The organism is Corallococcus sp. EGB, from assembly GCF_019968905.1.
GTDB lineage: Bacteria > Myxococcota > Myxococcia > Myxococcales > Myxococcaceae > Corallococcus.
This window is the reverse complement of record NZ_CP079946.1, coordinates 8914478-8970205: the sequence shown is the minus strand read 5'-3', so window position 1 is coordinate 8970205 and position 55728 is coordinate 8914478. Positions and strand designations below refer to the sequence as shown.

General features: G+C 70.5%; 56 protein-coding genes (2 of these 56 only partly in view). 38 read left to right on the top strand and 18 right to left on the bottom strand.

The features are described 5' to 3' along the window. Together KYK13_RS36675 and KYK13_RS36670 are read right to left on the bottom strand one after the other, a co-directional pair. Positions 1-588, bottom strand: partial view of a carboxypeptidase-like regulatory domain-containing protein gene (locus KYK13_RS36675; RefSeq protein WP_223639587.1) — the 5' portion only. It extends 261 nt beyond the left edge of the window; the window shows 588 of its 849 coding nt (coding positions 1-588); its start codon is at positions 586-588; its stop codon lies beyond the left edge, outside the window. Positions 589-806: 218 nt separating this feature from the next. After that, positions 807-1733, bottom strand: a complete 927-nt coding sequence (locus KYK13_RS36670) for a hypothetical protein (protein ID WP_223639584.1) — start codon at positions 1731-1733, stop codon at positions 807-809. A gap of 280 nt (positions 1734-2013) precedes the next feature. Here KYK13_RS36670 and KYK13_RS36665 point away from each other — a divergent pair, with 280 nt between their 5' ends. Next, complete coding sequence (locus KYK13_RS36665) at positions 2014-2910, top strand: hypothetical protein (protein WP_223639581.1); 897 nt, start codon at positions 2014-2016, stop codon at positions 2908-2910. A 62-nt stretch (positions 2911-2972) separates the two neighbouring features. Here the strand turns inward: KYK13_RS36665 and KYK13_RS36660 are convergent, their stop codons facing one another. Together KYK13_RS36660 and KYK13_RS36655 are read right to left on the bottom strand one after the other, a co-directional pair. After that, entirely contained in the window at positions 2973-3644 is a 672-nt protein-coding gene (locus tag KYK13_RS36660; protein WP_223639577.1) for a DsbA family protein, read from the bottom strand. 196 nt (positions 3645-3840) lie between these two features. Next, positions 3841-4860: a RimK family alpha-L-glutamate ligase gene (locus tag KYK13_RS36655; protein WP_223639574.1), complete on the bottom strand. Its 1020-nt coding sequence runs from the start codon at positions 4858-4860 to the stop codon at positions 3841-3843. A 77-nt stretch (positions 4861-4937) separates the two neighbouring features. On the opposite strand from KYK13_RS36655, the gene KYK13_RS36650 reads away from it, so the two are divergent. The 8 genes from KYK13_RS36650 (at position 4938) to ileS (ending at position 14319) form a co-directional block, all read left to right on the top strand. Further along, positions 4938-6371, top strand: a complete 1434-nt coding sequence (locus tag KYK13_RS36650; RefSeq protein WP_223639571.1) for a sigma 54-interacting transcriptional regulator — start codon at positions 4938-4940, stop codon at positions 6369-6371. A gap of 167 nt (positions 6372-6538) precedes the next feature. Beyond that, positions 6539-7345 (top strand): TadE/TadG family type IV pilus assembly protein, encoded by an 807-nt coding sequence (locus KYK13_RS36645; protein ID WP_223639568.1) that lies wholly within the window; start codon positions 6539-6541, stop codon positions 7343-7345. A 5-nt stretch (positions 7346-7350) separates the two neighbouring features. Continuing rightward, positions 7351-9021, top strand: a complete 1671-nt coding sequence (locus tag KYK13_RS36640) for a pilus assembly protein TadG-related protein (protein WP_223639565.1) — start codon at positions 7351-7353, stop codon at positions 9019-9021. Further along, the gene (locus KYK13_RS36635) at positions 9021-10016 is read left to right on the top strand and encodes a TadE/TadG family type IV pilus assembly protein (RefSeq protein ID WP_223639562.1); all 996 of its coding nucleotides are present in this window, start codon (positions 9021-9023) and stop codon (positions 10014-10016) included. The genes KYK13_RS36640 and KYK13_RS36635 overlap by 1 nt, the downstream gene beginning before the upstream one ends. Before the next feature lie 2 nt (positions 10017-10018). After that, on the top strand, positions 10019-10348 hold the full coding sequence (locus tag KYK13_RS36630) for a hypothetical protein (protein WP_223639560.1): 330 nt from the start codon (positions 10019-10021) through the stop codon (positions 10346-10348). A 13-nt stretch (positions 10349-10361) separates the two neighbouring features. Further along, positions 10362-11051 carry a hypothetical protein gene (locus KYK13_RS36625; RefSeq protein WP_223639558.1) on the top strand — a complete coding sequence of 230 codons (690 nt, stop codon included), beginning with the start codon at positions 10362-10364 and terminating at the stop codon, positions 11049-11051. 29 nt (positions 11052-11080) lie between these two features. Continuing rightward, positions 11081-11365 carry a hypothetical protein gene (locus KYK13_RS36620; protein WP_223639556.1) on the top strand — a complete coding sequence of 95 codons (285 nt, stop codon included), beginning with the start codon at positions 11081-11083 and terminating at the stop codon, positions 11363-11365. Positions 11366-11418: 53 nt separating this feature from the next. Next, complete coding sequence (gene ileS, locus KYK13_RS36615; protein WP_223639554.1) at positions 11419-14319, top strand: isoleucine--tRNA ligase; 2901 nt, start codon at positions 11419-11421, stop codon at positions 14317-14319. Positions 14320-14380: 61 nt separating this feature from the next. On the opposite strand, the gene KYK13_RS36610 is transcribed toward ileS, so the two are convergent. Together KYK13_RS36610 and KYK13_RS36605 are read right to left on the bottom strand one after the other, a co-directional pair. Further along, positions 14381-16762 (bottom strand): hypothetical protein, encoded by a 2382-nt coding sequence (locus tag KYK13_RS36610; protein ID WP_223639552.1) that lies wholly within the window; start codon positions 16760-16762, stop codon positions 14381-14383. Between the two features lie 107 nt (positions 16763-16869). Next, positions 16870-17625: a Mut7-C ubiquitin/RNAse domain-containing protein gene (locus KYK13_RS36605; RefSeq protein WP_223639550.1), complete on the bottom strand. Its 756-nt coding sequence runs from the start codon at positions 17623-17625 to the stop codon at positions 16870-16872. A 241-nt stretch (positions 17626-17866) separates the two neighbouring features. Here KYK13_RS36605 and KYK13_RS36600 point away from each other — a divergent pair, with 241 nt between their 5' ends. After that, positions 17867-19084 carry an endonuclease/exonuclease/phosphatase family protein gene (locus KYK13_RS36600; protein WP_223639548.1) on the top strand — a complete coding sequence of 406 codons (1218 nt, stop codon included), beginning with the start codon at positions 17867-17869 and terminating at the stop codon, positions 19082-19084. Positions 19085-19151: 67 nt separating this feature from the next. Here KYK13_RS36600 and KYK13_RS36595 read toward each other — a convergent pair whose 3' ends face one another. Beyond that, positions 19152-19514, bottom strand: a complete 363-nt coding sequence (locus tag KYK13_RS36595; RefSeq protein WP_223639545.1) for a hypothetical protein — start codon at positions 19512-19514, stop codon at positions 19152-19154. A 141-nt stretch (positions 19515-19655) separates the two neighbouring features. Here KYK13_RS36595 and lspA (KYK13_RS36590) point away from each other — a divergent pair, with 141 nt between their 5' ends. From lspA (KYK13_RS36590) to KYK13_RS36565, 6 genes are all read left to right on the top strand, one after another. Beyond that, a complete protein-coding gene (lspA, locus tag KYK13_RS36590; RefSeq protein WP_223639543.1) occupies positions 19656-20285 on the top strand; it encodes a signal peptidase II in 630 nt (209 codons plus the stop codon). Positions 20286-20317: 32 nt separating this feature from the next. Then, positions 20318-20932: a signal peptidase II gene (lspA, locus tag KYK13_RS36585; protein ID WP_223639542.1), complete on the top strand. Its 615-nt coding sequence runs from the start codon at positions 20318-20320 to the stop codon at positions 20930-20932. A 12-nt stretch (positions 20933-20944) separates the two neighbouring features. After that, a complete protein-coding gene (locus KYK13_RS36580; RefSeq protein ID WP_223639540.1) occupies positions 20945-22246 on the top strand; it encodes a prolipoprotein diacylglyceryl transferase in 1302 nt (433 codons plus the stop codon). A gap of 39 nt (positions 22247-22285) precedes the next feature. Then, entirely contained in the window at positions 22286-23389 is a 1104-nt protein-coding gene (locus KYK13_RS36575; protein ID WP_223639538.1) for an MXAN_5187 C-terminal domain-containing protein, read from the top strand. Between the two features lie 17 nt (positions 23390-23406). Then, positions 23407-23922 (top strand): HAD family hydrolase, encoded by a 516-nt coding sequence (locus KYK13_RS36570; RefSeq protein ID WP_223639536.1) that lies wholly within the window; start codon positions 23407-23409, stop codon positions 23920-23922. A 213-nt stretch (positions 23923-24135) separates the two neighbouring features. Beyond that, entirely contained in the window at positions 24136-24513 is a 378-nt protein-coding gene (locus KYK13_RS36565) for a hypothetical protein (RefSeq protein ID WP_223639534.1), read from the top strand. Positions 24514-24516: 3 nt separating this feature from the next. Here the strand turns inward: KYK13_RS36565 and KYK13_RS36560 are convergent, their stop codons facing one another. Next, a complete protein-coding gene (locus KYK13_RS36560; RefSeq protein WP_223639532.1) occupies positions 24517-25350 on the bottom strand; it encodes an SDR family NAD(P)-dependent oxidoreductase in 834 nt (277 codons plus the stop codon). Between the two features lie 165 nt (positions 25351-25515). On the opposite strand from KYK13_RS36560, the gene KYK13_RS36555 reads away from it, so the two are divergent. From KYK13_RS36555 to KYK13_RS36545, 3 genes are all read left to right on the top strand, one after another. Continuing rightward, positions 25516-25770 (top strand): hypothetical protein, encoded by a 255-nt coding sequence (locus KYK13_RS36555; protein WP_223639530.1) that lies wholly within the window; start codon positions 25516-25518, stop codon positions 25768-25770. Beyond that, on the top strand, positions 25767-26687 hold the full coding sequence (locus tag KYK13_RS36550) for a tetratricopeptide repeat protein (protein ID WP_223639528.1): 921 nt from the start codon (positions 25767-25769) through the stop codon (positions 26685-26687). Before KYK13_RS36555 ends, KYK13_RS36550 begins: the two co-directional genes overlap by 4 nt. Positions 26688-26805: 118 nt before the next feature. Continuing rightward, positions 26806-27555, top strand: coding sequence for an SDR family NAD(P)-dependent oxidoreductase (locus tag KYK13_RS36545; protein ID WP_223639524.1), 750 nt, complete (start codon positions 26806-26808; stop codon positions 27553-27555). Here the strand turns inward: KYK13_RS36545 and KYK13_RS36540 are convergent, their stop codons facing one another. The 5 genes from KYK13_RS36540 to KYK13_RS36520 all read right to left on the bottom strand — a co-directional run bounded on the left by KYK13_RS36540 (position 27556) and on the right by KYK13_RS36520 (position 31710). Next, positions 27556-28434 (bottom strand): hypothetical protein, encoded by an 879-nt coding sequence (locus tag KYK13_RS36540; protein WP_223639521.1) that lies wholly within the window; start codon positions 28432-28434, stop codon positions 27556-27558. Between the two features lie 20 nt (positions 28435-28454). Beyond that, complete coding sequence (gene mgtE, locus KYK13_RS36535) at positions 28455-29783, bottom strand: magnesium transporter (RefSeq protein WP_223639518.1); 1329 nt, start codon at positions 29781-29783, stop codon at positions 28455-28457. Positions 29784-29978: 195 nt separating this feature from the next. After that, positions 29979-30365, bottom strand: a complete 387-nt coding sequence (gene gloA, locus KYK13_RS36530; RefSeq protein WP_223639515.1) for a lactoylglutathione lyase — start codon at positions 30363-30365, stop codon at positions 29979-29981. Positions 30366-30372: 7 nt separating this feature from the next. Next, positions 30373-30717, bottom strand: coding sequence for a nucleotidyl transferase AbiEii/AbiGii toxin family protein (locus KYK13_RS36525; protein WP_223646935.1), 345 nt, complete (start codon positions 30715-30717; stop codon positions 30373-30375). Positions 30718-30792: 75 nt separating this feature from the next. Next, positions 30793-31710 (bottom strand): hypothetical protein, encoded by a 918-nt coding sequence (locus KYK13_RS36520; RefSeq protein WP_223639512.1) that lies wholly within the window; start codon positions 31708-31710, stop codon positions 30793-30795. A 343-nt stretch (positions 31711-32053) separates the two neighbouring features. Between KYK13_RS36520 and hemL the strand changes: the two genes are divergently transcribed. Both hemL and KYK13_RS36510 read left to right on the top strand, forming a co-directional pair. Next, positions 32054-33349 (top strand): glutamate-1-semialdehyde 2,1-aminomutase, encoded by a 1296-nt coding sequence (gene hemL / locus KYK13_RS36515; protein WP_223639509.1) that lies wholly within the window; start codon positions 32054-32056, stop codon positions 33347-33349. Further along, entirely contained in the window at positions 33333-35894 is a 2562-nt protein-coding gene (locus tag KYK13_RS36510; protein WP_223639505.1) for a serine/threonine-protein kinase, read from the top strand. The genes hemL and KYK13_RS36510 overlap by 17 nt, the downstream gene beginning before the upstream one ends. Before the next feature lie 13 nt (positions 35895-35907). On the opposite strand, the gene KYK13_RS36505 is transcribed toward KYK13_RS36510, so the two are convergent. Continuing rightward, the gene (locus KYK13_RS36505; protein ID WP_223639503.1) at positions 35908-38535 is read right to left on the bottom strand and encodes a GAF domain-containing protein; all 2628 of its coding nucleotides are present in this window, start codon (positions 38533-38535) and stop codon (positions 35908-35910) included. 537 nt (positions 38536-39072) lie between these two features. Here KYK13_RS36505 and KYK13_RS36500 point away from each other — a divergent pair. Both KYK13_RS36500 and KYK13_RS36495 read left to right on the top strand, forming a co-directional pair. Continuing rightward, entirely contained in the window at positions 39073-39255 is a 183-nt protein-coding gene (locus tag KYK13_RS36500; protein ID WP_223639501.1) for a DUF692 domain-containing protein, read from the top strand. Positions 39256-39264: 9 nt separating this feature from the next. Then, positions 39265-39486 carry a hypothetical protein gene (locus tag KYK13_RS36495; RefSeq protein WP_223639499.1) on the top strand — a complete coding sequence of 74 codons (222 nt, stop codon included), beginning with the start codon at positions 39265-39267 and terminating at the stop codon, positions 39484-39486. Between the two features lie 18 nt (positions 39487-39504). On the opposite strand, the gene KYK13_RS36490 is transcribed toward KYK13_RS36495, so the two are convergent. Further along, complete coding sequence (locus KYK13_RS36490) at positions 39505-39999, bottom strand: YbhB/YbcL family Raf kinase inhibitor-like protein (RefSeq protein WP_223639497.1); 495 nt, start codon at positions 39997-39999, stop codon at positions 39505-39507. Positions 40000-40381: 382 nt separating this feature from the next. On the opposite strand from KYK13_RS36490, the gene KYK13_RS36485 reads away from it, so the two are divergent. From KYK13_RS36485 to ychF, 6 genes are all read left to right on the top strand, one after another. Then, positions 40382-40648: an AtpZ/AtpI family protein gene (locus KYK13_RS36485; protein ID WP_223639495.1), complete on the top strand. Its 267-nt coding sequence runs from the start codon at positions 40382-40384 to the stop codon at positions 40646-40648. Beyond that, entirely contained in the window at positions 40645-41058 is a 414-nt protein-coding gene (locus KYK13_RS36480; protein ID WP_223639493.1) for a hypothetical protein, read from the top strand. Before KYK13_RS36485 ends, KYK13_RS36480 begins: the two co-directional genes overlap by 4 nt. Further along, positions 41058-42137: a F0F1 ATP synthase subunit A gene (atpB, locus tag KYK13_RS36475; protein ID WP_223639491.1), complete on the top strand. Its 1080-nt coding sequence runs from the start codon at positions 41058-41060 to the stop codon at positions 42135-42137. Before KYK13_RS36480 ends, atpB begins: the two co-directional genes overlap by 1 nt. Positions 42138-42290: 153 nt before the next feature. Further along, the gene (locus KYK13_RS36470; protein ID WP_206787128.1) at positions 42291-42521 is read left to right on the top strand and encodes an ATP synthase F0 subunit C; all 231 of its coding nucleotides are present in this window, start codon (positions 42291-42293) and stop codon (positions 42519-42521) included. A gap of 142 nt (positions 42522-42663) precedes the next feature. Next, complete coding sequence (gene atpF / locus KYK13_RS36465; RefSeq protein ID WP_223639488.1) at positions 42664-43212, top strand: F0F1 ATP synthase subunit B; 549 nt, start codon at positions 42664-42666, stop codon at positions 43210-43212. Positions 43213-43257: 45 nt separating this feature from the next. Then, positions 43258-44367 (top strand): redox-regulated ATPase YchF, encoded by a 1110-nt coding sequence (ychF, locus tag KYK13_RS36460; protein WP_223639485.1) that lies wholly within the window; start codon positions 43258-43260, stop codon positions 44365-44367. Positions 44368-44442: 75 nt separating this feature from the next. Here ychF and KYK13_RS36455 read toward each other — a convergent pair whose 3' ends face one another. Both KYK13_RS36455 and KYK13_RS36450 read right to left on the bottom strand, forming a co-directional pair. Next, positions 44443-44730, bottom strand: a complete 288-nt coding sequence (locus tag KYK13_RS36455) for a hypothetical protein (protein ID WP_223639482.1) — start codon at positions 44728-44730, stop codon at positions 44443-44445. Positions 44731-44825: 95 nt separating this feature from the next. Beyond that, complete coding sequence (locus KYK13_RS36450) at positions 44826-46121, bottom strand: citrate synthase family protein (protein WP_223639479.1); 1296 nt, start codon at positions 46119-46121, stop codon at positions 44826-44828. 99 nt (positions 46122-46220) lie between these two features. Here KYK13_RS36450 and KYK13_RS36445 point away from each other — a divergent pair, with 99 nt between their 5' ends. The 8 genes from KYK13_RS36445 to KYK13_RS36410 all read left to right on the top strand — a co-directional run bounded on the left by KYK13_RS36445 (position 46221) and on the right by KYK13_RS36410 (position 53919). Next, entirely contained in the window at positions 46221-47000 is a 780-nt protein-coding gene (locus KYK13_RS36445; protein ID WP_223639477.1) for a class I SAM-dependent methyltransferase, read from the top strand. A 14-nt stretch (positions 47001-47014) separates the two neighbouring features. Continuing rightward, entirely contained in the window at positions 47015-47515 is a 501-nt protein-coding gene (locus KYK13_RS36440; protein WP_223639475.1) for a cupin domain-containing protein, read from the top strand. Positions 47516-47530: 15 nt separating this feature from the next. Next, positions 47531-48031: a hypothetical protein gene (locus KYK13_RS36435; RefSeq protein ID WP_223639472.1), complete on the top strand. Its 501-nt coding sequence runs from the start codon at positions 47531-47533 to the stop codon at positions 48029-48031. A gap of 50 nt (positions 48032-48081) precedes the next feature. Next, positions 48082-50484, top strand: a complete 2403-nt coding sequence (locus KYK13_RS36430) for an MYXO-CTERM sorting domain-containing protein (RefSeq protein ID WP_223639469.1) — start codon at positions 48082-48084, stop codon at positions 50482-50484. Positions 50485-50696: 212 nt separating this feature from the next. Then, positions 50697-51857, top strand: coding sequence for a metallophosphoesterase (locus KYK13_RS36425; protein ID WP_370645232.1), 1161 nt, complete (start codon positions 50697-50699; stop codon positions 51855-51857). Between the two features lie 172 nt (positions 51858-52029). After that, the gene (locus tag KYK13_RS36420) at positions 52030-52407 is read left to right on the top strand and encodes a hypothetical protein (RefSeq protein WP_223639466.1); all 378 of its coding nucleotides are present in this window, start codon (positions 52030-52032) and stop codon (positions 52405-52407) included. After that, complete coding sequence (locus tag KYK13_RS36415; protein ID WP_223639464.1) at positions 52367-53191, top strand: DUF4157 domain-containing protein; 825 nt, start codon at positions 52367-52369, stop codon at positions 53189-53191. The genes KYK13_RS36420 and KYK13_RS36415 overlap by 41 nt, the downstream gene beginning before the upstream one ends. A 314-nt stretch (positions 53192-53505) precedes the next feature. Then, complete coding sequence (locus tag KYK13_RS36410) at positions 53506-53919, top strand: helix-turn-helix transcriptional regulator (protein WP_223639461.1); 414 nt, start codon at positions 53506-53508, stop codon at positions 53917-53919. A 17-nt stretch (positions 53920-53936) separates the two neighbouring features. Here KYK13_RS36410 and KYK13_RS36405 read toward each other — a convergent pair whose 3' ends face one another. After that, a complete protein-coding gene (locus KYK13_RS36405) occupies positions 53937-54350 on the bottom strand; it encodes a hypothetical protein (RefSeq protein ID WP_223639459.1) in 414 nt (137 codons plus the stop codon). A 352-nt stretch (positions 54351-54702) separates the two neighbouring features. On the opposite strand from KYK13_RS36405, the gene KYK13_RS36400 reads away from it, so the two are divergent. Beyond that, on the top strand, positions 54703-55728 hold the 5' end (the start) of the coding sequence (locus KYK13_RS36400; RefSeq protein WP_223639456.1) for a TonB family protein. Its footprint extends 1902 nt past the window's final position; the window shows 1026 of its 2928 coding nt (coding positions 1-1026); the start codon lies at positions 54703-54705; the stop codon falls past the right edge of the window.

The window sequence follows — 55728 nt, the reverse complement described above, 5'->3', positions numbered from 1 at the left end:
ACCGCTCAGGTCCACCACGCGCCCCAGCACGAAGCCCGCGGAGGCCAGGGTGGCCTCCGGGTCTCCGGTGTGCCCCTGAAGCCGCGGCGCACCCACGGCGGCGCCCAGATGATCCACGAACGCGGTGGGCAGGGCCCAGACGTGCGCGTCGATGATGTCCGTGCGCGGACGGGTGCCGGTGAAGGCCGTGTCGTAGACGAGCGTGGTGCTGCGCACGAGGCCGTCGTGCGCCAGGCCCACCGCGAGCCCCTGGTGCACGTCGCGCACGGGCACGTCGGTGATGCGGAAGGCGCCATCCTTGGAGACCTCGCCGGTGGCGAAGGTGGCGGCCGAGTCGTTGACGGCCACGCGCAGCGGCTCCTCCACGGTGAGCGCCATGCCTGTGAGCGACGCGGGCACGGCGGTCATTCCCTCCGCTTCAGGGAACACGCGTGCCTCGCCGCTCACGAGGATGCGAAGGTTCTCCAGGTCCACCGCCTCGGCGTCCTCGGTCCGCACGCCAGGATCCGGTGTGTATCCGCCGCCGCCACAGGCCACCGCCAGCAGCCCGAGCACGGCCCCACCCGCCGCCCGAATGTAGTGTTTCATCGCGCGGCAACATCTTCACGGCCGGGGATGGCCGCAATCCGCCCCCCGGCGCCGTCCGTCCCCTTCACGACGCACCGTCGCGCCCGCGGGCCGTACGCCCCGGACGACGGGCCCTCCGGGTGTTGAAAACACGTCGGCACCGGGAGCCTGCCTTCCGCCAGTGTCGGAAGGCCGCGCCCGGTGCCGCGGGTCACGCCAGCGAGGTGGAAGCGGAGCGCCTACCAGCCCGACCCGCTCCTGCCGGAGCCGGACGAGGAACCCGAGCTTCTGCCGGTGTTCCACCCACCGCCGCTGCTTCCGCTGCTTCCGTTGCCGCCGCTGCTGCCCCGGCCGCTGCTGCCACTACTGCCGCTGCTGCTCCCGCTGCTGCCCCGGCCGCCGCTGCTCCCGCTGTCCCAGCCGCCGCTGCTCCGGCCGCTGTTGCCGCGGTCGCTGCCACGGTCGTTGCCGCGGTTGTTGTCACGGTCATCGTCGCGGCTCTTGCTGGCCGGCGTGTTCCAACCGCCGCCGTTGCCACGGTCGTTGTCCCTGTCGTCGTCCCGGTTGTCCCGCCCGTTGCTGGAGGGAGCGACGTTGTTGCGGCCCCAGCCGGAGCCGCTGGGAGGACGGGCGCCGGTGCCCGTGCCGCCCGGAGGCGGATTGCGGCCCTGGTAGACCGGGCCGGGAGCGGGCGCGGGCCGCGAGGGGGCGACGTTGTTGCGGCCGGGGATCGCGGAGGCCTGGTGGCTGTTGCTCCAGCGGTAGCCGCGGCTGCCGCGGTCGTAGGAGTAGCCCGCGCCCCAGGAGCCGTGCGGGTAGAAGTCGTGCTGGTGGCGGCCGTGGAGGTTGCAGTAACCGCCGCTGGGGGTGGGGTGGTAGTCCCAGTACCAGACCACCGTCGGGCCCCGGTAGTAGTACACGTCGTCCGTGTAGACGTAGGACGCCTGGGGCGGCTGGTAGTCGTGGACGTGGGCGTAGTCCTCCGGGCACCAGCCACCGCCGTAGTCGTCGGGGACGGGGTGCGCGCCGGCGAACCGGTACTGCACCACGGGGGCGGGCTCGACGTAGGCCACGCGGCGGACGGGGCGGTGCGAGTGGGCCTCGACGACACAGCCCGTCCCCATCAACAGGGCGAGGGGGACGACCAGGGCGAGCAAGCGGTTCATGATGGGTCTCCTGGCGCGGAAGTGGACCCTCAAAGCGTCCCGCTCCGCAACCTCTTGGCCCCACCGACGGCTGGCCTCCCCGTTAATTCATCCGGAACGCCGCCCGCCCGCCGGGAGGGGAAGGGGCCCGCCTGATATGACACCCGGATCGCGGCCCTGAGACGCCGCGCTGGGAGGCATGCGGATGTCGGATGTGGACTTCGGACGCGCGGTCGGAGCGTCCTGCGCGCAGCACCCGGGGCGAGAGGCCACGGGCACCTGCGCGCGTTGCGGAAACTTCATGTGCGGCGCCTGCGGCGAGTCCGGCGCGTTGGAGCACTGCCCCACGTGCCGGGAGCGCTTCGGGGACACGTTCCCGCTGCGGCGGGAGAAGTGGTCCGTCGGCAAGCTGTGGGACGTGTGCTCGGTGGCGTTCCAGCGCGAGTGGGTCATGCTGTCCGTCGCGACGTTGATCTCCCTGGGCGTGTCCTTCGGCGCACAGATGCTCGTCAACCTGGCCACGACCATTGGAGGCTCGCTGGACAGCGTCGTCCTCACCGCGGTGCTGGCCGTCGTGGGGCTCGTGGCGCAGCAGCTGGTGCAGGGCCTGATGCAACTGGGCTTCCTGCGCGTGTGCTTCGACGTGCTGGAGGGAGGCCGAGCGGACCTGGCGCGCCTCTTCAGCCAGATGAACAAGGCGGTGCCCTACGCGCTGACGATGCTCCTGCTCTTCGCCATCTCCTTCGGGGTGGTGCTCGTCCTGGCCCTCCTGGGCATCCTCGTGGCCGCGGTCCTGGGCCTGTCGGTGAGCGACATCCCGGGCGCGGGCGCCTCGCCGCAGGCAATCCGGGACGCGGTGGCGCCCTTCCTGGGCGTGCTGGGGCTGGCGTTCCTGGTGTTGGTGGGGCCCCTCACGTACCTGCTGCTGCCGCTGTACCTGGTCCAGCCGGAGCTCGCCTTCAACGACACGCCGCCCTCACCCGTCGAGGTGCTGCGCCGCTGCTGGGGAGCGGCGCGGGGGCAGCGGCTGTCCATGCTGGGCGTGGGCTTCATGACGGGAGCCGTCATGCTGCTGGGGCTTGTCCTGTGCTGCGTTGGCTTCATCCCTGGCATGGCGCTGGCCCAGATGCTCATCGCGGGGATGTACCTGACCGTGCGCTCGCCCTGGGCGGATGCCTCGGAGTCCTCCCGGGGCTGACGACTCGGGAGGTCGGGAGTGCGCGCCTTCGCGGATCCAAAGCGAAGGCGCGCGGGGGGACCTCAGTGCACCAGCCGCTCGGAGGACCCCGAGCGGGGCACGGCGACCTTGCCCAGGCACGCGAGGATGTGCTCGCGGTACTCGGACAGCTCGCGCAGGCCGCACAGCATCCACCGGCCGCCCAGCACGAGCGTGGGCACGCCGCGCACGCCGCGGCTGCCGGCCAGCCGGTGCTCGTCGTAGATGAGCCGGCGCGTCTCCTCGGAACGGAAGGCCGCGGAGAACTGGTTCATGGACAGGCCCACGCGCGACGCCAGCTCGAACACCACGTCCGAGCGCGACACGTTGACGCCCTGCTCCAGCGCGGCCCGCTGCATGGCCCGCGCGAGGAAGGCCCGCGCCTGCGGACCCTGCAACCGCGCCGCCTCCAGCGCCGCCAGCGCCGGTACGCTGGAGCGCGGCGGATCACCGCCCAGCCACAGGTCCGTGGAGAGCAGCGACGCGGTGGGGTCGGGCTCGCGCTGCGCGCGCTTCACCTCTTCCACCAGCCCGCGCACTTCGCGCTCCGTGGGCAGCACGTCGTGAAGACGCAGGGGATAGGGACGCACGCTCCAGCGGACGGCTTCGCCAAACTCCTGGCGAAGCACCTCCAACCGTTGGTCGGCGAGGTAGCACCAGGCGCAAAGCACATCCTGGTAGACGGTGATCTGCAGCGGCTTGTGCAGCGTTTTCATCGGGGGTCGCCAGATTAGAGGCGCATCCCCGCCGCTGCCAACACCCCCTGACAATCCGCGCCGGGATGCATTCCCGTATTCCTGAGGAGCATCCAAGGCGCCGTGCGCACCGTGAGGCCCCGCACGCACGCCATGGAGCAGGCGGGCAGGCACGCAGGTCGTGCTCGCGCGCCTGCTCACGACGCGACACTTCGCTTCAGGACGCGCGGCCCGCCCGCGTGCGCAACGCGCTGGCCCGGGTCCCCGCGTACACCAACGCGTGCTCCACGATGTGGCCCGCGATGTCCTTGCCGGTGGCGCCCTCCAGGCCCTCGAAGCCGGGGCTGGAGTTGATCTCCATCAGGCGTGGGCCTTCGCGGCCCTCCAGCATGTCCACGCCCGCGACCTCCAGGCCGATGATGCGCGCCGCCTTCACCGCGGCCTCCATGTAGTCGGGGGGCAGGGTGATGGCGCGGCCCTCGCCGCCGCGGTGGATGTTGGAGCGGAACTCGCCCTTCTTCGCCTTGCGGCGCATGGCGCCCACCACCGTGTCGCCCACCACCAGCGCGCGCACGTCGCGGCCCTCGCTCTCCGCGACGAACTCCTGGAGGACGATCTCCTGGCCCAGGTCCCAGAAGGTGTCGAGGATGGTCTGCACCTCCGGCAAGGTGTGGGCGATCATCACGCCCACACCCTGGGTGCCCTTGATCAGCTTGATGATGACCGGCAGGCCGCCCACCTCCTGCACCAGCTTGCGCACGTTGCCGCGGTCGTGGGCCATCACCGTGCGGGGCATGTCCAGGCCCGCGCGGGCGAGGAACTGGAGCGCGCGCAGCTTGTCGCGGCTGCGCGCGATGGCCGTGGGCGGGTTGAGCACCGGCACGTCCATCATCTCGAAGTGGTTCACCACCGCCAGGCCGTACGCGGTGATGGACGCGCCGATGCGCGGAATCACCACGTCCACGCCCTTCACCTCCGCGCCGCGGTAGGTCATGCGCGGCTGGCCTTGGGCCAGCAGCAGGCAGCAGCGCAGCGTGTCGAAGACGAGCGCCCGGTGGCCCCGCGCCTTGACGGCCTCCACCAGCCGGCGCGTCGAATACAGCGAGCGCTTGCGGGACAGGATGGCCACGGTCTTCTTCGCGCGGGGCCGCTTGGGTCGCGGTGCGTCACCGCGCTCGGGTGCCTGCGCGCCAGGCGGGACGGGCGCCTTCTTCGGCTGGGATTTTCGGGGGGGCATGCGGGGCGCGCGACACTAGCACGCGCGGGCGTGGAGGCACGGCCCGTGGGCACCCTTTGCTATCCTCGCGTTCACTGATGACCGCCCCCAACCCGCATCCCGACGACATCCACACCAACCCCGGAGACGTCGGCCTTGAACTGTCGTCCCAGTCCCCCCTCCTGGGGGAGACACTGGTGGTGGATCCGCGCGCCACCGTGAAGCTGCACAAGTGCCGGCTCGTGGTGACGTCAGGGCCGGACACCGGGCGCTCCATGGTCAGCGACAAGGAGCGGCTGCGCTGCGGGGCCCACCCGGGCAACGACCTGGTGCTGGTGGAGGACCGCACCGCCAGCCGTCACCACTTCGAGGTCCAGTACACCGAGCGCGGCCACCTGCTGGTGGACCTGAACTCCACCAACGGCACCTTCCTGGACGGCCGGCGGATTGAACGGGCCTACCTGTCCCCGGGCTCGCAGATCCGCGCCGGGTCCTCCGTCATCACCTTCGCGCCCCTGGACGAAGAGGTGGCGGTGGAGCCCGACCGCGAGGGCGAGCTGTGCGGCATGGTGGGCCAGAGCGTGAAGATGCGGCAGGTGTTCGGGCTGATCAAACGCATCGCGCCCATGGACGTCTCCGTCATCATCCAGGGGGAGACGGGCACGGGGAAGGAGCTGGTCTCCAGCGCCATCCATGAGCTGTCCGGCCGCAAGAAGGGCCCCATGGTGGTGCTGGACTGCGGCGCCATCCCGCCCAACCTCATCGAGAGCGAGCTGTTTGGCCACGAGAAGGGCGCCTTCACCGGCGCCACGTCCAGCCGCCCCGGCGCCTTCGAGCGCGCGCAAGGGGGCACCATCTTCCTGGACGAGCTGGGCGAATTGCGCCTGGACCTGCAGCCCAAGCTCCTGCGCGTGCTGGAGAACCGCGAGGTGCGCCGCGTGGGCGGCAACGACGTCATCGAGGTGGACTGCCGCGTCATCGCCGCCACCCACCGCGACCTGGTGAAGGAGATCGCCGCGGGCAACTTCCGCGAGGACCTCTACTTCCGCCTGTCCGTCATCCACATCCAGCTGCCGCCCCTGCGCCAGCGCCGGGACGACATCCCGCTCATCCTCAAGCAGGCGCTGGCGGAGCCGGAGGTGGTGGAGAAGCACGGCCGCAAGCGCTTCTCCGCGGAGGCCCTGGGGCTGCTCATGGCCTACGCCTGGCCCGGCAACGTGCGCGAGCTGATGAACGTCCTCTCCCACGTGCTGACCTTCTCCGAGGGCGAGGAGATATTGCCGGCCCACCTGCCCCCGCGCATCCGGGGCCAGGCCCGCGAGGGCCCGCTGCCCTTCAACGAGCACCTGGCCTTCAAGGACGCCAAGGAGCAGCTCCTGGAGAACTTCGAGCGCGAGTACGTCACCAGCGTCCTCACCCGCTGCGAGGGCAACCTGTCCCGCGCCGCCCGGGAGAGCGGCCTGCACCGCAAGTCCATCGAGCGGCTGGTGAAGAAGTATCAGCTGGACGCCAAGGGCCTGAAACCGCGCTGAAACATCGCCGTTGCATGGTTTTTACTGCGGGTGACACATCCCCGGGAAGTTTCCACGGGGCCCGTCCTCTGAGACACTCCGGGTCCCCTTTGGACCGCGACGCGGCGTGTCGGCGGTCACTTGACGGATACTGCGAGGTTCCCCCGTCCCGCAGGATGGCCCCCTGTATGAGCCCACGATCCCCCCGTGAATCAGGCGAATCCGGCCAGGCGCTGGTGGAGGCGGCGTTGTCGCTGCCCCTGGTGACGTTCCTGATTCTGGGGGCGCTGCAGCTCTTCCTGATGATGCAGGCGCGGGTGATGACGCACTACGCGGCCTTCCGGGCGACGCGCGCGGGCAGCGTGGCGCACGGGGACTGCGAGCGGATGACCCACGCGGCCATCCTGGCGCTGATTCCGACCTTCCACTCGTTCATGGGGCAGGGGACGGGCTCGCTCAACGGACCCCTGGGGCGCGGCACGGGTTCGGACGCGCCCCGGTTGTTGGCGGACGCGTTCGCGGCGCGGATGAACAACCGCTACGCGGGCACCGGCGGCCCGGGCCCGGGCCTGGACGGCGTGCACAACCGCAGCATCGTGTGGATTTTGCGCGACCTGGCGGGCGGCGGCGTGGACAGCCCGGAGGACAGCGACTTCGACCGGCCGGGGCACCTGCGGCGGCTGGAGGTGCAGCTGGTGTTCTGGTACCCGCTGCGCATCCCGTTCGCCAACTGGGTGATGTCGCGCATGTTCCTGGCGCACTTCGGCCTGCGGCCCTACACGGACGCGAACCCGCTGCTCGTCGCCGAGCGCAACGCCAACTGGAACGGCACGGACGTGACGCCTTCGCACGTGCTGGACGGCGAGCTGGCGGCGGAGCTGGCGGACCGCGTGAACGCCCGGCAGTACGTCTTCCCCATCATCACCACGTTCACCATGCGAATGATGACGCCCGTGAAGGCGAAGTACTTCGCGAGCATGAACTGCCCCCGGTGAAAGCCATGAAGCGCTCCTCCCCCCAGCGCGGTCAGACCCTGGTGTTGTTCGTCCTCAGCATGCTGTTGCTCCTGCTGATGGTGGCCCTCACGCTGTCCTTCACCATGAAGGTTCGCGAGCGCATCGAGGTGCAGACGGTGGCGGACGCGGCCGCGTACTCCAACGCGGTGGCCACGGCGCGCACGTTCAACACCATCGCCGTGTCCAACCGCGCGGAGATCGCCCACATGGTGGCGAACGCCGGCGCGGCCAGCCTCTTGAACTGGGCGAGCCTCTACCGCGGTGAATTGAACGCGGCGAAGGCGGGCTACGGGGCGTGGGTGCCCGTGTACCAGGCCTTCGCCATCGCCGGCTGTCCCTGCGCCTGGAACAACGGCTTCTGCGCCCGCATGTGCCGGTGTGGCACGCGCGGCGTGTCGGACCTGGGCCGGTTGATGACGAAGCTGCAGCGCGAGGACCTGCGCGTGGAGGCCGTCTTCCAGTCCCTGGACCCCATGGTGGGCCTGCAGATGCGCCTGCACCAGCTGGCGGCGGGCGCGCTGTATGCCTCCTCGTATAAGGACTTCAGCGACCTCAAGGACAAGGTGAACAACCAGGGCTTCGCCGAGGACATCCTGAGAGACCTGCTGCCAGGCCGGAACCCGCACGACGCGGGGTGGCTGGCGCCGCCCGCGGGCAACATCTCCAAGAAGGAGCTGTCGGACAACACGGTGTGCTTGGGTGGCGGCGCGGTCTGTGATCCGCTGCCGATGACGGTGGCCCACAGCGTGGACGCGGCCATGGGCAGCCGCGGCTTCACCTTCGTCACGTCGCGCATGCTCCCGGAGTACGTCGCGCACGAGGCGAACCTGGCCTTCGTCATCATGCCACCGGACATCGTCACGCTCCCGTTCGCCGCAGGCACGGCCCACTTCGGCAAGCCGATCCTCCAGTACGGGCTCTTTCCTCCCTACGCGCCCGCCGTCACGGCCGAGGACGAGGGGGAAGTGGCCTTCATCTACAACCACATCGCGCATGGCGGTGGGCCGCCGTGCCCGGTGATGGTGGGCGGCACGGTCCCGACCCTTGCCCTGTTCGCGGCCTCCGGTGGCGTCATGCCCACGCCCACGCATATGTGGTTTGGCGGCACGGACCCGGCGCCCTTCGCGCGGCACATGCTGGCGCCGTGCCTGGGCGGTCCGTCGAGCTGTCCGGGCATCTGGCCGCCATTCATGGACTACAACCTGACGGAGCTGTGGCCCGGTGGCTCGGACAACAACTACGGGCAGCCGAAGAACTTCGCGGTCATCCAGCGCGACCGCAGCAACATGTCCGCGATGGAGCAGGACCCATGGAACCTGGCGTTCCGCTTCCGCTTCAAGGCGAGCAACCCGGACCCGAACGCGGGCAAGTTCGACAACCGCAGCGCCACCATGGCGGACGGCGTTACGCCGCTGGGCATCCAGACCGCGCTGTCCACGGGCATCGCGTACTACCATCGCGGAAGCAGCCTGGGCGTGTCCCACTGGAGCGAGCCGCCCAACCTGCTCAACCCGTACTGGCGCGCCACGCTGGTGCCGGTGGACACGGACGACACGGGCATCAATGACGCCATCAACGCGCTGGGGGCCAGCTCGCCGTCCTCCGCCCAGACCATCCGCGAGCTGCAGCGCGTGGGCTTCAGGGGGTTCCAGTGATGCACCGCCATCTTTCTCGTCACTCCCGGCAGGCGCGGGGCCAGTCCATCGTGGAGGCGGCCCTCGGCGTCACACTGTTCGTCACCATCCTGGTGTTCGGCATCCACTTCGCGGAGGTGGGCTTCCTGTCGCTGAAGGTGCAGGAGGCCGCCGTGTCCGCGCTGTGGAACGGTACGCACGGCCGGATGCACAGTCTGCTCACGTCTGACTTCGGACCCGCGCGTGACTCCATGGTGCGGGGGGGCGAGGACGCACAAGCGCGTTACGCGGACTTCAACGGCTTGTCGTCCGTCAACCACGGCGACACCATTACCCAGGTCTTCACGCGTGGCTCGGACTTGCGTGTCAGCTGTGGCGGCAACGGGGACCTGGGCTGGAATGGCCCTGTCCTGACTCGGCTGGTCTATCGCGACCAGGGCGGCGCGTCCTGCACGTCCCAGGCGAACCTGAGCTCCTGGAACATCCCCACCCGGTTCCTGGACCAGAGCTCGGAGACCGGGCTCTACAACGAGCAGCACCAGGATGCGGTCCACGCCAACATCCAGGTGTGTGGCATTGGCCGCGCGGTGGGGGGCACCTGCCGGGGCCGCTTCTCCATGCTTGTGGACGACTGGGGCCTGGCGAGCGAGGAGGAGACCACCACCTGTCTGCTGTTCCAGGACATGGCAGTGCCTTGCACCAATGCTGCCTTCTACCTGTCCACGAAGCTCGTCTACGAGCCCACCACGCTGCCCATCCCGACCTACGCCAGCTTCCTGGCGATGGATGCCCTCTTCATGAACCCGCTGCCGCCCCTGGTCTTGATGCAGCGGGAGAACACCTTCTGGATGAGCGCGGCGGGTGAGGAGAGCAACTTCATGCAGTACTTCATGAGGCCCGCGCCCCTGGGCAACCTGTGGAACACGTCGCCTGGCGCGCTGATTGGCATCACCACGCCCCATTACGGCCTGGGCTACCTGGACCGTCATGGCTGTTTCCTTGGAAAGGATTGCTGAAGATGAAGAAGCGAAGCCTGCTGTCGGGTGGAGTGCTGGCGTTGGTGCTGGGCATGTGCCTGGCCGCGTCTCCCGCGCGCGCGGACAGCAATTCGTGCAACACGGACTGCGCGACGAAGAACGGGGACACGCTCAACGCGTGCATCACCGCCTGCCCGGCACCCAGCGACCCAGGGTCGGCGAAGGACAGCAGCCGCACCTGCTCCGCGCGCTGCGCGAAGAAGTTCCAGGCCCAGTTCAACCAGTGCAAGGCCCGCTGCCCCAAGCCGGAGGGCGACACGGGCCCGAAGTCGGGCAAGTCCGTGAAGGCCGCCCGGTCCCACCACGGTTAGGAGGAGGGGCCGGATGATGCGCGCGATTCGTGGGGCGGCCCTGGCATTGGTGATGGGCTTTTCGGCACCTGCCTGGGCCCAGCGGGCCAACTTCACCTGGGACATCCCAAAGACCGTCAGCGTCGTGGACGTGCCGGGGCAGGTGGACGCCAATGGCGTGCCGGTGAAGCTGCTCGCGGTGCGCAGCAAGGAGAAGGCGCAGGTCATCCTCCAGAGTGTGGTGGACCGCTTCGAGTCCTGGGGCTTCATGGTGCCGGAGGCGTACCGGCAGCCGCAGCTCCTGCGCGAGCCGATGGTGACCGGCCTCGATACGCGCAACTTCATCTCCTACACGGCCATCCTCCAGGTGAACCCGGACGGCACCACCACGGTGTTCCTGGGGCAGGCGAACCTGGGCGAGGCGAAGGCTCCGAAGCCCGCCGGGCTGCCTGTCTTTCCCGGCGGCGCTGGAGTGCTGACGGCGGAGACGGAGGGCTCGCGCACGGTGAGCTACTCGGTGACGGGCAAGACGGTCGCCGACGTGGAGGCCTTCTACCGTGAGGCGCTCACCAAGGCGGGGTACAAGGAGATCCAACCCCGCGTGTTCAAGTCCTCCACGGAGGAGGTCGCGCTCAACCTGGGGGTCACCAAGGACGGTCCGGTGGCGGTGCGGCTGGTGCGCCGGGCGGCGGCGCCGGACGATGGGTTGACCCCGGGCGAGTGACGCCGCGGGAAGAGGAACACGAGACCGACATGACGACGCGAATCGCGGTGCGGGGCTGGCTGGGACTGATGGCGCTGGGCGCGGTGCTGGTGGCGCCGCGGGTGCTCGCGCAGTCGTGCGACGAGAAGTGCGCCCTCAACGCCGCCCCCGCCACCCAGGCCTGTACGCAGAAGTGCCCCGCCAAGGACATGGCGTGCAACCAGAAGTGCACGAAGGTGTTCCAGGCCGCGAAGGCGAAGTGCGCCAAGAAGTGCCCCAAGAGCAAGGGCAAGTCCGCGTCCCAGCCGCACGCGCACGACCACGGCGACGAGTGAGTCCGCGCGTGGATTGAAGGACCGGCGGGAGGGTGTTACGGGCGCAGCCAGCCATGAGCGACGCCTCCTCCCGCAAGGACCTCGACGCCACCGTCCACCTGCCGCGCACGGAGTTCCCCATGAAGGGGAACCTGGGCCAGCTCGAACCGCGCCTGCTCGCCTGGTGGCGGGAGCAGGACGTGTGGCGGCAATTGCTGGCGAAGAACGAGGGCCGTGAGCCCTTCGTGCTGGCGGACGGGCCGCCGTACGCCAACGGCCACCTGCACGCCGGGCATGCGCTCAACAAGGTGCTGAAGGACATCGTGGTGAAGTTCCGGAACCTCTCCGGGCGCCCGTGTGACTTCATCCCTGGTTGGGACACGCACGGTCTGCCCATCGAGCAGGCGGTGGAGAAGCGCCTCAAGGAACAGAAGCTGGACAAGCGCACGCTGTCGCGCGACGCGCTGTTGGAGCGCTGCCGCGAGTACGCGCTGGAGTTCGTGGACATCCAGCGCACGGAGTTCCAGCGGCTGGGTGTCTTCGGGACGTGGGACGCGCCCTACCGGACGCTCGACTTCAGCTACGAGGCGCAGGAGGTGCGCGAGCTGGCCGCGTTCGCGCGCCGTGGCATGTTGTACCGGCGCAAGAAGCCCGTGGCGTGGTGCCTCCAGGACCAGACCGCGCTCGCGGAGGCGGAGGTGGAGTACGCGGAGCACACGTCGCCCTCCGCGTATGTGGCCTTCGACGCGGGGCCGGAGTTGGTGGAGCGGCTGCCGCAGTTGAAGGGGCAGCGCGTGTCCTTCGTCATCTGGACCACCACGCCATGGACGCTGCCGGCCAATCTGGCCATCGCGGTGAACCCGGCGTTCGAATACGTCTTCTACCGGCTGGAGGACCGCGTCCTCTGCGTGGCGAAGGACCTGCTGGCGAAGGTGCTGGCGGAGGTGAAGTCAGACGAGCTCGCGGTGAAACACGTGCAGTTGCCCACGGGCGAGGTGTCGTCTCCGGCGCTGGTGGATCCGTCGCGCATCCTCGCGTACGCGACGGGCGAGGACCTGGAGCACGTGACGTATCAGCACCCGTTCCTGGTGCGGCAGGGGCGCGTGCTATTGGGCGAGCACGTCACGTTGGACGCGGGCACGGGGCTGGTGCACACGGCGCCGGGGCATGGCCAGGAGGACTACGAGGTCGGCCTGAAGTACGGCCTGGACATCTACAACCCGGTACGCGCGGACGGCCGCTACGACGACACGGTGGGCGAGGGGCTCGCGGGGCGGCGGGTGTTCGAAGCGAACCCGGTGGTGTTGGAGTTGCTGGTGCAGCGGGGCGCGCTGCTCAATGACAAATCAGACACGGTCACGCACAGCTATCCGCACTGCTGGCGCTGCCACCAGCCGGTCATCCAGGCGGCGACCTACCAGTGGTTCATCCCCATGGATGCGCCGTTCCATGGCACGCAGACGTTCCGGCAGGTGGTGCTGGAGCAGGTGGACAAGGTGCAGTGGGTGCCGTCGTGGGGACAGTCGCGGATCCGAGGCATGCTGGAGGGGCGTCCGGACTGGTGCATCAGCCGGCAGCGCAGCTGGGGCGTGCCCATCCCCATCGCGTACTGCGACGGGTGCGACGACGCGGTGGTGTCGCCGGAGGTGATGGAGCGGGTGGCGGCGGCGGTGGAGAAGGAGGGCGCGGGCGTGTGGTACCGCACGCCGGTGAAGGACTTCCTGGGCGCGGACTTCACGTGTCCTCGCTGCGGCAAGGGCGAGTTCCACCGCGAGACGGACATCCTGGACGTGTGGTTCGACTCGGCGTGCATGGCGTCCGCGGTGCTGGCGCAGCGGCAGCGAGTGCCGGCGGACCTGTTCCTGGAGGGGAGTGATCAGCACCGGGGCTGGTTCCATTCCTCGCTGCTGGTGTCGGTGGGCACGCGCGACGTGGCGCCCTACAAGGCATGCCTGACGCACGGCTTCGTGGTGGATGGCCAGGGCGAGAAGATGTCCAAGAGCCGGGGCAACACGGTGGCTCCGGACAAGGTCATCCAGCAGTACGGCGCGGAGGTGCTGCGGCTGTGGGTGGCGGCGAGCGACTACCGCAACGACGTGCGTCTGTCGGACGCCATCCTCAAGGGGCTGTCGGAGGGCTACCGGAAGATCCGCAACACGCTGCGGTACGCGCTGGGCAACCTGCACGACTTCGATCCGGCGAAGGACACGGTGCCTGGGGACAAGCTGTTGCCCCTGGATCAGTGGGCGCGCGGGCGGTTGGCGCAGGTGGCCGCGCGCGTGCGGCAAGCCTACGAGGATTATGAGTTCCACCTCGTCTACGCGACGGTGGTGGACTTCTGCGCCAATGACCTGTCGGCCGTGTACTTCGACATCCTGAAGGACCGGCTCTACACGGCGAAGCAGGACGGGCCCGCGCGGCGCGGTGCGCAGACGGTGCTGCACGAGGTGCTCACGGTGCTGCTGCCGTTGTTGGCGCCGGTGATGAGCTTCACGGCGGAGGAGGCGTGGCAGCACCTGCCGGGCGAGCGCGCGAAGAGCGTGTTCCTGGCGGGCTTCGCAGAGGCGCAGGCCTCGATGCCGCCGGAGCTGGAGGCGCGCTATGCGAAGCTGTTCGCGGTGCGCAGCGCGGTGCAGGGCGTGCTGGAGGTGGCGCGGCGGGACAAGCGCATCGGCGCGTCGCTGGAGGCCCGCGTGGTGCTGAGCGCTACGGGCGCGGTGCGCGAGGTGCTGGAGGCGCACCTCGCGGAGCTGCCCGGGCTATTCATCGTGAGCCAGGTGGAGCTGGCGAACGCCCCGTCCGAGTCAGCGAAGGCGCTGGATGTTTCACAGTTCTTCGGTGACGGTGTGTCGCTGTCTGTGGAAGTACTTCCGGCCCTGGGCACCAAGTGCCCCCGCTGCTGGGTGTATTCCGAAACAGTGGGGCAGGGTGACGATGTCTGTCTCAAGTGCCGTGAGGCACTTGGGCCTCGGTAAGACAACTAACACCCATCGCCGAAAGCGATGGGCGCCAGTTTCGAGCGTGAATTCGTGAGGTCTACCGTGATTCTTCCTGGTGGGGTTCCGCCACCAAGCTGAAGGAAGGGGAACGCACCGGATTGCAGGTGGGTTCGCCGATATCCCCATATGCTGCGGGATGCTTGTGTGCATCACTGACGCATATCTTGTGGGCACAGTCTCCGCGCTGCCTGCTACTTTCGGCCTGACCGTGACGAGAAGACTGAAACAGGGGTGGTGTGACCTCTGGGCTTGAGTAAACCCAGCCTACGGGACGGTTGAAGAGACTGCCTTCCGTTGAAGCGCAGAGCGCAGATCCAATCGGTTCATCAATATTGATGAAGTATCGAGTTCCGGGCTCGCTTGAGCGAATGACTGCATTGGCTCGCCGACGCATGATGCAGTTCTCTTCTCCGCTGAAACTGTTGCTTTCTGAGCCCTGACAAGTCACGGCAAGGATGAGTTCAGTAATGTCCGCGGACGGCGTCCATGTTCTTCTGGTTTCCTCGTCATGAATGAGGCCTATTCGCTGCTTGGTCGGAACTGGAACCATGCCAGGCGCCTCCAGAGGCACTTCGTAGTACTTGCCATCTTCGGGGTCTTTGGCCCATTTTACTTTCATCAGTCCCAAGTCGCCGTGGTGGGGCACGTTGACGGAATGCGCAAGCTCGTGAGCAATGTGAGAGGCACGTTCGCTCAGGTTGATGGAGTTCAGCAACTCAATGCTTGTGATCTTCCACGGAGTACTAGGGCCTCCTATCGTTTTGGAGAATGTATCCGTCGCGTCGGGCGCCTTCCTGTTCATGATGACAATGTGCTGGTCGACGATGTGGGTTCCTTCTTGGCTGTTCACGTTGAGCACGCGTGTAGGAGGAGTGCCTCCGCCAAATTCGCCTGCATCCAGTTTATGGACCTTAAGGCCCGTGAGGTTCTGGAATAGATTGATTCCCGGATCCGCACTAGAGCCGTAGTTGTTGTTGAGAAAGTAGTCGACTTCCTTGGGAGAAGTCCGCGTGTGATTGCCTTTCAGGTGGAATCCCCGGTACTCCTCAAAAAGGGTCAGGCCATCTCCAGCGTGCTCATCCCCCAATCCGTTGGGCAGTTTGTCGAGATCGGAGTTGTCCGCGAGATTCATCGCGCCCTTGGACTGCTTCCACGAATCCGCGATTTGGGACTGTGAATCCCGCTTGGGGATATTCAGGGGAGAGTCCACGTTGAACTGAGATTGGCCGTCGGACATCACGACCTTGGAAAGAAGCACCTTTCCACTGGGGAAATGCGCGATGGCCTTGACGGTCCCGTACGCTCCGAAATCGAACGCGGAGAGTTCGGCGAACGCGTGGGTATATGTGCCCTGGGGGGTCTTGACCCGATTCTTGTCCACGAACTCAAGATTGAGCGCGGTATTGGGCGCCTCCTCGAACTGGAGGTCCTGCGGGCTCGTGTCTTCGGCATCCAGAGGCTTGTTCATGCTGATGCCCTTGAGGGTCGAAGAGTCGACCTCGAATTCGATGGACTCAGCGCTGTCGGTGAACGTTGGCACCAGTGGAATGATCGCGGCGGTAATCTTGATGGTGTTTCCAGGGGCCGGAAGTTGGCTTGGGTTGAGACTGACGGGCGGTATATCCGTGGGGCCGAGGGGAAGCCAGTTCTCATAGCCTTCCGCGCTGAGGATGAGTTCCGCGTCGGTCTCCTCTGGCCAGAGGTCCCATTCAATCTCCCACTCGATTGGCATTTCGCCCCACGCCGGATTGGGCGGAACGCTTTGCACCACCGTGTCGCCAATGGTGATGAAGTGCATTCGTGCCTTGAGGTGGAGGGGTTCATTCTCAGTGGGCAGAGGAAATGTAAAGAAGCTGGGAGGAAGCGAGGGGAACACCGGGCCCGAGACTGATGAGGGATAGGTCTGGTCCAGGAGTGTCGCAACGGCGGGGCATTCGAGCATCGTCCAATGACTGGTGAAGGCTCGGAATTGGAAGGTCGTGTCGGAGGGAAAGATCACCCGGTCCGTCGAAATGGGCGACGAGTTTCTGGAACAGGAACCTTTGTTTGCCTCCGTGATCTGATCCTTGATGGTGCTGGTGTAGCTTGAGTTGAGCGAATAGAAGCCCTCAGCCACAGTGCCGAGACCCATGTTCAAGAACGGGACCATGGTGACCCGCATAGGGGCTCGGTAGGTCAGATTGTCCGACCACGTGAACTTGCCAGTGTCACGGTTCCAGACTCCGCTCGAACGGGTTGTGACCCTATAAACCCCTGCCCAATTGGCCACGCCAAGGATTCGTTCCTTGGGCGTGGCGAGAGGCTGTTTGACGATGTTGGCGCTTTCTGAGGAGCTGGTCGGAGGTTGATAGGTCGGCTCGGTGCAGGCCGCAAGGAATGCAAGTCCAATGATGAGATAATGGCGGGAGTGTAATTTCATGCTCAGGATGTTGGTCTCCAATTGGGGGTCTGGTATTGCAGGTGTCCAGACGCTCCCCCGCCCAATCCCTGAGCTTTGCCTTTAAAATACTTCCTGGCGTCTTCTTTTCAGGCGGACTGTTCCAGCTTGCGCAGCGTCTCCACCAGGTTCTGCATGCGTTCATGGTGCGTCCCCGGCCAGAAGACGCGCTGGCAGTTGGGGCACTGTTGGAAATGTCGATGGCGTTGGGTCACGCCTTCCGGGACGCGGCCCTGCACTTCTTCCGGGGTCGCGGTGGACAGCGGGGCGTTGCAGGCGATGCACCGGGAGAAGGGCCGCATGCGCGACGTCAGGCCATACCTTCGCACCACCTCCACCAACTGGTGCGCGGGGTCGGTCTCTCGCGGGAAGTAGCCGTACACCACCTCCGAGCGCTTCAGCACCCCCAGGTCCCGGGTGAGCAGCACCCGCGACTCATCGTGGGATATGCGCGCCAGCTGGTCGTCCGCGGAGTCGTTGCGCCAGAGCGTGTCGAAGCCGAGCATCCGCAGGAAGCCCGACAGCCGCCCCAGCCCCACGTCCAGGATGAAGCGCGGCATGTCCGGGAGCGGCGGTCCGACCCGCGACCCCTTCGGTGCCGCGGGATCCGCCGCCGGATACACGTCGAGGCGCGTGCCTTCCTCCGCTCGATGCCCGAAGCCCACCGGCTCACCGTTCACGCACACCACATCCACTTCCGGGTGCGGTGGCCCCAGGGACTCGATGAGGTCCTTCACGGACGGGCTGCCCTGCAACTCGTGCGCGAACGCGTGTCCCCGGCGCTCCGGTGCGACGAAATCGTTCAGCGCGCCGTGGAAGCGCACCGTCAACTGCCGTGATGACATCCTGGACTCCTCACGTCCTGCTGCGTTGTAACCCGAAGCCCGTGATGTCTTTCTTTGATTCCCCGCCTTACCCAGTTACGGCGCGGTGCGCCTCTTGGATTCTCGAAACGCAGTGATGGAATCCTCACGGGCCGTCAGGGGACAGCCTTCTTGCAAACTTCTATAGTCACGCGCCAGTCGGCGCGCCGAAGCCGATGGGTCACCCCCTCGACACCCTCGGAAGCAAGGATTCAGGCCCTGCATGGCAACAAAGTTCCCCCCGTTCCTCCGTCCCTTCCTGGCGTTGGGCTTCCTGGCCCTCGCCTGCGGTGAGGGTAACGAGCCCATCGCGCCTCCGGACTCGGGGACCACGATTGATGCCGGGACCCGCACCGATGCGGGCACCACCGTCGACGCGGGGAATCCCACGGACGACGCGGGCACCTCCGAGGATGCCGGATCCGATGTGGACACGGGTCCCGATGATGCGGGCACCGAGGTGGATGCGGGCTCGGCGGACGACGCGGGCACCTCCACCGATGCCGGGACCGAGACGGACGCGGGCTCGTCCGTGGACGCGGGCACCGATGCGGGCACGACGGACGACGCGGGCACCGTGGACGCGGGCTCTCCGGCCGACGGTGGCTCCGGCGACGCGGGTTCGATTGGCGAGACGGATTCCGACGGTGGCTACACGCAGATCCGCCTGATGGCCGCCAACCTCACCAGCGGCAACGGCCAGAACTACGACCCGGGCCACGGCATCCGGCTGATGCAGGGCGTGAAGCCCGACGTCGTGATGATCCAGGAGTTCAACTACAAGTCGAACTCCGCCGCGGACATGCGCGCCATGGTCGATACGACCTTCGGCCCGGGCTTCTACTACTACCGCGAGACCGGCGCGCAGATCCCCAACGGCGTCATCAGCCGCTACCCCATCATCGAGTCGGGCGAGTGGACGGACAGCAAGGTCTCCAACCGCGACTTCGCCTGGGCCCGCATCGACATCCCCGGACCGCGCGACCTCTGGGCCGTCAGCGTCCACCTGCTCACCACCAGCGCCGGCAACCGCTCCGCGGAAGCCACCCAGCTCGTGGGCTACATCAAGAGCAAGGTCCCCGAAGGCGACTACCTGGCCATCGGCGGCGACTTCAACACCGACTCCCGCTCCGAGGCGTGCTTGACCACCTTCAAGCAGGTGGTCGACACCGCGGGCCCGTACCCCGCGGACAAGAACGGCAAGGACGGCACCAACTCCGCCCGCTCCAAGCCCTATGACCACGTGCTCGTGGACTCCGACCTGCGCAAGTATCAGGTGCCCACCGTCGTCGGGACCAGCACCTTCAGCAACGGCCTGGTGCTCGACAGCCGCGTCTACACGCCCCTGTCGGACATCTCCCCGGCGCTCAGCTCCGACAGCGGCGCCGCCAGCATGCAGCACATGGGCGTCGTGAAGACGTTCGTCACGCCCAACTTCTAGCCGGGCACGCAGCTGCAACGCGGGCCGGTCATCGGGAGTCCCCCGGTGTCCGGCCCGTGTCGTCTCCTCAGAGGATGTCGCTCCACTTGTGGCGGTTGCGCTCCAGGAAGCGCGCCACCGGGGGGATGCGCGCCACCAGCGGCGTCAGCACGAACACCGCCCCCAACCGCAGCGGCTTGATGACCTGCGTCGCCAGGTACGCGGCGCCCCACGCGCCTGCCTGTGCTCCGGCGCCCTCGGGCTTGAAGCCGGCGCGGATGGCCGCCCAGAAGCCCACCAGCGACAGGCCGAAGCTCAGCCAGTACAGGGCGAAGGCCACCGGGCCGTAGTCCACCAGCAGCGCCTTGAAGCGCGCCATCAACGTCGGCTTCGCCGCCGGGGTCGGGTTGGTGGTTTCGGGTGGGGCAATGTCGGGAGCGGAAGGCTTCACGTCGGGCTCAACAGGCGCCATGCGCGCACCATGCCCGAAACGCGGGGCCTGGGGGAGTGCGGGGGCAGGCGGACGGGCGGGCCCCGGCCCGGGGCCGGGTTGTCAGGGCTCCCGGGGGCGCGATAGAGGTTCGGGCACCCCATGAAAGCCTCCTTGCGCCTCCTCCTCGTGGTGGTCCTCGCCGTGCTGGCGGCGGATCAGGTGACGAAGTACCTGGCCGTGTCCCGGCTGACGGAAGCGCTGGATGGGCGCGAGGGCCTCGCTCGCGTGTCCGGCTTCCTGAGCGAGCGGAACCTGGACAACGACCCTCCGGAGGAGGGCGTGTTCCGCAAGAACACGCGGCCGTACCGCTTCATCGAGGACTACTGGCACTTCCGCTACGTGGAGAACCCGGGCGCGGCGTGGGGCATGTTCTCCAACCTGCCGGAGACCGCGCGCAAGGCGTTCTTCCACGTGGTGAGCCTGGCGGCGCTGGGGTTCATCCTGGTGCTGTACCGGCGCACGGAGCCGTCGCAGAAGGCGGTGCGCGTGGCGCTGGCGCTCATCACCGGCGGCGCGCTGGGCAACTTCGTGGACCGGCTCATCCGGGGCTACGTCATCGACTTCATCGACTGGCACTGGCGCAACCAGCCGGGCATGCGCTGGCCCACGTTCAACGTGGCGGACGCGGCCATCTGCGTGGGCGTGGCGCTGATGCTGCTGGACTCGCTGCGCCGGCCGGCGCCCGTGGCCTCGCCGACGCTCACCCAGGGCAGCAGCCCTCAGCCGTGACGCGCGGGGGTGGGCTGGTATAAGCCCTCCCCGTGCCGCGCAAATACGCCATCCTCCTCGCCCTCACGCTGGGCGTCATCGTGCTGGACCAGTGGACGAAGTACCTGGTCGTGCGCGACCTCACCACCCGCTTCGACGGGCTCCCCACGCTGTCGGAGCGGCTGGGCGCGTTCTACTCGCCCGCGGAGGCCCCGGGCTTCCGGGGCCTGCACTTCCAGCCGCGCACGCATGTGGAGGTGTTGGAGAACTTCTTCCGCATCCGCTACGCGGAGAACCCGGGCGCGGCGTGGGGCCTGTTCCGCGACCTGCCGCCCCACCTGCGCGGCCCGCTCTTCCACCTGGTGAGCCTGGGCGCGGTGCTGCTCATCGTCTTCTACTTCCGGAAGCTGTCCGGCACGGACCCCGCGGAGGTGTGGGCGCTGTGGGGCCTGCCGCTGGTGCTGGGCGGCGCGCTGGGCAACTACATCGACCGCGTGGCGCGGGCCTTCGTCATCGATTTCCTGGAGGCCCATTGGTACGACAAGGCCGCGTGGCCGTCGTTCAACGTCGCGGACATGGCCATCTGCATCGGCGTGGGCATGCTCGTGGTGGACGCCTTCGTGCGCAAGGAGAAGCCCAAGGCCTCCGCCCCCGCGCAGGCCTCCTGAAAGAGGGTCCCCATGCTCCCCGTCCTGCTGCGCCTCTCCTTCACCACCCTGTGGATGCAGCTCTTGCTGTACGCCGCCGCGGTGGCGGTGGTGGCCTCGGTCGCCGTCAACGGCTGGAAGGGCGCGCCGGGGCCGGTGGACCCGAAGACGGACCGGGAGGGCCCCGCGACATTCCAGGACAAGCTGTTGCGCGCGGTGGGGTTCGCCGCGGTGGGCGGCTTCCTCGCGTACTTCGGCCTGAAGTTCGCGCTGCCCGCGGATGCGTTCCCCGGCGGCCATGGTGAGGGCATCCCGCTGCACACCTACGGTCTGCTCCTGGCCCTGGGCTTCTCCACCGCGGTGGCGGTGGCGGGCCGGCTGGCGCAGGACGAGTGGCGCCGCGTGACGCTCGTGCCGGGCCGGGGATGGGTGGACACCGAGGGCCCGAAGAAGCGCGAGCAGGTGATGGACCTGGCCTTCTGGGTGCTGGTGGGCGGGCTCGTGGGCAGCCGCGTGCTGTTCGTGCTGGTGAACTGGCAGGACTACGCGCGCGACTGGACGCAGGCCTTCTCCCTGGGCGGCGGGCTGGTGTTCTACGGCGGCCTGATTGGCGCGGGGCTGGCGGCGTTCCTGTTCGCCCGCAAGCACGACCTGGACTTCCTGCGGCTCGCGGACGTGTGCATCCCGACGGTGTCACTGGGGCAGTGCCTGGGACGTCTGGGGTGCTTCTCCGCCGGATGCTGCTGGGGCGACATGGCGGGGAGCCACTCGCGCCTGGGCGTCACCTTCCCGGGCTCCGGAGTGGCGCAGGACCTGTTCGGCCGGCTGGGGGGCGCTTCCAGCCTGGCGTTCGGCTCGCAGGCCGGGGACGGCCGCTTCGTGGTGGAGGCCACCGGGCAGGTGCTCCATGAGTGGGCGCCGGGCGCGGTGCGCATCTCCGACTGGGTGGTCCAGCACGGCACCACGTTGCCGGTGTACCCCACGCAGCTCTTCGAGTCGGTGGGGCAGCTGGTGCTCTTCGTGGCGCTGCTGTACGCGCGCCGCTTCCGCCGCTTCCACGGGCACATCTTCGCCCTGTGGCTGATGGCCTACGCCGTCCTGCGCACGACGGTGGAGCTGTTCCGGGGTGACGTGGAGCGCGGCACCCTGCACGGCCTGCTGGAGTCCCTGGGGGCCCAGGGGCTGGCCGGGGGGGTGCCCCTGGAGGCCTGGTACAACGTGTCCACCAGCCAGTTCATCTCCCTGTGCATGTTCACCTTCGGTGCGCTGCTGATGGTCCGCCACCGACCGGCGGGTGGGTCCGCGGGCCTGGGGCCCACACCGTCGGCGGCCTGAGGTTGCGAGCCGCGCCCGGGTTGGGGACACTCCCGGAACATGCCGCCGCCCGACAACGCCCGGCCCGCCGCCAAGAATGGGGGCCGGCCCGCGCAGCAGGACGCCAGTTCCTCCAGCGAAGCCGCCCTTCACGAATGTGAGGAGATGGAGGCGGCGATCGCGGAGCTGCGCAACAGCTACGAGCAGTACTTCATGGGCATGGAGCGCCAGGCGCCCATCCGCGCGCATGAGGACCTGAAGAAGCGGATGATGAAGCTCAAGGGGGCCTTCATCCGCAGCACGGCGGTGAAGTTCCGCGTGCAGAGCCTCCACAACAAGTTCCTCACCTACGAGCGGCTGTGGACGCGCACGCTCCAGGAGATTGAAGACGGCACCTACCGCCGCGACCTGGCCAAGGCCCGCCGTCGCGCGGAGAAGAAGAAGCCCGGCGCCAGCGCGGGCCAGAAGGGCGTGGTGGAGCTGCCGGAAGAAATCGACGACATGGACTTCGAGGAGATCGAAGAGCTCGCCGGCCGGCGCCCCATCAACGAGCCGAAGCTCGCCTCGGAGTACCTCGCGGAGCAGCAGACCACGTCGGGTGGCACGCCCTTCCGGGGGACTCCGGCGGTGGCGCCCGCGGCGGCGCAGCCGGCCGTGGCCCCCGTCACGATTCCTCCGGTGGGCGCGCCCCGGGGCACGCCCGCGGGGCTGGTGCCGCCGAAGCAGGGCGTGCCGGCGGTCTCTCCCGTGAGCGGGCTGCCGTCCATCGCGCCCGTGGGAGGCACGCCGCAGAAGGGGACTCCGGCGGTGGGGACGTCGAAGCTGCCCTCGGTGACGCCAGCGGTGCCTCCGGGCATGGCCGCGAAGGCTCCGGCCGCGACGCAGCCCGCGCGTCCTACGGCTCCCGCGGCGGCGGCGCCCCGTCCCGCGGCGGCGGGGCCCAACGGCGGCATGTCCGACGACAAGCTGCGCGCGGTGTACGACGCGTACGTCACCGCGAAGCGCCGCTGCCAGGAGGACACGTCCAAGCTGTCCTACGAGTCCGTGGCCGCCACGCTGCGCAAGCAGGTGCCGGAGCTGCTCAAGCAGCACAACGCGAAGGCCGTGGAGTTCAAGGTCGTCATCAAGGACGGCAAGGCCTCGCTCAAGGCCGTGCCCAAGTAGTCGCGGGAGGGGGACGGATGAACCAGGACCTGGAGGCGCTCAAGGCGCGCGTGGCGCGGCTGTCGGTGATGATCTTCGACATCGACGGCACGCTCACCGACGGCCGCATCTTCTGGGTGCCCAACTCCGGCTGGACGCAGATGTACAGCGTGCGCGACGGCATGGGCATCAAGCGCCTGCAGGAGGTGGGCATCGAGGTGGCCGCCATCTCCGGCGGCGACAGCCTCTCCGCGCAGATGCGCATGCAGTCGCTGGGCTTGCGCCACGTGCACTTCGGCAGTCAGGACAAGGTGGCGCACTTCGAGAAGCTGCTCGGCATCCTCAACGTGTCCGCGGAGCACTGCGGCTACATGGGTGACGAAGTGGTGGACCTGCCGCTGCTCAAGGCGGTGGGCTTCTCCGCCACCGTGCCGGAGGCGCCGGACGAGGTGCGCGCGCAGGTGCACTACGTGGCCCAACGCGCCGCGGGCTTCGGCGCCGCGCGCGAGGTGTGCGAGTTCATCCTGAAGCACCGGGCGCGCTCCGCGCCCTGACGTCCCATTCCAGTCGCTGGATGATGCGGGGCCTCTTCTGCACCACCGTCAAACCGGTGGGATGGGAAAGATGCCCAAACGTTCGCTCCTGGAAACGCCTACCTCCCCATCCTGCGTTCGGGTTGTCGCTCCCCAGGCCCGTCCCTACCTTGCGCTGCCTGATGGCCGGAAAGCGGCCCGAGACACCTGGGAGGCGACGTGGGGATGCGGCGGATGTGGCTCGGACTGGCGGGGGTCGCGGGGCTCGCCGTGTCCACCGGATGTGGGCGGCCCCCGGATGATTCGGAAGCGCGGCTCGCGGCCCTGGAGGCCGAGGGCAAGCAGATGGACCAGGCCCTGGACGCGGTCGAGGACCGGCTCCTGGGCAGCCAGGGACGGCTCGCGATGTGGAACGAGCTGGGACGGCGTCACCAGGAGGTGAGCGCCATCCAGTGCAAGGTGGCCGACGCCCACATGGCCGCCATCCTCAAGCACGAGGACAAGCAGAACCAGAAGTCGCGGACGCTCAAGCAGCAGCGCAACCCGATGGCCTCCGTGGACACCGCCGTGCTCACCTCCGGCAAGGTGCCCACGCGGCAGCGCAGCAACTGACGTTCAGCCGGGGACGCGCGCGGAGCGCTGGCGCACGCGCTTCTCCACCGCGATGACGCCCCGGAGGAACAGCCCGGGCGCCAGCCGGCGCAGGCGCCAGAACCAACGCGCGTCCGCCATGGGCAGCACGTGCGGCGCGCCCCGGTCCACCGCCTTGAGCAGCCGCTCGGCGACCCACTCCGGTCCAATCTTCGACTGGTCCACCAGCTTCGTGCTCAGGCGGCGCGTCTCCGCGTCCGAGTAGGGCGCCGCCGCGGCGGCGATGTTCGTGCGGAAGAAAGTGGGGCACGCCACGGTGACGCCCAGCCCCAGCGGGTGCAGCTCCGCGTAGAGCGTCTCCGACAGCGCGACGACCGCGGCCTTGGACGTGTTGTACGCCGCCAGGTTCGGCGCGTAGACGAGCCCCGCCGCGGACGCGATGTTGAGCACGTGCCCGGAGCCCTGCTTCTTCAGGCGCGGCACGAACGCGTGGCAGCCGTGGATGACGCCCCACAGGTTCACGTCCAGCACGCGCTTCCACTCGGACAGGGGCAGCGTGCCCACCGCGCCGCCGGTGGCGACGCCCGCGTTGTTCACCACCAGGTCCACGCCGCCAAACGCTTCGTCCGTGGCGCGCGCCAGCGCCTCCACCGCGTCCGGGTCCGTCACGTCGCACGGGAACACGCGCGCCTCGCCGCCCGCTTCCGTGACGCGGCGGGCGGTCTCCTCCGCGCTGGCCGCGTTCATGTCCGACACCATGACCCGCGCCTGGCGGGCCGCCAGGGCTTCACACAGCGCACGGCCAAGGCCGCTGCCGGCGCCCGTCACCACCGCGCGTGGACGAGAGGGAAGGCTCATGGTTCCGGACTCCTGGGCTGAAAGAGGGTGGGTGCGACGCGACAGGGCTAGCACGGCGCGCGAAGCGCGAGCACTCGCTTTCCGGGAGAAGCATGCTTCAGGACGGGCGGGCAGGCGGGCGCACGGTTCGTGACCGGAGGGCGGAAGTTGGCTAGAACCCGGGCCGTGCAACGCGCCTTGGTGACAGCAGTGGCGGTCGTGGCGGCGGGGCTCCTGGGGTGCAACAACCTGGAGAACTGCGGCTCGACGCCGGTGGACATCACCCGGACCGACGGGGGCCTCTTCCGTTGCGTGACGGCCGAGGACTGCCCCAGGCCGTCGCGCGTCTCCATCTGCGTGACGGACGTCTCCTCCGAGCGCGAGTGCGTGCGCTGCGACGAGACGCGCTGCGTGCGCCTCATCCCGGAGTCCTGCCAATGACGCGGCGCTGGTCGCGTTGGGCCTGCGTGCTCGCGGTGGGGGCGCTCGCCGTCACCGGGTGCCGCGACAAGCCGGTGGACCACATGCAGCGCGCCCGCGACGCCATCTTCGAGAAGCGTCCGGACGAAGCGCTGGTGGAGTACCGCAAGGCCTACGAGATGCTCCTGCGCGACGACTCCCCGGAGGCGCTGGTGATGCGCGCCCGGGCGCTCAAGGGCGCGGCGGACGTGTACTGGCTGGAGCAGCGCAAGGTGAAGGAGGCGGTGAGCGTCTACCGCCAGCTCATCCAGCAGTGCCCGGAGTCGCCGGAGGCGCTGGACGCGCGCATCATCCTGGCGGAGCTCCTGCGGGTGCACTACCGCGACCTGCGCGGCTCCATTGATCAGCTCACCGCCGCGCTGCACCGCAACCCGCCGCAGAGCGCGGAGCTGCAGTACCAGGTGGCCAAGACGTACTTCGAGCTCCAGGACTATCCGCAGTGCGAGCTGGAGGCGAAGAAGCTGCCGGAGCGCTTCGCCACCAGCCCCTACGTGGATGACGCGCTCTTCCTCCAGGCGCAGGCCCTGGCCATGGTGGAGGGCAAGCGGCAGGAGGCGCTGCGCACCTACGCGGACCTGCGCACGCGCTTCCCGGACTCGGAGCTGGCGCCGTACGCCCTCTTCGAGATGGGCAAGCTGCGCGCGGACGCGGGTGACAACGAGAAGGCCATCGAGACGTGGGTGGAGTGCCTGAAGACGCACCCCGACCCGACGCTCGTGCAGGACGCCATCGCGCGGGCGCGCCGCCGCCTGGCCAACCTCACGGTGGAGGGCATTGGCCAGAAGGAGGTGGCGTTCGACCGCAGCAAGCAGGCGCGCACCTCCGTGGAGGCCATGGGCGGCAGCGCCGAGGAGGCCGCCCGCGACCGCGGCGACTGACGCATCGCCGGACGCCTGCGCGGGCGCATTCGCGTGCGCCCACCCCTCCCGCGTGCCATGTAACGGCCGGGCCGTGCCCTGACGGGGCGTGGGCCCTTCTCGCGTGGGAGGCATTCACATGAACGTGCTGGTGACAGGGGCCACGGCGGGCATCGGGCAGGCCATCGCGCGCCGCTTCGTGAAGGAGGGCGCGCGCGTCATCGCCGCCGGACGGCGGAGCGACCGGCTGGAGGCGCTGAAGGCGGAGCTGGGCGAACGGCTGCTGCCGGTGACGCTGGACGTGACGGACAAGGCGGCGGTGAAGGCGGCGTTCGCCGCGCTGCCCGCGGACTTCGCGCAGGTGGACGTGCTGGTGAACAACGCGGGGCTCGCGTTGGGGCTGGAGCCCGCGCAGACGGCGCGGCTGGAGGACTGGGACGTGGTGGTGGACACCAACGTGAAGGGCCTCCTGTACTGCACGCGGGAAGCGCTCACGGGCATGGTGGCGCGCAACCGGGGCCACGTCATCAACATCGGCTCCATCGCGGGCGAGTTCCCCTATCCGGGCGGCAACGTGTACGGCGCGACGAAGGCGTTCGTGCATCAGTTCACGCTCAACCTGCGCGCGGACCTGCACGGCACCGCCCTGCGCGTCACCGACATCCAGCCGGGGCTCCTGGGCGGCACGGAGTTCTCCAACGTGCGCTTCCGCGGCGACGGCGCGAAGGCCGCCGCGCTCTACGACAACACCCAGCCGCTCACGCCCGAGGACGTCGCGGACACGGCGTACTGGGTGGCCACGCGCCCCGCGCACGTGAACATCAACGTCATCTCCATGATGCCGGTGGTGCAGGCCTTCGGACCGCTGCCGGTGAAGCGCGGCGGCTGATCAGCCCGGCACGGGCAGCGCGGCATCGAGGAGCGGCGCGGGCACCGACGGGTCGCCCGCGTCCGCCACCAGCAGCACGTGGACGCGGCCCTTCTCCACGCGCGCGTCCACGCCTGTCAGCTTCACGGGCGCGTCCACCGCGTCCAGGTACACGGGCGTGCCGTCCGGCGCGAGCACGCCCACCGCCGAGCCCGTGACCGGCCCGGTCGCCACGCGGTCGCGAGTCGCCTCCGCCGTGGCGGTGAACACCACGCGCCCGTCCGGCAGCGGCGCTGCGTCCGTGAAGGACAGCCGGACGCCATGGGCCTCGCCCAGCTCCCACCGGCGCACGGTGCGCACGGCCTCCGGTCCCAGCACGCCCGCGTCCAGGCTGCCCAGCACCCGGTCCAGGTCCAGGTCCACCAGCGCGTCCACGCCGCCCGCGCCGTTGCCCCGGTTGAGCAGCCGCAGCCGCTTGCCCGCCACCGCCGCGCCCTCCACGTCGAGCGCCGCCAGTTCGCGCTCCAACTGCACATAGAGCGACGCGCAGTCCACCGCGCGCGGCTCGCCCGCGAGCGTCCCGTCCGCGCTCAAGGGCAGCACCAGCGCCCGGCGCAGGGCGGGCGTGGCCCCCGAGGGCAGGGCCAGGAGCGCCCCGTGCGCGAAGGACGCGGAAGGGCCCAGCCGGCACAGCGCCCACCTCGCCGCGGGCCCGTCCGGGGAGAGGCGCACGGTGTGGCCCGGCGCGTCTCCCGTCACCGGGAACACGGCCAGGTGGAGCGCGTCGTCCGCGACGACGTAGAGCCAGTCTCCCGCGCGCACCAGGCCGCTGGCGGCGCAGATGTGCGGGGCTTCGGGGGCGGCGAGGGTGAGCGTGCGCTGGCGGGTGGTGGGAATCATGGGAGCCCCAGCCTCGCCGACTACAGGAGGGTGCCGCGCAGGATGAGGCTCGCGGCCGTGAAGTAGATGACGAGTCCGGACACGTCCACCAGCGTGGCCACGAAGGGCGCGGACGCGCTCGCGGGGTCGAAGCCCACGCGCCGGAGGATGAACGGCAGCATGGAACCGGACAGCGTGCCGAACGTCACCACGCCCACCAGCGACGCGCCCACCGTCAGGCCAATGAGGAGCGCGTGCTCGCCATAGCTGTGGAACAGGCCCTGCCACACCATCACGCGCGTGAAGCCCACCAGGCCCAGCACCGCGCCCAGCGCCAGGCCCGTGATCAGCTCCCGCCGGGCCACGCGCCACCAGTCCTTCAGCCGCATCTCCGACAGCGCCAGCGACCGGATGATGAGCGTGGTGGCCTGGCTGCCGGAGTTGCCGCCGGAGCTGATGATGAGCGGGATGAAGAGGCTCAGCACGACGGCGCGGGCAATCTCGTGCTCGAAGTAGCCCATGGCCGTGGCGGTGAGCATCTCCCCCAGGAAGAGCACCATCAGCCAGCCGGCGCGCTTCTTGAGCATGGCCATGAAGCCCACGTCGAAGTAGGGCGCGTCCAGGGCCTCCATGCCGCCGACCTTCTGGATGTCCTCCGTGGCCTCTTCCTGGACGACGTCCACGATGTCGTCCACCGTGACGATGCCCTTCATGCGCCGCTGCTCGTCCACCACGGGCATGGCCATGAAGCTGTGCTCGGAGAAGGTGCGGCTCACCGCCTCCTGGTCCGTGTTCTCCGCGACGGTGATGACCTCGCGAATCATCACGTCCGCCACGCGCTTGTCCGGCGCGGCCTGGAAGAGCTGGCGCAGGGACAGCACGCCCTGGAGCCGCTGCTCGGCGTCCAGCACGTAGGCGTAATAGACGGTCTCCACCTTCTCACGCGCCTGCTTGCGCAGGTACCCGATGGCCTCGTCGATGCTCATGTCCGGGCGCACGCGGGCGAAGCGAGGGTTCATCAGACCGCCCGCGTCGTCCTCCGAGTACGCCAGCAGGACGTTCACCTCGCGGCGGCTGGCGTCATCCAGCTGCGACAGGATGGCGTCCACCTGCTCCGGCTCCACGGCCTGGACCAGGTCGGCCAGGTCGTCCGGGGGGAGCAGGCGGACCCAGGTGCGGCGCTCGCCCTGGGGGAGGCTGAGGATGAGCTCGCCCTGTTCGCGCGCGGTGAGGCCGAGGAAGAAGTCGTCCGCCACCGCCGCGGGCAGCAGGCGGAATCCCTCCAGGCGCTCGTCCGCGGACAGCACTGCCCAGGCCTCGTGGAGCTCGTCGGGGGATAGCGCGTTCTGGGTCTGGGGACTCTCCACCATGACGACGGCCTCGGAAGAAGAAGAGGGGGAGGGTGCGCGCCTCGCTGCAGCGCGCGCGGGCCTCTCTACACCTCCGCCACGGGCGCGGCGAGCGGAAGGCGCGAAACATCTCGCGGAAAGTCGAGTCCGCCTGCCTGCCCGTGCCGCCGGTCTCCGGGATGGGCGCCCCGGCTGCTGGGGGCCCCTCGGGGTGGGTCAGGGCTTCTGCTGGATGAGCTCCACCTTGTAGCCGTCCGGGTCCTCGACGAAGGCGATGACGGTGGTGCCGTGCTTCATGGGGCCGGGCTCGCGGACGACCCTGCCGCCGGCCTGACGGATGGCATTGGCGGTGGCGTGGATGTCGGTGACGCCCAGGGCGATGTGGCCATAGGCATTGCCCAGCTCGTACTTCGCCGTGTCCCAGTTGTGGGTGAGCTCCAGGGCGGGGTGGGTGTCCTCGGGGCCGTAGCCCACGAAGGCGAGGGTGAACCGACCGTCCGGGTAGTCCTGGCGGCGCAGGAGCGTCATGCCGAGCACGCGGGTGTAGAAGTCGAGCGACTTCTCCAGGTCGCCGACACGGAGCATGGTGTGGAGGATGCGCATGCGCTGGCTATAACCGCCGCGCCGCGAGCTCCGCCAGCAGCAGCTTCACCGCGCTGCTCGCGCGCCGGGCGGATTGATCCAGGCCGACACCTGGCGCCGACATGAAGCGGGCGTACTTCCGCGCGCCCGCCGCGTCGAGGTCGGCGAATTCCTGGGCCAGGGCGACGAGGGCCTGCTGGAACAGCGGATCCGCGTGGATGGGGCTCTCCCGGATGACGGGAGCGAGTCCAGCCTGTCCTCCGGGCCAGGACTCGACCATCCAGACGATGTCGTAGGCATCCTTGTTCTTGGGGCGGTTCCGCAGCGCATCCACCTTCGCGGCGAGGTAGGCGGCAGGGCCTGCGACCCTCAGCCGTTGGCGCGTGCGGCCGCCGCCTCCAGGAAGCTCGACGACGACCTCTTTCTCGACGAAGCCAGGTGTCCGCCTTCAGTACCCAAGGACCTCCTCGCGGAAGTGCCGCGCGAGGTCCTCGCCCCGGCGCTCCGAGCGGACGTCCAGATAGATGCGCACGGGCGGCGCCAGCAGGACACCATCCCGGGACGTGGATGCCCAGCTGCCGACCTTGCCCGTGTCATGGATCAACATGAGGTTCGCTCCGCGCTCCGTCACTTCCGCATCCAGGTGCTTCGCCGCCTGGGCCAGGGGCACCTCCGGGGAGATGCGAATGCGCGACACGGGGACGCTGGTGGGCCCGACGCCGAACATGCTGACCGCGGCGGACCCCGTGAATGCATGGGCAATGCCTGCCTTGCCGAGCCGCATGCTGGTCTGCTGCCACAGCTCCTCGGGACGCCGCGCATAGAGGGCCACGTGCAGGAAGCGCTCCCTGCGCGTCGCGGGAGCCTGCCGCTCGAGCCAGTCGAGCAGTCCGCTCCGGTCCCGGACGGTGCGTCGCTTCGCGGGACCCCGGCCCTCCGCGCGGACCAGTTCCAGTTGTTCGAGCCAGGTCAGGAGCTTGTGGGCCTGCCCCAGTGACACCGAGGCCTTCTCCGCGAACCGGGAAACAGAGAGCGGCTGGTCCTCCTGGAGGAGCACCTGCACGGCCCGGACGCCATGAACACCGAGGGTCGCGGTGCCCGGGGGCTTCTCGCGCGAGGCGGTGCGCTCCTCCTCGACGTGGAGGAGCACTCCCCGGGCATGCAGGTGGAGATGGCCACGCGAGTCCAGATAGCCGACTCCTTGCGCCTCCAGCGCGTCGCGCACGTCCTTCTTGAGCCAGGGGCAGACGACGAAGGGGAGGCCCCGGGACCGTCGTGCCGTCGCGGGACGGTGCGTCCCGAGCAGCAGCGGCAGCTGGTCCACACGGAGGCCGGAGCCGGCCTCCAGCAGGGTGAATGTCGCCACTTCGCGGCCCTCCCATTCGAGACACGGCCGCGCCGCGGCGCGCACCTGGAGCCAGGAGCGCGATGGCAGCCAGGACATCAGCCTGGGAGGAAGATGGAGGATGGCGGACATCTTTCACTCGGGGCAGCTCATGGGGGTTCAGGAAATCCAGTGCCTTGGACGTTGGATTTTCATTTGAGGGGCATATTCACTCAAGAGTGAAAATCTGTCCCTGGTGAAAATTGGAGAGGAGGCCCCATGCCTGGTCGTGCCCCGAGGGCCTGGACGTCGTGGGGGCCGATAGCGGCCAGGCATCCGAAGAGTGGCGGCGAGGCCCGGCGGAGCGCGTGTTATGGAACCCGCCATGAAACACGTTCAAAGCCAGGCCCTCTTCGCCCGTGCGCAGGCGCGCATCCCGGGCGGCGTGAACTCTCCGGTGCGTGCCTTCCGCGGCGTGGGAGGCGACCCCGTCTTCTTCAAGGAAGGCTCCGGTGCGTGGCTCACCGACGTGGACGGCAACCGCTACGTGGACCTGGTGGGCAGCTGGGGCCCGCTCATCCTGGGCCACGCGTACCCGCCCATCCTGGAGGCCATCGTGGAGGCCGCGCGGCGCGGCACCACCTTCGGTGCCCCGGTGGCCTCGGAGGTGGAGTTCGCGGAGCTCATCTGCGCGACGATGCCCGCCGTGGAGAAGGTGCGCCTGGTGTCCAGCGGCACGGAGGCCACGGTGGCCGCCATCCGCGTGGCCCGCGGCTTCACCGGCCGCGACTTCATCCTCAAGTTCGAGGGCTGCTTCCACGGCGCCGGTGACCCGTTCCTCGTGAAGGCGGGCAGCGGTGTGGAGACGCTGGGCCTGCCGGACTCGCCGGGCGTGCCGTCCGCGCTGGCGTCGCTCACGCTCACCGCGCCCTTCAACGACCTGGAGGCCGTGGAGCGCATCTTCCACGAGAAGGGCAAGGACATCGCCTGCGCCATCATCGAGCCGGTGGTGGGAAACATGGGCGTGCTGGTGCCGCGCCCCGGCTACCTCGAGGGGCTGCAGAAGCTCTGCCAGAAGCACGGCGTGCTCTTCGTGCTGGACGAGGTGATGACGGGCTTCCGGCTGGCGCGCGGCGGCGCGCAGGAACTGTACGGGCTGAAGCCGGACCTGACCACCATGGCCAAGGTGGTGGGCGGCGGCATGCCGCTGGGCGCGTACGGCGGCCGGCGCGACATCATGGCGAAGGTGGCGCCCGAGGGGCCGGTGTACCAGTCCGGCACGCTGTCCGGGAACCCGGTGGCGGTGGCGGCGGGCATGGCGTGCGTGAAGGCGCTGGCGGCGCCGGGGACGTACCAGCGGCTGGAGCACCTGGGCCTGCTCCTGGAGGAGGGCTTCCGCGCGGAGGCGAAGGCGGCGGGCGTGCCCGTGACGGTGAACCGCGTGGGCAGCATGATCACCGTGTTCTTCACGCCGGAGCCGGTGTTCGACTACGCGTCCGCGAAGAAGGCGGACACGGCGAGGTTCGGGCGCTTCTTCCACCTGATGCTGGAAGAAGGCGTGTACCTGCCGCCCAGCCAGTTCGAGGCGGCATTCATATCGCTGGCCATCGGCGAGCCGGAGGTGGCGCACGTGCTCGCCGCGGCCCGCAAGGCGTTCCGCGCGCTTGGCGACGCCCGTTGAGCCAGAGGCCCTGAGCGGGCCCGTGCGCTTCGGCCCCTACACCCTCGTGCGCCGCATTGGCGCCGGGGGGATGGGGGAGGTCTTCCTCGCGCGCGAGGAGGGCGTGGGGCGCGCGGTCGTCGTGAAGAAGGTGCTGCCCGGGTTGAAGGACACCGGGCAGTTCGTGGGCCGCTTCCGCGACGAGGCCCGCGTGGTGGTGCGGCTGGCGCACCCCAACATCGCGCGCGTGTACGCGATGGGTGAGGTGGACGGGCAGCTGTTCCTCGCCATGGAGTACGTGCTGGGCAAGACGCTCAGCCGGCTCGCGTACCGCCTCCGGCAGCGACAGCGGATGATGCCCCTGGGGCCGCTGCTCCAGCTGGGCATCCGGCTGTGCGAGGGCCTCGCGTACGCGCACGACGCGACGGACGAAGCGGGGCACCCGCTGCACCTGGTGCACCGCGACCTGTCTCCCGCGAACGTGTGCGTGAGCTACGCGGGCGAGGTGAAGATCATCGACTTCGGCGCGGCGCAGTCCACGCTGAAGGAGCAGCAGACGGCGCCGCGCGTGGTGATTGGGAACCTCACGTACATGGCGCCGGAGCAGGCCCGCAAGCGCATGGTGGACCGGCGCGCGGACCTGTACGCGGTGGGCGTGGTGCTGTGGGAGCTGTTCGCGTGGAAGCCGCTGTCGCAGCGGGGAGACCCGATGGAGCGCTGGCGCCGCGCGGCGTATCCGCAGTGGGAGCCGGCAGGGCGCCACCGTCCGGACCTGCCGCGCGCGGTGGACGCGTTCCTGGCGCGAGCGCTGGCGGCCGAGCCGAACGACCGCTTCCCCACGGCGACAGCGATGGCGGAGGCGCTGGGCGCGCTGAAGGAGAAGCTGGCGCCCAACGTGACGGACCAGGACCTGGTGCGGCTGATGTCCGCGGCCTTCCCCCGCGAGAAGGTCATCGAACAGCAGATGCTGGACGACCTGCTGCGTGAACAGCCCGAGCGCGCCACCACCCGTCAGGAGTTCCCGTCCGTCTTCGCGCCGCCCGGCACCCTGGAGGAGACGGAGGCGCTCCGCGCGCAGGAGGACATCGCCACGGAGGCGATGGACGCGGCGATGCTGCGGCAGGCGGAGCGCCTCAGCGCGGGACAGCAGGCCGAGGCGCTGGACGCGGTGGGAGCGCGGCCGGAGTCCAGGGCGCAGGGCCCGGCGGACGCGTGGCGGGCGGAACACGCCCACGTGGGGCAGGAGACCGAGGCGCTGGACGCGGCGAAGGTGGAGCAGGCGCTGCGCGCGGCGGCGGCGGCCCGGGCGCAACCCGATGAGGACCCCGGCCTGCCGCGAAAGGCGCCCCCCGCGCGGCTGCACAACCTGGAAATCACCATGGATGCCTGGCTGCCGGGCATCGGCGCCGCGGAGCCCACCACACCGGGGCTTCCTCCCCAGGGGCCGGTGGTTGCATCCGCGCCATGGACGCCCGGGCCCGGCGAGGACGAGGCCACCTCCCAAGAGGCTCCTCGGGCCCGGGAACCCCGCGCCGGTCCGGGCTCCGAGGACACCACCGACCCGGGAGAGCGCACCCCCACGTCCCCCTCGGGCGGGCAGGGCCCGGTGGAAGAACCACCTCGGCCGGATTGGAATCCGGGCGCGGACGCGGAAGACTCCGCTACACACCTTCGAGCGTTTCACCGTGAGGGGCCCCCCCCGGCCCCGGAGGACTCACCGATGCAGAACCGCCCCCCGCGCCCGGGGTGGACTCCCGGCGCAGGAAGTGAGGACTCCACCACCAACGAGCGGCCCTCGCGCAAGAGCGCCACGGGCCTGCCCGCCACCGGCAGGGGCGGCTGGACCCCCGGCTCCGGCGAGGACGACGCCACCGAGGGCGCCGGTCCCATGGCGCCGCGCCCCAACACGGACGACGACGCGGACGACGAGGGCACCGACGTCGACAAGCCCGGCCGCCCCAAGGCGAGCCCCGCGCCGCGCGCTCCCCAGTCCCGTCCGCAGACCTCCGTCGGTGCCGCCCCGAAATCGCGTCCCACCGAAGCGCCCCCGGACGCCACCCGCCCCATGTCCCAGGACGAGCTGCCCGTCCCCTGGGCGCCGCAGGGCGCGGGCGAGGCCACCGAGGCCCTGGAGGCCGCCAAGATCTTCGGCGCCCTGTCCCAGACGACGGGCAACATGCCCGCGTACCTGGACGAGAAGGCGACCCCCTACGTCGCGCCCAAGGAGGCTCCGCGCCGCCAGGCCCCCGTCGTGAATGAGCGGCCCCACGAGACGCGCCCCATGCAGGTGCGGACCAAGACGCGCGAAACGCTCGTGGGCTACGACATGGACATCTCCGAGGCGCTCCGGCAGGCGGAGCTGAAGCGCCGCGAGGAAGAGCTCGCCGCCCAGAAGCGCAACAAGAAGAAGCCCGTGAAGAAGTCCGAGGGCGGCAAGCCACTGGCGGGCCTGTGGCCCATCCCGCCCCAGTACCGCTTCTGGGCCATGCTCGTGGTGGTGGCCCTCGCGTGCGGCCTGGGCTTCGGCGTGATGTGGCTCTTCCTGAACGGCGGCGAAGGCGGCTGAGCCCCGCGGCAGCTCACGCGCCCGTGAGCGGCAGGGGCGGCTCCAGCGGCAGGAAGAGGCGGAAGATGGTGCCCTTGCCCGTCTCCGGCGCGTCCAGCGACACCAGCCCCACGTGGGAGTCGATGATGCGCTTCACCACGGCGAGCCCCAGCCCGGTGCCCTGCGCCTTGGTGGTGAAGAAGGGCTCGAAGACACGCGCGCGCAGCTCCGCGGGGATGCCCGGTCCCGTGTCACTGATTTCGACCTGCACGCCGGGGCGGTCCACCCACGCCCTGCGCGCCGCCACGCGCAGCGTGCCGCCCTGGGGCAGCATGGCCTGCACGGCGTTGAGCGCCACGTTGAGGAAGCACTGGCGGATGAGCCGCTCGTCCACCGTCACGGACGGCACGTCCTCCTCCACCACCCACTCCACGCGCACCGGCGGCGGCGAGGTGCCGCCCACGTCGGAGAGCGCGCTGCCCACCGCCTCTTCCAGCAGCTGCGTCACCGACACCGGATACAGGTGCGGAGACGGAGGCCGCGCGAAGGTGAGCAGGTCCGCGACGATGCGGTTGAGCCGGTCCGCCTCCTCGCCCACGATGTCCACCAGCGGGATGGCCGGGCTCTCCGGGCCGATGATGCGGCGGATGGTGGCCACTGAGTTGAAGATGGCGCCCAGGGGATTGCGCACCTCGTGGGCCACCACCGCGGACAGCTCGCCCAGCGCCACCAGCCGCTCGCGGTTGACCAGCTGCTCCTGTGCCCGCGCCAGCTCCGCGTAGCTCTGCTTCAGGTCCTCCACCAGCCGCGCGCCCTCCAGCGCCAGCGACAGCTGGTTGGCGATGGTGTCCGCCCGCTCCAGCTCGGAAGGCGTGAAGCGGCGCGGGCGGCGCGTCTCCACCATCACCGCCACGCCCACCATCTGGTCGTGCACGGCGAGCGGCAGCACCATGTAGGCCATGGCCTCCGCGGCCCGGCGCAGCTCTTCGTCCGCCTGCCCCTCCGTGCGCGCGTCCTCCACCCGCAGCGGCTGACGCGTGCGGAACACCCGGGCCGCGAACGAGCTCGCTGACGGCTCCAGCGGCACCTGCCGCCCCACCAGCTCCGGGTGCCCGCCCGTCGCCGCGCGGATGGCGAGCCTTTCCCCCTTCGCGTCCGGCAGGAGCACGTACGCATCCGGCACGTCCACGATGCGCGCCAGGCTGGTGACGCCCGTGGCCAGCAGCCGGTCCAGCTCCAGCGTGGCGGCCAGCGCCTTGCCCACCTCGTGCATCAGCGCCAGGTCCTCCGCCCGGCCGCGCACCTCGTCCAGCAGCCGGTGGGACTCGATGGCCGCCGCGAAGTGCGTGCCCATGGCCTGGAGCGTCTCCACCTCCAGCGCGGTGAGCCGGCGTCGCGCGTGGAACAGCACGCTCAACGTGCCCACGCCGCGCGAGCGCACCCGCAGCGGCACCGACACCAGCGTCTGGAACGCCAGCGCCCGCAGCGCGTCGCGCGTGGGCGCGGGACACGCCTCCGCGTCCAGCACCCGCACCGCGTCCGGCATCCCGCTCGGACGGGGCAGTGAGCCCAGCCGCGCGCGGCGCACGCGCGCCACCGCGTCCTCGGAGAGGCCGCGCGCGTAGACGAGCTCCAGGGACTCGCCGGACTCGTGCCGCGCGTCCGCGGGCAGAAGCAGACACACCGCGTCGCAGCCCAGGAGGCCTGAAATCTCCTCCGTGCCGGAGCCGAAGAAGGCGCGCGGGTGCGGCGCGGACGCGGCCTGGGACGCCAGCCGCCCCAGCGCGGTGAGCGCCGTCGCGCGCACGCTCAGCCGCTGGATGGTGCGCGCCGCGTCCAGCGCGGACGACACCTGCTGGCCGAACAGGCGCACCGCGGCCACGTCCTCCTCGCTCAGCCAGTCCGCGGCCAGCACCAGCATGGCCATGGGCGCGCTCTCCACGTCGATGCGCACGCTCACCGCCCGCTGCGTCTCCACGCGCCGGAACACCGCCAGCACCGCGTCCATGCGCGCCTCGGACGCGAAGCGGGACGCCTCCATGCCCAGGTCCTCCACCCACGCATCGCCGTCGCGCCAGGTGCGCACCAGGGCGGGCGCCCAGCCGCCGAGGGCCTCCGCGCGCACGCGGCCTCTCAGCGCCGGCGCGTGCGGCACCAGCCTCGGGGACAGCCCCGCCACGGACAGCTCCACGCCCACGCCCCGCGGCGTCAGCCACGCGAAGCCCAGCTCCAGCGCCTCCAGCCCCCGGAACACCTCCTCGCGCACCGCGTCCTCGGAGTGCAGCGCGCGCACCGCGCTGCCCAGCTCCGCCAGCCGCCGCAGCACCGTGCGCCGCCGGACGCGGGAGGTGACGTCGCGCACCTGCACCACCCAATCCCGGGCGTGCGGATGCACCGTCAGCTCCACCCGCACGCCTCTGCCCCCGATGGACAGCCACGCCTCATAGGTGCCCGCCACGGGCGAGGACCCCAGCCGCCGCGCGAGCCGGTCCGCGGGGTCCTCCTGCGGCCCCGGCTCCCACAGCAGCGACGTCACCGGCTGCTCCAGCAATTGCTCGCGCGCGACGCCCATCAGGCGCGACAGCGCGGCGTTGGCGTGGATGAGCAGGCCGTTCCGGAGCACGAACACGCCCAGGGGCATGTCGTCGAAAAGGCGGTACACCGCCCCGGGCTCCTCGGAAACCGTCCCCACCCGACGGTTCGTGCGCTCTGTGCTCCTCACCCCCCTACCTTCGCACCCCTGTCCCCCCGCGGTGAAGCCACCCCCGCCCGTCAATCGCCCACCAGCGTACACCCGCCGGGCCCCGCGCCGGCCCGGCGCGGCGTCTCAAGACGCGGCACGTTCTCAACCCCTCTCATGAAGTCAAACCCAGACGTGGCATGAATTGAAGCCGTGGGTGAGAACATCTAGAAGGATGGAGTTGTAACAACGCGGCTCGAGCCGGACTCCGACGCCTTTGGCTTCCGTCACGAATCCGCTGGGGCCGCGCCTTCGGAAGGGGATGTCTTGAGCCTGCCCCGCGCGATTTCCGGCGCCATCGCGCGAGGGCGGCCGGGCATGGCGCCACCGCGGAGAAGCCGTGGGACGCGTAGGCCGCGCGCGAGGAGGTATTGGCGTTGCAGGAGAAGCTGGCGCACGAGGGCTTGGCCGTCCTGGGGCAGCACTTCCAGGGGATGGCGCGGCGCAAGGCCTGAGGCCATGGGCCTTCCCTCCCTGGGCGTGGGGCTCGGCTGCCGCTGGGACCTCGAACAGCACCTGGCAAGCGGCAACCCCGGCGTGGACTGGCTGGAGGTGACGCCCGAGCACTTCCTGCCGCTCACGCCGGACTCGGAGCGGCGGCTGGAGTTGCACGCGAAGCCCCTTCAGGGGCTGCCCGCGTAGGTGCCGGAGGTGGCCCGGTTCGGACGGCTGCGCCTGTCGCTCGCGTGGGGCCTGGCTCCCATGCCGGCGTCGGGCCTGCGCGTGGAGTCCTTCGACGACCCGGTGCTCACGCTGCTCGCCGCGCTGGACGCGCCGGGCTGGCCCCCGCCGGCGCCGAAGCCCACGCGCGTGGAGTACCTCAAGGTGCCCAACCTGCCCGCGGTGATGCCGCGCGAGCTGCCGGCACCCTGAGGGCCTCCGGACGCCCGCTCAGTGCTTGCGGTGGTGCGCCTTCTCGTAGGTGCCCATGAGCTGGGTCTCCCCCACGATGTGGCCCTCCATCGCCTCCAGCAGCGCCGTGCGCGTGGGCTGGCCCAGGTCCGGCAGCACCGTGTCCAGGGCATACAGCTTGAAGTAGTACCGGTGGTTGCCGATGGGAGGCATGGGCCCGCCGTAGTCCTGCCGGCCGAAGTCGTTGCGTCCCAGCTTCACCCCCTCCGGCAGCACGTCCAGGGTGGCCCCGTCCGGGAGGTTCTGCGCGTTGACGGGGAGGTTGTAGACGACCCAGTGGCAGAAGGTGCGCTGAGGGTTCGCCGGGTCCGGCGCGTCCGGGTCCTCCACGATGAGCGCCAGGCTCTTGGCCCCGGCGGGGAGGTTCTCCCAGTGCAGGGGTGGGGCCTTGTCGTCGCCCTCGCCGGTGTAGGCGATGGGGATGGGCGTCCCGTTCTTGAACTTCGGCGAGGTGAGCTCGAGCGGCTTCGGCATGCGTGGCTCCTTGGGCATGAGTGGCCAACGTGGCCCCCGGCAAGCTGGCGATGACCCGGGGCCGGTGCTGAGAGACAGAGGGCGTTCCGCCCGGCCGCCTGTCACCCCCATCTCCCCCCCGCCGCTGATCCACCGGGCGCCTCCCGGGGCGCCTGCCGGAAGGGGGCCTTCCTTCGAGGAGAAACAACCCCTCCGGACCCTCCGCCGTGATAGCTGCGCTTGAGGGTGCGGCAACCGCTGCTGGCGGTGGAGCACCCCCCGCCCCCGTACCGGTTGCACGCGCCGCGCATTCGGTGCTAAGCGGCGCCCGCGCATGTAAGGGTCGGGGTCGGGGTTGGTGATGGAAACCCAAGACTTTCCCAGGGGTTGGTGAGGCGTCCGCATGGCAGACCAGGAGCCTCGGAGTCGGGAGGACGCGCCAGGCAGTGAGCTGGGCGAGACGGCCCGGCAGATGCGGGCGGCGGAGCCGTACATCTCCGCGGTCTGGAAGCTGGTGGGCGGGGCGGTGGTGGGGGTCCTGGGCGGGTACTTCCTGGACAAGTGGCTGGGGACGTCGCCCTGGCTGCTCCTGGGGCTGAGCCTGGTGGGGATTGGCGTGGGGTTCTACGGCTTCCTCCATGCGATGGCGCGGCTGGGGAAGCGCAAGTGACGAGGACGGGCGGACAGCCGAAGCGGGACCCCTTCTGGACGCACGCGGGGCTGGCGGCGGCGGTGATGGGCGTGGGCGCGGTGGTGGCGGCGGCGCTGCCCAGGGTGACGGAGGACCGGGTCTCCGCGCTGCTGGGGGTCGGGGTCGCGGCGGTGACGGGCGTGCTGGCGCTGGTGCTCAAGCGGCGCGCGGCGATGCAGGCGGATTTGAAGGCGGCGTTGAAGGTGGTCGGGATCGTCTTCGCCTTGCGAGGCGTGGGCGTGGGGCTGGGGCTGGCGTGGGTGGTGTCCCGGGGGTTGAGCGCGATCGCGTTCGTGGGCGGCTTCTTCGGCGTCTACTTCGCGTTGCAGTGGATTGAAGTCAGCTACGTGATGGCCGCGTCGAAAGACGCGGCGGGCGGAGACGAGTGATGCGCAAGGCAATGGTGCTGTTCGCCTGTCTGTTCGCGGGCGCCGTGTGGGCCTCCGAGCAGCATGGCGGGGAGTCCGGGACGGCGGCGGCCGGTGAGCACGGCTACGCGAAAGAGGACAAGGACGCCGAGGGCGACGACGTCGCCGGCTACATCCTCCACCACGTGGCCGACTCGAATGAGTACGAGTTCGAGATTCCGCTCAGCCACAACCACATCTCCATCCACCTGCCGAGGATCCTCATCCCGCTGCACGAGGGCGCCTGCACGCCGGTGGCGGATCCGCACGGCGGTCACGGCGAGGTCTACCCGGGCGTGGGCGCCGGCTGCCTGGACCTCTCCATCACCAAGCACACGGTGATGATGTGGCTGGCGGCGCTGCTGCTCATCGGCTCCATCCTCATCTGGAGCAACCGCGACAAGACGAAGCTCGTGCCGCGCGGCGCCGGGGCGAACCTCTTCGAAATGCTGGTCCTCTTCGTCCGGGACGAGCTGGCCATCAAGAACATCGGCAAGGAGGAGGGCCCGCGCTTCGTGCCCTACCTGCTCACCGCGTTCTTCTTCATCCTCTTCATGAACCTGCTGGGCCTGTTCCCCTGGATGGCGACCGCCACGGGCAACATCGCGGTCACCTGCGGCCTGGCGGTGTGCACCTTCTTCGTCACGCAGCTGGCGGGCATCCGCGCCGCGGGCCTCGGCGGCTACCTGAAGCACCTGACGGGCGGCGTGGCCCCGTGGCTGTGGCCCATCATGATTCCGGTGGAGTTCCTGGGCCTGTTCACCAAGCCCTTCGCGCTCACCATCCGCCTCTTCGCCAACATGCTGGCGGGCCACATCGTCATCTTCTTCCTGCTGGGCCTCATCTTCATGCTCCGCAGCCCCGCGGTGGCGCTGGTGAGCGTGCCGTTCGCCTTCGGCATCTACCTGCTGGAGCTGTTCGTGGCCTTCGTGCAGGCGTACGTGTTCACCATGCTGTCGGCGCTGTTCATCGGGATGAGCGTGGCCATGGGCCACCACCACGATGACCACCACGAGGGTGGCGCGAGCCACGACCACGGCAAGGCCCACCACGTGGGCTGAGCCGGGCCTCACGAGTTGACGGGGCGCACGTCGGTGTGACGGCGCGCCCCGGTTGAAGACCCGGCGATTCGAAAGGTCGCCGGAGGTAGTCCTGAAGGGAATTCACGACCCCCCCACAAGCGGGTCCCGCCTCACGAAAGAAGACGTGCTCCCATGACCAACCTCGCTCTCGCGTTCCTCGCCGCCGGTATCGGCGCGGGTCTCTCCATCATCGGCGCCGCCCTGGGCATCGGCAAGCTGGCCGCCGCCGCCATGGACGCCACGGGCCGCCAGCCGGCCGCCGGCGGCGACATCCGCACCACGATGATCATCGCCGCGGCGCTCATCGAAGGCGCCACGCTGTTCGCGCTGGTCGTCTGCATCCTGCTCGCCATCAAGGTCTGAGTCAGGGCGGTGGTGTCACCGGGAGCCGGCGTCCTCTTCGGGAAGAAGGGGCGCCGGCGTTCCGGCTCGCAGTGCGCTGGACCTGTCTCACCTGAAGTCTCCCGCATCCCCCTTTGCCTTCTTGCTTCACCGGGACCCCGCCATGTTCCTGCCCTCTGTCCTCGCCGCCAGCAACTTCGTGGAGGTCCGTCCGGGCCTCATCTTCTGGACCATCGTCACCTTCGTCATCGTCCTCCTGGTGCTGCGGGCGAAGGCGTGGGGCCCCATCCTGTCGCTCGTCGAGGAGCGCGAGAAGCAGATCTCCAACGCCATCGAGAGCGCCAAGCGTGAGCGCGCCGAGGCGGAGAAGCTGCTCGCCGACCAGAAGACGGCCATCGCCGAGGCCCGCCGCCAGGCCGCCGAGGACACCAGCCGCATGAAGGCGGACATGGACAAGTTCCGCGACGAGCTGATGGCCAAGAGCCGCAAGGAGGCGGAGGAGCTGAAGCAGTCCGCCCGCCGCGAGATTGACGACCAGAAGGCCAAGGCCATCACCGAGGTCCGCGCCATGGCGGTGGACCTGGCCATGGAAGTGGCCGCCAAGCTCCTGAACGAGCGCCTGGACGACGCGAAGCACCGCGCCCTGGCCGAGCAGTTCGTGCAGGGCCTCCCGGGCGCCACCAGCGCCACGGCGACCCGCCGCTCGGCTTAAAGGCCGGGAGTCTTCCGCCGCGCCCGCCTGTTCCAGGATTCCATCATGGCTCTCTCCATCGGCATCGTCGGTCTGCCCAACGTGGGCAAGTCCACCCTGTTCAACGCCCTGTCCGCCGCGGGCGCGCAGGCGGCGAACTATCCGTTCTGCACCATCGAGCCGAACGTGGGCGTGGTGCCGGTGCCGGACGAGCGCCTGGACAAGCTGGCGGCGCTCGTCAAGCCGCTGAAGAAGATCCCCACGTCGCTGGAGTTCGTGGACATCGCCGGCCTGGTGCGCGGCGCGTCCAAGGGCGAGGGCCTGGGCAACCAGTTCCTGGGGAACATCCGGCAGGTGAACGCGGTGCTCCACGTGCTGCGCTGCTTCGAGGACGACAACGTCACCCACGTCGAGGGCGGCGTGAATCCGGTGCGGGACCGGGACGTGGTCGACACGGAGCTGTGCCTCAAGGACCTGGAGACCGTGGAGAAGCGCCGCGAGCGCTCGCTGAAGAACACCAAGGTCGGCGGCAAGGCGGGCGAGGAGGCCAAGGCCGAGGTCGCCCTCCTGGAGCGCATCAAGGCGAAGCTGGATGAGGGCGTCACGGTGCGCGCGCAGAAGCTCACCGACGATGAGAAGGCGGCCATCCAGGACCTGTTCCTGCTGACGGACAAGCCCGTGCTGTACGTGGCGAACATCAGCGAGAAGCAGATTGGCAAGGAGGACGCGGACCCGCGCGTGCAGGCGGTGCGCGAGATGGCCGCGAAGGAGGGCGCGGGCGTGGTGGTGCTGGCGGCGGCGCTGGAGTCGGAGATCCAGCAGCTCCCCGAGGAGGAGCGCCCCAGCTTCCTGGCGGACTCCGGCCTGACGGAGCCGGGCCTGCACAAGGTGGTGCGCGAGGGCTACAAGCTCCTGGGCCTGTGGACGTACTTCACGGTGGGCGAGCAGGAGTGCCGCGCGTGGACCATCCACAAGGGCTTCAAGGCGCCGCAGGCGGCGGGCGTCATCCACTCCGACTTCGAGCGCGGCTTCATCAAGGCGGAAGTCTTCTCGTGGACGGACCTGGTGAAGCTGGGCAGCGAGTCGGCGGTGAAGGAGAAGGGCCTGCTGCGCGTGGAAGGCAAGGAGTACGTCGTGCAGGACGGCGACTGCATGCACTTCCGCTTCAACGTCTGACGCGGGGCCTTCCCCGCGGTGGGAAGTGACGACGGGCGCTGCCTTCCACTCACGGAAGGGGCGCCCGTTTCGTTTCTACCGGGGGCCGCTCAGCCAGGTGTAGCCCCACAGGCCCACGGCGAGCGCGGCCAGCACGGTGGAGAGGATGGCGGAGCGCTTCATGCGGCCGGTGGGGTCCACGGTGTCCAGGGCGTACCTCCACACGCCGCCCACTCGCAGCGCGAGGAAGAGGGCCAGGAGGAGGGGGCCCACGACCTGCCAGCCCTCGGGGCGCTTGAGGATGACGATCCACGAAGCGATGAAGGCCACGTTGCCGAGCAACATCAGGGCGGGATAGGGCACGGTGTGACGGGAGGCGCTCACGGGGCCGGCAGTGTGTGCACAGAGGCGCGGCACGCCAAACGGAAAGCCGCGCGGCGTGCACGCCATGCAACAGCCGCGCGGCGTGTTTCACGGTGCTACCGGGATGGGGGCTCCACGTAGCGGGCGCGGGGGCGGAGCAGGTGGCCCTGCTCGCGCTGCTCCAGGACGTGGGCGACCCAGCCCGCGGTGCGGCCCAGGCTGAACAGCACGGTGGCGGCGCCGGAGGGCAGGCCCAGCGCGTCCGCGAGCATCACCAGTCCCCAGTCCAGCGAGGGGGGCGGATGGCCGGCGTCCCGCATGGTGTCCATGACGGCGTGGGCCACGCGGACCTTGAGGGGCTCGGGCTTCACGCCCGACGCGGCGGCGACGAGCGGGGGCACTCGCGGGTCACCCTCGCGGTAGAGGCGGTGGCCGAAGCCCGTCACGGCCTCTCCCCGGCGCAGGCGGCCGTGGATGACCTGCGCGGCGCGTTCTGGACGGCCGACCTCCGCGATGAGTGCCTCCACGCGGTCACAGGCGCCGCCGTGGCGGTGGCCGGAGATGGCCGCGAGCGCCGCGCAGATGCACGCGTACAGGTCCGCGCCGGAGGAGGCCGTCACGCGGGCCGCGAAGGTGGAGGTGTTCAGCTCATGGTCCGCGCAGAGCACCAGCGCCAGGTTGATCAGCTCCGCGGTCCGCTTCGGCTTCGCGTCCCAGGCCATGGCCAGTGACGCGGCCATCGTGGGTTCCTTCAACGCGCGCGACACGCGTCCGGGGGCCTGGGCCACGCAGACCCACGCGCCCAGGTGGCGGATGAGCCGGCGTGCGCGAGCCATGTCCTGCTCCGCGGGCGCGGCGAAGCGGCCCGCGTCGCCCACCGCGAGCAGCGGCACCAGCGCGGCGAGCGCGGAGAGGGGCGGGGTGTCTCGCGGCAGCAGGGCCGACAGGGCGGCGGGCGTGAGGGCCGCCGGTGGGGCCTCTGGCGCGGGCCATGCCGTGGACTCCCGGGGCAGGTGCCCGGTCCACAGCAGCTCCGCGACGTCCTCGAAGCTCTGGCCCCGCGTGGCCAGCTCCACCGCGTCGTGCCCCCGGTACGAGAGTCCTTCTTCACTGATGCGCGACACCGACGAGTCGATGACAGGCTCGCCCCAGCGCAGCGCTCCGGACGCCACCGCCGCGTGGCCCGCCCGGGCGTCGTGGCGCGTCTTCAGTCGCTCCACGTCCACGCGCAGGTAGCGGTTCTCCTTCGTGCCCTTCTCCGGCACGCACCGCACGAGCCCCCGGCTCACGTACGTGTAGAGCGTCGCCCGCTTCACACCCAGCAGGGCCGCCGCTTCATCCGCGCGCAGAAGCTCCTCCTCAACTGGATGGTCGAATCGAGATTGAGAACGTCCCCCTGCACGACGCACCATGTTTCGCGTGCCTCCCTGGAGCGGAGTCTCGACTCGACTGGACCCTCCTGTCGAGTTGAACCGCCCGGGGCGAGGCCATTCCAGGCGGGGAGAGCGACCATGAACGTGGACTTTGGACGCACGTCGTCGGACTACGCGAAGCACCGGGCGGGTTTCCCGGAGGCCTTCTACACGCGGCTCGAACAGGACGGCGTGCTCACGCCCGGGCTGCGGGTGCTCGACCTGGGCACCGGCACCGGCACCGTCGCGCGCAACCTGGCCCGGCGCGGCTGCGACGTCACCGCCCTGGACGTGTCCGCGCCGCAGCTGGAGGCCGCCGCCAGGCTCGCCCGTGACGAGGGCCTCCGCGTGGACTTCCGCGAGGCGCCCGCGGAGAACACCGGCCTGCCTTCGGGCGCCTTCGACCGCGTGTTCGCGGGCCAGTGCTGGCACTGGTTCGACCGCGCCGCCGCCGCGCGCGAGGTGCTGCGCCTGCTCAAGCCCGGCGGGAAGCTGATCATCTGCCACTTCGACTGGACGGCCCTGCCCGGCAACCTGCTGGAGGCCACCGAGGCCCTGGTGGAGGAGTTCAGCCCGCGCGTCCAGCTGGCCGTGGATCGCTTCGGCCAGGGCGTGGGCATCTACCCGCAGTGGTTCCGCGACGTGGGGGTCGCCGGCTTCCAGTCCCTGACGTCCTTCACCTTCGACACGCTCACGCCCTACACCCACGAGGCGTGGCGCGGACGGATGCGCGCCAACGCGCGGGTGGGCGCCATGCTCGCGCCCGAGCAGGTGGAGCGCTTCGATGCCGCGCTGGGCGCGATCCTCGCCGCGCGCTTCCCCCAGGAGCCGATGTCCGTTCCCCACCGCGTGTTCGCGCTCATCGCGGAGCGCCCGTGACACAGGAGTCCACCATGTCCTCACCCCACCTCGTTCATTCCGAAGACGTCCCCTGGACCGAGCTCGCCCACGGCAGCCGCGTGGCGCTCAGGCGCAAGCAGCTGGGCGCCGCCGCGCACGGGAGCAAGCTCGGGTGCAGCCTGGTGGAGCTCCCGCCGGGCCGCCGCTCGTGGCCGCTGCACTACCACCTGGGCAATGAAGAGGCCGTCTATGTCCTGTCCGGCTCGGGCTCCATGCGCCTGGGGCAGGAGACGCTGCCCGTGCGCGCGGGGGACTACGTCGCGCTGCCGCCGGGCGCGGAGTGCGCGCACCAGCTCATCAACGACGGCCCGGAGCCGCTGCGCTACCTGTGCTTCTCCACCATGGAGGCGCCGGACGTGCTCATGTATCCGGACTCGAAGAAGGTGGGCGTCTTCGCGGGGGCCGCGCCCGGGGGAGACAAGGCGTCGCGCACGCTGCACGCGTATCTGCCCCTGGACGCGCAGGTGGATTACTGGGAGGGCGAGGAGCCCTGATAGGGTGGCCGGGCCATGGCCTCCCTGCTGGATGCGCTCGACCGCGAGCGGCTGCTCAAGGACCCCGCCGCCGCTTCCGCGCTGGTGCCGAAGGGCGAGCCTCCCCACGTGTCGCTGTTGCGGCTGTGCGACGCGGGCCTGCTCGCGGGCGGGCTCACCGTGGGGTACGGCGTCCGGCCGGATGAGCTGATGGGCCCGCTCACCGCGGCCATGGGCGGCGCGGCCCGGCGGCTCAAGGTGGTGGACGTGCGCGAGCGCCCCGCGCTGGAGCTGCACATCGCCGCGGGCGACGTCACGGAGCGCTGGGAGGTGGAGGACGTGTCCGCGCTCGTGCACAACCTCAACGACCTGTACCGCGACGCGGCGGACGTGCGCGCGGTGGCGGTGCTGGGGGAGTGGGAGGACTCGCTCCAGCTGCTCTGCGTCGAGCGCCGCGCGCTGGGCCGGCTCTTGCGGCAGCCCTTCTTCGCGCCCCTCAACGCGCGGGGGCTCCAGGACCTGGTTGCGTCCCGCTGAGACGGGGAGCCTCTCTCGACCCCGGACGCCCGGTGGGGCACCATGGGGGCATGCGCATCACGCTGGCTCTCTTCGTTGGATTGCTCCTGGCGCAGGTCGCTCGCGCGGAGCCGGATTCCTTTGGCCTGGGCACCGGACGCGATGGGGTGCTGACCCTCACCGCCGGGCAGGGACGGACCCTGGGCATGGATGCGCCGCTGGGCAGGAATGTCGCGGCCGGGGCCAAGGCGCTGGTCGTGTCCGGCCTCAAGGTCTCCCCTGGCGACCTGGTGATGATCCACGACAGCACCGGCCTGTCGCCCGCGCCCGACGTGGGCAACAGCAAGGACGTGTCGCTGGTCGGGCCGGTGACGCTCGGGCGCTGGGAGATGGCGCGGGTGGAGACGGTGTCGTCCACCACGCCCACCACCCTGGGGCTGACCGCGCCGCTGCGCTACGCGTACACGACGGGGCGCACCCAGGTGGTGCGCGTGGCCGAGTACTCCGATGTCATCATCCCGGAGGGCGCGCGCCTCTCCGCGTTGCCGTGGAACGGCAGGTCCGGCGGCATCCTCGCGATGCTGGTGACGGGCAAGGTGAGCAACGACGGCCGCATCGACGCGGACGGCATGGGCTACCTGGGCGGCACCTTCGAGGCGGACACGGCGGGCCTGACGGGCTGCACGGGCCTGGAGCTGGAGCGCGGCAAGGGCGGCTCCATGCGCGGCGAGGGCGCGGCGGGACAGGTCTCCAAGACTGGCATCGCCAACGGGCGCGGCAACCTGGCCAACGGCGGCGGCGGAGGCAACTGCGCGGCCTCTGGCGGTGGCGGTGGCGGCCACGGTGGCGTGGGTGGCAACGGTGGGCGCACGGCCCTGGACGACGGCTCGCGAGACGAGGGCGGGCAGGGCGGCGCGGCGCTGAGCTACTCCGTGTTCGACCGCTTCGCGTTCGGCGGTGGCGGCGGCGCGGGCCAGGGCTTCGATGCGTTCGGCACCAGCGGCGCGGCGGGCGGCGGCGTGGTGTTCATCCGCGCCGCCGCGTTCGACGGCAAGGGCGTGTACAGCGCCTCGGGTTCCACGGCGGGGAGCGCCACGGGCAATGACGGCGCGGGCGGCGGCGGCGCGGGAGGCGCGGTGGTGCTGCGCTCGGCGGATGTGCTGTCCTGCGGCGCGGTCGAGGCGCGCGGTGGCGCGGGTGGCAATGTGACCCTGGACAAGCAGCCCCAGGGGCCGGGCGGCGGCGGCGCCGGTGGCCGGTTGCTGCTGCAGGGCAGTGCCATCACGTGCACGGACAACGTGAGCGCGGGCAACGCGGGCGTGTCCTCCTACCCGGGCGCGGGGTCCTACGGGGCCACCCCGTCCTCCACCTCGGCGCCGGATGCGGGCACCCCGGACGGGGGCCCGTCGCCTGACGGAGGCACGTCCACGGGCACGGTGCAGCTGCTGCCCGAGGGCTACCAGGTGCCCGTGACGCCGGTCCTCTCCATGCCCGCGCAGGGCGAGGTGTCCACCACCACGCGCCCGCGCTTCGCGGGGACCGCGGGCACCAACGGGCCGGTCGTGCGCATCGTCGTGGACGGGCGGGAGCTGGGCGCGACGGTTCCGGGCTCGGATGGCCGCTTCACCTACAACGCCACCACGCCGCTGAGCGCGGGCACGCACCAGGCCGTCGCCTGGGCGGAGGGGCTGGGGGTGGCGAGCAGGCCCTCCGATGCGGTGAGCTTCACCACGCCCGCGGTGGTGCTCGCGGACGGGGGCGTCGTGCAGATGGCCGTGCTGGTGGTGCCCTCGAATGGGGACACGGTGGGCCCCACGCCGCTGTTCGCCGGCACGGCGGCCAATGGCGTGAACGTGGGCGTGGTCATCGACGACGGGCCGGACCACCTGGTGCCGTTGGACCTGCTGGGGCGCTTCCGCTACCAGGTTCCGGCCTCTTCGCCGCTGAGCGTGGGCTCGCACAAGGTCACGGTGCACTCGCACAACGAGGCGGGCGAGGACGGCCCGTACTCGGACGTCGTGGGCTTCGAGGTGGTGGTGCCCGGCGCGGACGGCGGCACGGACACCGACGCGGGCCCGGTGGATCCGGTGGTGCCCATGGTGGTCGTGCCCGCGGAGGGCGCCACGGTGGAGCCGACCTTCGCGTTCGTGGGCGTGGCGCTGCCCGGCACGACCGTGCGGCTGGAGCTGGACGGCACCTCGCTCGCCACCGCGACCGCGGATGAAGAAGGCGTCTTCCGCCACGTGCTGACGGCGGACAAGGCGCTCGCGACGGGGGCGCACAAGGTCGTCGCGCAGGGGGTGACGGACGAGGGCGAGGCGGGGCCGCGCTCACCCGAGGTGGGCTTCCAGGTGCGGGGCCCCACCAACCTGGACGTGGGCTGCGGCTGTGGCTCGGCGCCCGCGGGGATGATCAGCCTGTGGGCGCTGGTGGGCCTGGGCGCCCTGGCGCGCCGCCGCCGTTCGCGGAGCTGAGGGACCCGCCAGGCGTCCGGAGGGGGCTCCGGAAGAGGCTCCGGAGGGGGCGTCGGGCGCCGCGTGGGGGTGGCCGTTATCTTCCCGCGCTCGAAGGCGTCCCGGCTCCCGGGACGACAAGGGTGTCGCGCGTGACGACGGACGTGTCCTCGGAAGAAGCTCCCTCGCGGCGGACAAGGCGCTCGGCCGGTGCCCGCAACTGGCGGTGGGCGGTGTCCCTGCTCCTGGGGTTGGGCCTGCCTACCCTGCTGCATGTCTATATCGGCGTGCGCCTCTTCTCCGCGCCCGGCTGGCCCGCTCCCTGGGCCGCGCTGGGGTGGGGCCTGCTGGGCCTCTGCTACCTCCTCCTGCTGGCGGGCTTGCGCGCCGCGCGTCGTGGTGAGGCCACCGGCTTCACCCGCGTCATCCAGTGGGGCGCGTACCTCTGGCTGGGCGCCTTCGGTGTGTTCCTCACCGCCGTGCTGGCCTCGGACGTCGTCGGGGCCGTGCTGTCCTTGTCCGGCGCCGTCACCGACATGCACGCGCTCGCCCGGGGCCGCGCGGCCGCCGTGCTGGCCACCGCCGTGCCCGCCGTGGCCTTCGCCTTCGTCACCGCGCGCGGCAAGGCCCGCGTGGAGCGCACCACCGTGGCGCTGAAGGACCTGGGCCCGGGCCTGGAGGGCCTGCGCGTCGTGCAGCTGTCCGACGTGCACGTGGGCCCCACCCTGGACGGCGTGTGGCTCCAGCGCGTGGTGGACCAGGTCAACGCCCTCAAGCCGGACCTGGTCGCCATCACCGGCGACCTGGTGGACGGCTCCGTGGACGAGCTGCGCGACCAGATGACGCCGCTTGCCTCCCTCAAGGCCCCGCTGGGCGTCTACTACGTCACCGGAAACCACGAATTCTACCACGGCGCACGCGCCTGGATGGCCGAGGTCGCCCGGCTGGGCATCACCGTCCTCACCAACGAGCACCGCGTCGTGGAGCGCGGCGGCGCCCGGCTCGTCGTCGCGGGCGTCACCGACCACGACGCGGGCCACATCGCTCCACCCCTGGCGAGCCGCCCCGACCTCGCGCTCGCCGGCGCCCCGCCGGACGTGCCCCGCCTGCTGCTGGCCCACCAGCCCCGCACCGCCCTCTCCCTGGAGGGCCTGCGCGTGGACCTCCAGCTGTCCGGCCACACCCACGGCGGGCAGATCTTCCCCTTCATGTTCTTCGTGAAGCTCCAGCAGCCCGTCGTGAAGGGCCTGGCCACCGTCGCCGGGACCCGGGTCTATACGCACCGCGGCACCGGCTACTGGGGCCCCCCCATGCGCCTGGGCCCCGCCCCGGAGATCGCATCCCTCACCCTGGTAGGAGCTCCCAGTTCTGACGGAGATTCAAGCCAAGCTTGATATTTCCGTTCTTGCTGCTTATTGTTGGGGTGTGTCCAGCGCATCGTCTTCCCTCCTAGTCCCGGAATTCGCTTTCAGCCGTCCCACGGCGCCCGCGGCCCCGGGGGCGCGGCGAGGGGTTCGGGGCCCGGCTTCGGGGCCCCGGGCGGGGAAGGCGGCGCCGACGCTGCTGGTGATTTCCGAGGCCCCCGAGGTCCGGCTGGCGGTGGCGCGGGAGGTGGGGTTGCGGTGCCGGCTGGTGACGGCGCTGGGGGCGACGTCGGCGGACCGGCGGCTGGACGTGGGCGTGACGGTGGACGGGCTGGTGTTGGATTTGGACGCGGATCGCCGCGTCGTGAGCGACTTCCTCTGCCGGTTGGTGGACCGGGGCTTCCACGGCCCGCGCATCCTCCTGTCCTCCGGCTTCCGTCCCGAAGCGAGCTCCTCCTTCCCGACGGCCTGCCATACCCACTTCGCACTCGGCCGGCCCTGGCGGGCGGGAGAGCTGCGTTCGCTCCTGGAGAGAGTCCTTGGCGTCTCCCACGTCGCTCCATCCGCAAGCCGTCCGTGACTCCCGCCGTGACGCTCCCCGCCTGGCGCCGTTGACGGCGCGGGTGGCGGACGCGGGCCACGGGCTGTTCACCGGCATCGCCGGGGCGTCCGCGGGCGCCGCGCGCAGCGCGTACCTGGCGCTGATGCTCTTCGCCGGCGGCGTGGCCCGCTGCGCGACGGGGCGCAGGCGTGAGGGGCTGCCCCAGCTCAAGCGCTCCCTGTTCCGCGTGGCGCAGGTGCCGGTGGACCTGGTGCTGATGCTGGGCGGGCGCGTGCTGTCCGCCGTGCAGGTGGTGACGGGCCTGGAGCCCGTGGGCCGGCGGCTGACGGACGCGGAGATGGACCGGCTGCGCCCCATCTTCGGCGACAGCGTGGACTTCCGCTGCGTGCGCGTGAAGGAGGGGGCCCTGGGGCTGCTGGGCCTGCCGGGCCGCGCGTTCGCCCACGGCGACATCCTCTTCGTGCCCCCCGGCTACGGCGCGGTGGGCTTCCGGCTGCTGGTGCACGAGCTCACCCACGTCTGGCAGCACCAGCACGGCGGCACGGGCTACCTGAGCGGCGCGCTCGCCGCGCAGTACGTGGGGGACGGCTACGACTGGCGCAAGGCCGTGGGCCACCGGCGCTGGGCGGAGCTCAACCCGGAGCAGCAGGCGCAGTTCATCGAGGACGCCGCCGACGCCCAGCTCATCCCCCACGTGGGCCGCCCCACGCCCCAGCAGCGGCTGCGCGGCTGGAGCGACGCCGCCCTGTGCCTGCTGGACGAGGCCCTGGACTGCCTCTACGCCGGCCGCGGCGCGCCTTGAGGCCTTCAGCGCAACCCCGGGCCCCCGAACCTGGAGAATCCTTCACGGCTTCCGGGAGTTGCGTGTCGTTTCATGTGGGCTAATGGCGCCATGAACGGCGTGCCTCCAGTGGGCGGGGGGAATGCAGGACTACCTCCCATATAGGGATGGGCCCGGGTGACGTGGCGGGTTATAACGACCTCTGAACCGTTCCGGCGGTGGAGGGGTCGCGGGCCTTGCGGCCCCCCACCGGGGACGTCACGTGCAAGGTTGATGTGGTGAAAACCCACCCCCGAGGTCCTCTCGCTTCCGGTCGCGTCCGGAAGAAGCCCCGTATGGCGCCGGCGTCGGCGGCGGCGCTGTCGCGGCGGCAGTTGGAGCGCAAGCTGGCGGTCAGCGTGGGGGCGGCGGCCCGGGCCGCGCGGCTGCGGGCTGGCCTCACGCAGGCGGACGTGGCGGACCGCGTCGGCATCGCGTCGGAGGTCTATGGCCGGCTGGAGCGGGGCAAGATGATGCCCAGCGTCCCCACGCTGTTCCGGCTGTGCCTGGCGCTGCAGCTGTCCGCGGACGCGTCGCTGGGGCTGGCCCTGGCGGCGGCGGCGGGCGCGGGGCTGTGGGAGGAGGACTCCACGGACAAGGACGACCTGCCGGAGATGCGCCGTCTGCTGCGCGCGGTGCGCCGGCTGCCGCGTCCCCAGCTCAAGCTGATGAGCCTGGTGGCCAGCGCCATCCTGCCCACGCGCCGCTGAAGGAGCCTGACGCCCGTTCAGGGCGCGGACGCGGGAGGCCGGGCCGGAGGGGCGGGGCTCTTCGTCACCCGCCACACCCAGCCGGACGGGGTGGTGTCCCGGTGCCCGGTGTTCACGTCCACCGCGTACACGTCCAGGGTGTGCTCGCCCACGGGCAGGTCCTTCAGGCGCCACGGGGACTCGCAGGGGATGTAGAGGCTGCCATCCAGCGAGCACCAGAACACGGGCTTCAGCGTGGTGGCGGTGAAGACGAAGGTGGCCTCCCTGGAGGGCGTGGCCCCCGGGGGCCCTTCGTCGATGAAGGTGTCCGGCCCGTCGTTCCCCGCGCGCGCCAGCGACGGCGGGAAGAGCACCGGCGTCAACATGAGGCCCAACAGCAATGACGCGAGCAGTCCGTGAGGGAGGTATCGCAGGGACGGCGGGGGAATCATGAGCAGGCTCGCGTGACGCCGGAGGCCGCGCGAACCCTGTCTCGGTGCATGTCGTGGAAGAGCGCTCTGGAAGGACTGGGGCGTTTCATGGCGTCCGGGGAAAGGGAAGGGCGACTTGCCTCCAAGGTGGGGATGGATCCGAAAGGGTGCGCCCCGTCCGCGAGGCGGGGCCGGGCATCCACGGTGCGACGTGACGCGGAGGGCCAATGTCCTCCAGCGGAAAGGGTGCGGCGCCACCTGTGCGCTCGACGGGCGGTGATGGCACGCGTCACGGGGCCGCGCTTGTCAGGGCGGATATCCCCTGGCCTCATGGATGCCGGCCGGGACCTGCCGCGCACGAACGCCATCGCCCATGACCTTCGCGAAGAGGAGCACGTCCTGGTGGGTCGCCGCGTTGCTGCTCGCGGTGTGTCTGCCGTGGCCATCGCCCGCTCGCGCGCAGTCTCCTGACGCGCCGTGGACGGAAGGGGACGGCGGCCTGGACGGGGGCGGGGGGCCGGTGGCGAAGGAGGCGGAGCTCCAGCGCACGGACGCGGGCTGGGCGGTGGAGACCGGCGCGGGGCCGGAAGTGGCGGACGGCGGCCCCGCAGTGGCCGCCTTCGTGCCGCCCGCGCTGGTGCGGGACTCGCCCGCGCCGTACCCGCCCTCGCTGGTGGGCGAGGGCGTGGCGGGGACGGTGAAGCTGGAGCTGCTGGTGGACGAGGCCGGCGAGGTGGACACCGCCACGCTGGTGGAGGGCGTGCACCCGCTGCTCAACGAGGCCGCGCTGCACGCGGCGCCCTCGCTGCGCTTCTCTCCCGCGATGATGGAGGGCCAGCCCGTCGCGGTGCGCCTCTTCTTCGAGTACCGCTTCGAGGCGCCCATGGCGGTGGCCGCCAACGCGGACGGTGGCACGCTGGCGCCGTCAGGGCCCATCACCCTCAAGGGCCTGGTGCGGGAGAAGGGCAACCGCCGGCCGCTGATTGGCGCGACGCTGGTGTCGGACGCCGCGCCGGACGCACCGGTGCAGACGGACGAGAACGGCCGCTTCGAGGCGCGCTTCCCCACGGGCGGCCAGGCGGTGCGGGTGTCCGCTCCCGGCCACAAGCCCAGCGTGTTCCGCGAGGCGCTGAAGGCCAGCGAGTCGCTGGAGGTCGTCTACGGCCTGGAGCCGCTCGTGGTGAACCCCTACGAGACCGTGGTGCGAGGCGACCGCGAGCGCACGGAGGTGAGCCGCATCACGCTGCACGACGCGGAGCTGCGCGAGGTGCCCGGCACCATGGGCGACCCCTTCCGCGTGGTGATGCTGCTGCCGGGCGTGGGCAGCATGCTGTCCGGCGTGGCGTACCCGGTGGTGCGCGGCAGCCAGCCCGCGTCCACGGGCTACTTCCTGGACGGC

Bases quoted from the DNA above. Each gene is read 5' to 3' on its own strand.
- KYK13_RS36670 (WP_223639584.1), bottom strand. From the start codon at position 1,733: ATGAACCGCTTGCTCGCCCTGGTCGTCCCCCTCGCCCTGTTGATGGGG.
- KYK13_RS36665 (WP_223639581.1), top strand. From the start codon at position 2,014: ATGTGCGGCGCCTGCGGCGAGTCCGGCGCGTTGGAGCACTGCCCCACG.
- KYK13_RS36660 (WP_223639577.1), bottom strand. From the start codon at position 3,644: ATGAAAACGCTGCACAAGCCGCTGCAGATCACCGTCTACCAGGATGTG.
- KYK13_RS36655 (WP_223639574.1), bottom strand. From the start codon at position 4,860: ATGCCCCCCCGAAAATCCCAGCCGAAGAAGGCGCCCGTCCCGCCTGGC.
- KYK13_RS36650 (WP_223639571.1), top strand. From the start codon at position 4,938: ATGACCGCCCCCAACCCGCATCCCGACGACATCCACACCAACCCCGGA.
- KYK13_RS36645 (WP_223639568.1), top strand. From the start codon at position 6,539: ATGAGCCCACGATCCCCCCGTGAATCAGGCGAATCCGGCCAGGCGCTG.
- KYK13_RS36640 (WP_223639565.1), top strand. From the start codon at position 7,351: ATGAAGCGCTCCTCCCCCCAGCGCGGTCAGACCCTGGTGTTGTTCGTC.
- KYK13_RS36635 (WP_223639562.1), top strand. From the start codon at position 9,021: ATGCACCGCCATCTTTCTCGTCACTCCCGGCAGGCGCGGGGCCAGTCC.
- KYK13_RS36630 (WP_223639560.1), top strand. From the start codon at position 10,019: ATGAAGAAGCGAAGCCTGCTGTCGGGTGGAGTGCTGGCGTTGGTGCTG.
- KYK13_RS36625 (WP_223639558.1), top strand. From the start codon at position 10,362: ATGATGCGCGCGATTCGTGGGGCGGCCCTGGCATTGGTGATGGGCTTT.
- KYK13_RS36620 (WP_223639556.1), top strand. From the start codon at position 11,081: ATGACGACGCGAATCGCGGTGCGGGGCTGGCTGGGACTGATGGCGCTG.
- ileS (WP_223639554.1), top strand. From the start codon at position 11,419: ATGAGCGACGCCTCCTCCCGCAAGGACCTCGACGCCACCGTCCACCTG.
- KYK13_RS36610 (WP_223639552.1), bottom strand. From the start codon at position 16,762: ATGAAATTACACTCCCGCCATTATCTCATCATTGGACTTGCATTCCTT.
- KYK13_RS36605 (WP_223639550.1), bottom strand. From the start codon at position 17,625: ATGTCATCACGGCAGTTGACGGTGCGCTTCCACGGCGCGCTGAACGAT.
- KYK13_RS36600 (WP_223639548.1), top strand. From the start codon at position 17,867: ATGGCAACAAAGTTCCCCCCGTTCCTCCGTCCCTTCCTGGCGTTGGGC.
- lspA (WP_223639543.1), top strand. From the start codon at position 19,656: ATGAAAGCCTCCTTGCGCCTCCTCCTCGTGGTGGTCCTCGCCGTGCTG.
- KYK13_RS36580 (WP_223639540.1), top strand. From the start codon at position 20,945: ATGCTCCCCGTCCTGCTGCGCCTCTCCTTCACCACCCTGTGGATGCAG.
- KYK13_RS36575 (WP_223639538.1), top strand. From the start codon at position 22,286: ATGCCGCCGCCCGACAACGCCCGGCCCGCCGCCAAGAATGGGGGCCGG.
- KYK13_RS36570 (WP_223639536.1), top strand. From the start codon at position 23,407: ATGAACCAGGACCTGGAGGCGCTCAAGGCGCGCGTGGCGCGGCTGTCG.
- KYK13_RS36565 (WP_223639534.1), top strand. From the start codon at position 24,136: ATGTGGCTCGGACTGGCGGGGGTCGCGGGGCTCGCCGTGTCCACCGGA.
- KYK13_RS36560 (WP_223639532.1), bottom strand. From the start codon at position 25,350: ATGAGCCTTCCCTCTCGTCCACGCGCGGTGGTGACGGGCGCCGGCAGC.
- KYK13_RS36550 (WP_223639528.1), top strand. From the start codon at position 25,767: ATGACGCGGCGCTGGTCGCGTTGGGCCTGCGTGCTCGCGGTGGGGGCG.
- KYK13_RS36545 (WP_223639524.1), top strand. From the start codon at position 26,806: ATGAACGTGCTGGTGACAGGGGCCACGGCGGGCATCGGGCAGGCCATC.
- KYK13_RS36540 (WP_223639521.1), bottom strand. From the start codon at position 28,434: ATGATTCCCACCACCCGCCAGCGCACGCTCACCCTCGCCGCCCCCGAA.
- mgtE (WP_223639518.1), bottom strand. From the start codon at position 29,783: ATGGTGGAGAGTCCCCAGACCCAGAACGCGCTATCCCCCGACGAGCTC.
- gloA (WP_223639515.1), bottom strand. From the start codon at position 30,365: ATGCGCATCCTCCACACCATGCTCCGTGTCGGCGACCTGGAGAAGTCG.
- hemL (WP_223639509.1), top strand. From the start codon at position 32,054: ATGAAACACGTTCAAAGCCAGGCCCTCTTCGCCCGTGCGCAGGCGCGC.
- KYK13_RS36500 (WP_223639501.1), top strand. From the start codon at position 39,073: ATGGGCCTTCCCTCCCTGGGCGTGGGGCTCGGCTGCCGCTGGGACCTC.
- KYK13_RS36490 (WP_223639497.1), bottom strand. From the start codon at position 39,999: ATGCCGAAGCCGCTCGAGCTCACCTCGCCGAAGTTCAAGAACGGGACG.
- KYK13_RS36485 (WP_223639495.1), top strand. From the start codon at position 40,382: ATGGCAGACCAGGAGCCTCGGAGTCGGGAGGACGCGCCAGGCAGTGAG.
- atpB (WP_223639491.1), top strand. From the start codon at position 41,058: ATGCGCAAGGCAATGGTGCTGTTCGCCTGTCTGTTCGCGGGCGCCGTG.
- KYK13_RS36470 (WP_206787128.1), top strand. From the start codon at position 42,291: ATGACCAACCTCGCTCTCGCGTTCCTCGCCGCCGGTATCGGCGCGGGT.
- atpF (WP_223639488.1), top strand. From the start codon at position 42,664: ATGTTCCTGCCCTCTGTCCTCGCCGCCAGCAACTTCGTGGAGGTCCGT.
- ychF (WP_223639485.1), top strand. From the start codon at position 43,258: ATGGCTCTCTCCATCGGCATCGTCGGTCTGCCCAACGTGGGCAAGTCC.
- KYK13_RS36450 (WP_223639479.1), bottom strand. From the start codon at position 46,121: ATGGTGCGTCGTGCAGGGGGACGTTCTCAATCTCGATTCGACCATCCA.
- KYK13_RS36445 (WP_223639477.1), top strand. From the start codon at position 46,221: ATGAACGTGGACTTTGGACGCACGTCGTCGGACTACGCGAAGCACCGG.
- KYK13_RS36440 (WP_223639475.1), top strand. From the start codon at position 47,015: ATGTCCTCACCCCACCTCGTTCATTCCGAAGACGTCCCCTGGACCGAG.
- KYK13_RS36435 (WP_223639472.1), top strand. From the start codon at position 47,531: ATGGCCTCCCTGCTGGATGCGCTCGACCGCGAGCGGCTGCTCAAGGAC.
- KYK13_RS36430 (WP_223639469.1), top strand. From the start codon at position 48,082: ATGCGCATCACGCTGGCTCTCTTCGTTGGATTGCTCCTGGCGCAGGTC.
- KYK13_RS36410 (WP_223639461.1), top strand. From the start codon at position 53,506: ATGGCGCCGGCGTCGGCGGCGGCGCTGTCGCGGCGGCAGTTGGAGCGC.
- KYK13_RS36405 (WP_223639459.1), bottom strand. From the start codon at position 54,350: ATGATTCCCCCGCCGTCCCTGCGATACCTCCCTCACGGACTGCTCGCG.